This window comes from Nonomuraea insulae, assembly GCF_042656245.1.
Genome location: NZ_JBHSPA010000024.1, coordinates 78,634 through 131,466 on the forward strand (window position 1 = coordinate 78,634; position 52,833 = coordinate 131,466).

A 52,833-nucleotide genomic window follows, 5' to 3' on the forward strand; every position below is an offset into this window, starting at 1 on the left:
CGCCGCCCGGCCAGACGCCCGAAGCGGTACGGGCGTCGCCGCCCGGTCAGAGGTCGCATCCGATCTTCCGCCCGCGCCGACGGAGGTGCTGACGGCGCTGCGCAGGCTCTCCGCCGAGCGGATGGAGCGCGTCTGCCGCAACGGGCTGCCGGTGGTGGGCCTGGCGGCGCTGTGGCGGGCCACCGGGGCGCGGCCGCTGGAGCGGGCGCTGGCGGCGCTGGACCCCGGCCTGCGCATCTATGCGGATCAGCTCGGCCTGCTGCTGGCCGACGGGCCGCTGCCGGGCTCGTTGCGCGGGCTCGCCCGGCACGAGGAGATCGCGCCCGCCCGGTCGATGGAGCTGGTGGGCCGCAGGATCCGGGCCGCGCTCGGCCGTCTGGCGCGGGCCTCGGATCCGGTGCTCGCCCACCAGGTGGCCCGCCGCGCGGACACGGCGGTGCTCTGTGCGCTGGTCGTCGCGATCACGTCCTGGCCTCCTCTCGTTGAACCCGCCGTCTCGGTGAGTGAGCCGGGCAAGGTGACCGTACCCGGCTTCCCCCGTACGGACCTGGAGGACCCGGACGGGCCGTGGCGGCGCGCGTTTCCCGACGCCGCGGAGCTGGGCGGCGACCTGGAGGTGTTCCGGGAGCGGGTGGCCGCCGGCGGGCTCCTGGTCCCGGCCGCCTGGCTGGACAACGGCGGCTGGCCCGCGCTGTGGCAACGCGCCGCCCGCTGAGGCCTCCGGCCGGGCGGCGGAGCGCTACGGCGGGCTACCTGGCGTGGTCCGGTGCACGCCGCGTGGTCCGGTGCACGCCGCGTGGTTGGTGCACGGACGTCCGTTCTAGGCTGATCTCATGGACATCACCGCTGCCGCCAAGCTCTGGGACGCCGATCCGGGCTGGCTCAACACCGCCTCCTACGGTCTGCCCCCTCGCCGTGCCTTCGAGGAGTTGCAGGCCGTCCTGACCGAATGGCGGCACGGCAGCAATGACTGGCAGCCGTGGGACGCGTCGGTGGGCAGGTCGCGGACCGCTTTCGCGCGCCTCGTCGGCGCCCGACCCGCCGACGTGAGTGTGAGTTCGACCGTTTCGCAGATCATGTCCGTCGTGGCGACGGCGCTGCCGCCGCGGGCCAAGGTCGTGGTGCCGGAGATCGAGTTCACCAGCAACCTGTTCCCGTGGGCCGTGGCCGCCGAGGTCGAGACGGTTCCGGCCGACCGGGTGGCGGAGTCGATCACGCGTGACACGGCGGCGGTGGCGTTCAGCGTGGTGCAGTCCGCCACGGGGTACGTCGCTCCGGTGGCGGACATCGTGGCCGCCGCCCGGGCCCATGACGTGCTGGTCATCGCCGACGCCTCCCAGGCCTGCGGCTGGTTGCCCGTCGACGTCGAGGGCGTGGACGTGCTGGCCTGCGCGGCGTACAAGTGGCTCATGGCGCCGCGGGGGGCGGCGTTCGCCTACCTGTCGCCGCGGGTGCGGGAGCGCATGCGCCCGCTGGCCGCCAACTGGTACGGCGGCGCCGACGAGGGCGGCTCCTACTATGGGCCGCCGCTGCGCCTGGCGGATGACGCGCGGGCGTTCGACCTGTCACCGGCCTGGTTCTCCTTCGTCGGCGCCGCCCCCGCGATCGAGTTGCTGAACGAGCTCGGTGTCGAACGCGTCCGCGCCCACGACGTGGGCCTCGCCAACCGCTTCAGGGCTGGCCTCGGCCTGGAGCCGTCCGACACGGCCATCGTCGCGGTGGACGCCCCGGGCGAGCGACTGGCGGCGGCGGGGATCCGGGCCGCGGTGCGGGCGGGCAGGGTGCGGGCCAGCTTCCACGTGTACACGACCGAGGATGACGTCGACCGCGCACTCGACGCGCTGACCTGAGACCACGCGCTCGACGCGCTGACCTGAGACCACGCGCTCGACGCGCTGACCTGAGACCGCACGCTCGACGCGCTGACCTGAGACCGTCACTCCCCCGGCGGGTGCCCGAGGATCAGCACCAACGCGTCCAGCAGCCGCTCCCAGTCCCTCTCCTTCAGGTCCCGCCGCAGCGGCGCCGCGACGGCGGCGAGGGCGTCGGCGAGCATGGCGCGGACCGCCCGATCGTCCTCGTCCAGCAGCCCCGCCAGCACTCCCACCTCCCGCCGGAAGCGCCGCCCCCGCGTGAACGCCACCAGCGACGGCGGCGGCGCGGGGACGGCCGGTTCCGTGCCGGGGTCGGCGAGGGTGATGACGAGCCGGGTGCCGAGCGCCTCGGCGAGCCGGTCGAGGGCGGAGATGGTCGGGTTGCCCCGCCCGTTCTCGAGATTGGCGACGTACGGCACCGACAGGGCGGCGTCGGCGGCCACCGAGGCGACGGTCCGGCCGAGGGCTGACCGGCGGCCGCGCAGCCGCCGGCCCAGTTCCACAGGATCCACATATCTATCTTGACAGAATAATTTGGTGCGTGTTGTCTCTTGGGAGAATAATCCCCCAAGAGAGGAGGGCAGCGATGCCGCACGCCCTGCGCGTCCGCGACTTCCGCTACCTCTGGGCGGCGCGGGCCATCGCCGGGCTCGGCACGAGCATGCTCGTCGTCGCCATCCCGGCCCACGTCTACGCCGTCACCGGCTCGGTGCTGGCCACCGGCGTCACCCTGGCCTTCGAGTCCCTGCCCGCGCTGCTGCTGGGCACGGTCTCCGGGGCCGTGGCCGACCGCTGGGACCGCCGCCGCCTGATGATCACGGCCGATCTGGTGCACGCGGCGGCGATCTCCGTGGCGTTACTCGCCCGCAGTCCGGAGACGATCTGGCTCGTGTACGTGGCGGTCCTGGGCCAGGGCACGGCCGCGGTGTTCTTCCGGCCCGCCTCCCAGGCCCACATTCCGGCCGTGGTCGGCACCGGGCCCGAGCTGACCAGCGCGAACGCCATCAGCTCCGTCTCCACGGGCGTGGTCGGGCTGGCGGGTCCGCCGCTCGGCGGGCTGTTGTTCGCGATGTACGGCATCGACGCGGTCGTCGGCGCCGCCGCGGCGGCCGGGCTGCTGTCGGCGACGGGCATCGCCCTCACCTCCGCCCGCCCCCACACCCACCTGGGCGGGAGGAGCGGCCTGGGCCAGGGTCTGCGCCTGGTCCGGCGGGCTCCGGCGACGCGGGCGCTGCTGGCCGCCAACGGCACGTACCTGCTGGCCAACGCCGCGCTCACCGCCCTGCTCGTCCCCTTCGCGGTCTCCACGTTCGGCGGGAGCACCGACGTCGGCTACCTGCTGTCGGCACTGGGGCTCGGCTTCCTCGTCGGCGCGCCCGTCAGCCGCCGGCTCGTGGACCGCTTCGCGCCCAGACCGGTCATCGCCGTGGCTCAGGCGCTGGTCGGGGCCGCGTTCCTGCTGATGTTCAACAGCACCTCGCTGCCGTTCGCGCTGGCCGCCGCGTTCCTGCTCGGCCTGCCGGGGGTCACGGTGATGGTCGCCGTGCAGACGTTCGTGCAGCGGGCGACCCCGGGCGAGCTCCTCGGCCGCGTCACCGCGGTGTTCATGACCGTGGAGGCCGCCGTCGCCATGACGGGCGCCTTCGCGGGCCCGGCCATGAGCGAGGCGTACGGCCTGCCGGTGGCGCTCAACGTCGCCTGCTCGGTGACGTTCCTGTCTGCCCTGATCACGCTCTGGTTCGTGCCGGCCGGGGCCGTGCGTCAGGAGCTGTCGCCCTCGCCGCGCAGGTAGCCCACGACCATCTCGCCGACCATCCGCCGCTGCCGCACCCGATGCTCGGGAGCCGTCATGTCGCGCCCGAACAGCGCCCCGAACGTGTGCTGGTTGGCCACCCTGAAGAAGCAGAACGCGCTGATCATCATGTGCACGTCGATGGCGTCGGCCTCGGTGACGAAGTCGCCGGACTCCTGCCCGGCGTCGAGGATGCGGGAGATGAGGTCGAGCACGGGCGTGCCGAGGCCGGCCAGGGCCTCGGACTTGCGGATGTGCTCGGCCTGGTGGATGTTCTCGATCGCGACGAGGTGGATGAACTCGCGGTGCGCGTCGTGGTGGTCGAAGGTCAGCTCGGCCAGGGTGCGGATGGCCTCGACCGGCGCCAGGTGCTCGACGTCGACCGTGCGCTCTACCTCGCGCACCTCGGCGTAGGCCTTCTCCAGGACCGCGATGTAGAGCCGCTCCTTGCTGCCGAAGTAGTAGTAGATCATGCGCTTGGTGGTGCGCATGAGCTCGGCGATCTCGTCGACCCGCGCCCCGGCGAATCCGTGCCTGGCGAACTCGCTCTGGGCGACCGCGAGGATCTCCGCTCTGGTGCGGTCGGCGTCGCGCTGGCGTGCCCTGGTGGCCGGCTGCGAGGTCATCGAACCATCCTAGTGGCCGCCCGTCAGCTCAGGGGATGCTCGAATCCGCGCTCCGACATGCGCTTGGCCGTCTCGGCCAGGTCGGTGACGAACTCCGCGACGCGGTCGTCGGTGAAGCGCACGGTGGGGCCGCTCAGCGTGAGCGCGGCGACCGTGGCCTTCGACCCGCTCGTGACCGGGACGGCGACCGCGGACAGGCCGGGCTCGCGTTCGCCGTGACTGACCGCGTAACCGTCGTGCTCGGCCCGCGCGGCCCACTCCCGCAGCCGCGCCACGTGGCCTTCTCCGTACGGCGAGGTGCGGGCGACCCGATCGAGCAGCCGCTCCGGCGCGTCCTTGAGCAGCACCTTCGAGGAGGCTCCCGCCCACAGCGGCAGTTCGTCGCCCACCCGCACCACGTGCCGCAGCGGCTGCGGACTCTCCTGCTGCGCGATGCACACCCGGTGCACGTCGCGCAGCACGTAGAGGTTGACCGTCTCCCGCTGCCGCGCGCCCAGCTCCCGCATGAGCTGTACGGTCTCCGGCGGCAGCTCCCAGGCGTGACGGGCCAGGTGCGCCCACCGCCACAACGCGGGCCCCGCCGCGTACCCCTTCGGGGTGGCCCACAACAACCCCATGTGCTCAAGCGTCTGCAACATGCGCAGGGCCGTGGTCTTGGCCAGCCCCGTCTCGTCCACCACCTCGCGGATCGTCAGCGTCCGCCGGCCCTCGGTGAGCAGGGACAGGATGTCGAACGCCCGCTGCACGCTGCGCACGCCGCCGGAGTCTTCGTTGGAAGGCACGGGATCACCCTCTCACGGAGGCGACGCGCGGGCGCGCCGCCTCCGTGAGAGACGGCGCGCCCGGGTGTGCGTCAGCGGACGTGGCCTCTCACAGCGTCGTCTCGCCGTTCAGGCCGAAGAAGTCGTGCCATTTGACGCCGCCGCCGAACGCGGTCCCGGTGGACAGGCTCACGAACACGTCGTTGACCGTCCCCCTGGTGAAGGTGACGATGTCGGCCTTGCCCTCGCCGACGCCGTCACCGTAGGCGGTGTAGACGTTGTCGTCGTCGGACCAGCAGTTCGGCCACAGGTCGCCGTGGTCGCGGTTGTCGCCGGCGGCGGGCGCGCCGACCGTGGCGCCGGAGTCGATCCGCACGGTCGAGAAGAACGGGCTGGGCGGCGGGACAGCCGCGGCCGCGGGGACCGCCGCCGTGGCCGCGATGAGCACGGTGGCCAGCCCTGTGCTCACACATCGTCGGACGATGGAGTACATGACTTCTCCTGGCGTGCGGTGAGGGGTGAAGGGGCAGAGCCAGTGAGCAATCGATTTCTCAAGGAACGTATAATCGCCGGGCTGACAGCCGCCAAGCGGTGAATTGTCAGGATTCTCGTCAGGCGTTATCGCACCACAAACGGTATATTTCGAGATTTGCTGAAGTGTGGGATGATGATCTTGTCCGGAAAGCGATTCCTGATAGCACCCCGATACCGGCCCGGGGACAGGGCAGGGCCCGTCGATGGTAGAAAGTTGGTGCGATGCCCACCATCTACGATGTCGCCCGCGAGGCGGGCGTCTCCGCTGCCACGGTCTCCCGTGTGCTCAACGGCCAGCGGAGCGTCGACCCCGACATGGTCGCCCGGGTGCTGACGGCAGTCCGCGACCTGGGCTATCGGCCCAACGCGGTGGCGCGCAACCTGCGGCGCAGCCGCACGACGCTCTGGGCCGTGATCATCTCCGACATCGGCAACCCGTTCTTCACCGCCACGGTCCGCGGCATCGAGGACGTCGCGCAGCAGGCCGGATACTCGGTCGTGTTGTGCAACAGCGACGAGAACCCGGCCAAGGAGGAGACGTACGTCGCGGCGGCGCTGAGCCAGCAGATGGCCGGGGTGATCATCGCCTCCTCGGGGAGCGCCAAGGCGGCCAAGAGCCTGCTCGACTCCCCCGTCCCGGTCGTCGCCATCGATCGCGAGCTGCCGCGCGGCACCGTGGACACCGTCGTGGTGGACAACGAGGCGGGGGCGCGCACGGCCACCCGGCACCTGATGGAGGCCGGATACGAGCGGATCGCGTGCATCACGGGGCCCGAGGGCGTGAGCACCGCCGACCTGCGGTTGCGCGGCTACACCTCAGCCCTGTCGCAGGCCCCGTCGGATGGTGGGCCGGTGGTGGTCCGGACGGACTTCCGCGAGCAGGGCGGCTACGACGCGATGGCGTCACTGCTGTCCTCTCCCGAGCGCCCTGACGCCGTGTTCGTGGCCAACAACCTGATGACGGTGGGAGCGCTGCGCTGCCTGGCCGATCGGGAGGTGGAGGTGCCCAGGGAGATGGGGCTGGTGGGGTTCGACGAGATCCCGTGGGCCGACCTCGTCCGGCCGTCGCTGACGACGGTGGCGCAGCCCACCTACGAGCTGGGCCGCATGGCCGCCCGCCTCCTGGTGGACCGCATCGCCACCCCGTCCGGCCGGCCGGCCACCGTGGTCCTGCCCGCCGAGCTCCGCCCCCGCCAGAGCAGCGCCCGCTGAGTCCATCAGTTCTGGCCCGACAGGTCGTACTGCTTGTAGAGCTCGGGCGCGTTGTCCTTGGAGACCTGCGTGGTCCCGAGCACCTGCTGCTTGTCCACCTGCCGGCCGTGCAGGATCTTGTTGACGGTGTCGGCCGCCTCCTGCGCGCCGGTCGGGTAGATGAAGGTGGAGGAGAGCTGGCCGAGCTGGACCGCGCGGATGCCGCCGTCCGGGATGGCCAGGCCGTCGATGCCGATGAACTTGATCTGCTCGGCCTTGCCCGCGGCCTGCGCCGCCAGATACGCGCCCAGCGCCATCGGGTCGTTGTGCCCGTACACGAGGTCGATCTTGGGGTGCTGGGCCAGCCACTGCTGCATGATCGGGGTGGCCTGCTCCTTGAGCCACTTGCCCTCGCGGTCGGCGATGATCTTGATCTTAGGGTTGGCCGCGATGGCCTCGCGGAAGCCCTTGTCGCGGTCGATCTGCGGCTGATTGGACAGGATGCCGCGCAGCTCGACCACGTTGCCGCCGTCCGGCAGCAGCTTGACCGCCTCCTCCCCGGCCTTCTTGCCGATGAGCACGTTGTCGCCGCCGATGAAGGCGGTGAAGCAGTCGGTGTTCACGGTGCGGTCGAGGACGATCACCGGGATCTTCGCGGCGCACGCCTGCTCCACGGCCGCCGTGAGCGGGGCGGGCTCGGTGGGCGAGACGATGAGCGCGTCGACCTTCTGAGTGATGAAGTTCTGCACCTGGGAGACCTGGGTGGCGCTCGACTGCTTGGCGTCGGCGATCGGCAGCAGCTCGATGTCCGGATATTTCTTCAGAAAGTGCTTCAACTGCAGGTTGAGCTGCGCCCGGTACGGTTCGGCGTTGTTCGACTGCGAGTATCCGACGACGAACTTGTCCTTCGCCCCGCCTGCGGAGGCCGAAGGGGTGGGCGCCTTGGACGCGCAGGCCGCGGCGAGAACCGCGCACAACGCGATGGTGATGGCCTTCTTCACGATCGAGACCCTCCTCGGAGGAACTTGAAGAGATCGGGACGCTGCAGGACGACCGCCACGACGACGATCAGTCCCTTGATCACGAGTTGCCAGTTGTCGCTCACCGCGTTGAGCCCGAGCACGTTGTCCAGCAACGTCAGGATGAGCGCCCCGACGAACGTGCCCGCGATCGTGCCCTTGCCGCCCGCCAGCGACGCCCCGCCGATGACGGCCGCGGCGATGGCGTCCAGCTCGTACGACTGCCCGGCCTGCGGATCGGCCGAGGCGCTGTAGGCGGCGTCGATCGGCCCGGCGAACCCGGCGAGCAGGCCGGACAGCGTGAACACCGCGATGGTGACCGCCGTGACGTTGACCCCCGACAGGCGGGCCGCGGTGGGGTTGCCGCCGACGGCGTACACGTGGCGGCCGAACCGCGTCTTGGCCAGGATGAGGTGAAAGACGACGCAGACCACGACGAACGCCAGCACCGGGTAGTAGACGCGGTCGAACAGGTTGTGCCCCGGCGTGCCGAAGAGCTGGAACGCCTCCGCCTGCGGCGTCAGCTTCCCGTCGGGCCCGGCGATCTGGGTGCCGACGCTGACGTTGTCGCTGACCTGCCGGTCCAGGCCGCGTACGACCGAGAGCATGGCCAGGGTCATGACGAACGACTGGATGCGCAACCAGGTGGTTCCCGCGCCGTTCAGGAACCCGAAGAACGCGCCCACCACCATGCAGATCGGCACGATCTGCCACGGTTCGAGGGAGTACTTCGAGAGCATCATCGCGGCCGTCATCGACGCGATGCCGAGCAGCGACCCCACCGACAGGTCGATGCCGCCGGTCAGGATCACCAGCGTGACGCCGACGGCCAGGATGCCGCGGGAGGCGAAGGCGCCGACGGCGTTGGTGAGGTTGGTCTCGTTGAGGAACATCTCGCCCTTGGTGGCGATCCCGACCGCGAGGATCAGCACCAGGCCGATGTAGGCCTGCGCGGCGCCCAGGGCGGAGAGCGTGCGGCGTGTCCTGCTCTCCGTGGTGGCGAGGGTCATGTGGTCACCTGCTGTCGCGCCATGGCCGCTTCGAGGATCGCCTCCTGGCCGGCCCCGCCCCTGGGGAACTCGGCGGTGATCCGGCCCTCACAGAGCACGAGGATCCGGTCGCACATGGCCAGCAGCTCGGGCAGTTCGGAGGAGGCCACCAGCACGGCCTTGCCGGAGGCGGCCAGCTCCGACATCAGGGCGTGGATCTCGGCCTTGGCCCCGACGTCGATGCCGCGGGTGGGCTCGTCCATGAGGATCAGCGACGGCTCGGTCAGCAGCCACTTGGCCAGCACGACCTTCTGCTGGTTGCCGCCGGAGAGGTTCCCGACCGTGAAGCGCAGACCGGGCGTCTTGACGCGCAGGTCGCGCACCTGCCGCTCGACGGCCGCGCTCTCGCGCCGCCGGTCCACCCGCCACAGGCGCAGGTAGCGCCCGAGGGAGGACAGGCTCGCGTTGAAGACCACGCTGTTGCCGAGCACGAGGCTCTGCGCCTTGCGGTCCTCGGCCACCAGCGCCACGCCGCGGTCGATCGCCTGTTTGGGGCTTTTCGGCCGGTACGGGGCCCCGGCCAGGCTGATCGACCCCTCCGACGGCCGGTGCACGCCGAAGATCGATTCCAGCAGCTCGCTGCGCCCGGCGCCCATGAGCCCGGCGACACCGACGATCTCTCCCGCGCGCACGGTCAGCGAGATCCCCCGCAGCGCCGTACGCCCGACGGCCGGATCGCCCGGCACGCTCAGCCCCTCGACGCGCAGCAGCTCATCGCCCTCCGAGCCGCCGTTCGCCCGGGGGAACATCTCCCCCAGCGGCCGGCCCACCATCATCTGGATCAGCTCGTCCCGGTCGACCGTGGAGCGTTCGCCGATGTGACGGCCGTCGCGCAGCACGACCACCCGGTCGGCGATCTCCTCCAGCTCCTCCAGGCGGTGCGAGATGTAGATGACGGCCACGCCGCGCGCGGTGAGGTCGCGGATGACCCCGTACAGGCGCTGCACCTCGGCGTCGGCCAGGGCGGAGGTGGGCTCGTCCATCACCAGGACGCGGACGTTCTGCGACAGCGCCTTGGCCACCTCGATGAGCTGGCGTTCGGCGATCTTGCACTGCTTGATGAGCCGGCGCGGCGACAGGTCGAGCCCGAGGCCGCGCAGCAACTCCGCGGTGCGCGCCTCCATACTCTTCCTGTCGAGGATCGCGCGTTCCCTGCCGAGGAAGATGTTGTCGGCGATGGACAGCTCGGGCACCAGGTTGAGCTCCTGGTGGATCATCGCGATCCCGTGCCGCGCCGCCTCCTTCGGCGAGTGGACGCGCGCGGGCTCCCCGGCGATCTCGATCTCACCCTCGTAGTCCTTGAACACCCCGGCCAGGATGTTCATCAGCGTGGACTTGCCCGCGCCGTTCTCCCCGAGCAGGGCCACCACCTCGCCCTCCCCCACCGTGAGATTCACCCCGTCCAGGGCCCGCACGCCGGGGAAGGACTTGCCGATGGCCCGCATCTCCAGCACGGTCACCGCAGGCTCCAGGCGCTGTAGGAGGCGGCCGACCAGGGGGTCTTCGGGGTGAGCCGCACCGTGATCTCGCGGCGGCCGCGGGTCGCCCCGGCCGGGATCTGGTAGACCTCCTCCAGCCATCTGCGGGAGCGGTTGCCGAGCGGCTGCGCCCAGTCGGCCAGCCGCCGCCCGTCGACGGTGACTTCCGCGTGCTGCCCGGCCTGGTCCTGGTCGCCCGTACGGCGCAGCTCGACGCCCTCGTTCGCCTGGTCGATCTTCAGGGTGAAGCTCACCGGGGCGTCGGTGACGCGCTGGACCGCCTTGTACGTCGGGCTCGTGCGCAGGTCGCCCTCGAACGCCGAGTCGAGCGTGGTGACCTCGCCCTGGCCGGTGTACCCGTGCGCCCGCTCGCTGGCCGCGTCCCCAACTGTCAGGGTGTCGGTGCGGGTGGTGGCGTTCGCGCCGGTGCCGTACCAGTAGGCGGTGGAGGAGTAGACGCCCTCGACGTCGTTGGTCCAGCCGTGCTCGATGTCGAACGTGATCGCGCTCGCGAACGGGACCGCGTCACCGATCATCAGCCGGTACGCGCCGGTGCAGTCGTTCTGCGCCGGGCAGCCCGTGGCGGGGGCCAGGTGGGCGGGGTTGCCGTGGAAGGGGGTGGTGAAGGTCTCGCGGTTGAAGTACCAGCCGGCCTGGTAGAAGTCCTCGGTGCCGGTGCCATGGATCTGCGGGGTGCGTGAGCCGTCCACGTACACGCGCTCGTCGCCCTCCAGGTAGTTGCGGTTGGTCGGGCCGCGCATGGTGTGGCTGACGCCGACGAACTTGCCGTGGCCGGTGGCGCGCAGGAAGGTCCAGCTCTGGCCGGGGGTGGTCGCGCCGGCGCGGGACTGCGTCCGGAAGTAACCGACATTTCCTGCCATCGGGCGGTTCGCTGACGTGACCGACGCCTCGCCCTCGATGGTCCTGCCGGAGCCGTTGTAGAGCTCGACCGTCGCCCCTGTCCGGTAGGGCATCGGCCACCACGCGGACATCGTGCTGGTCTCGGCGTCGATGCCGTACATCAGCGACTTGACCGGCATCATCGCGTGCCCGCTGCCGAAGAACTCGCCGACCGGCGAGTCAACGGTCCGCTCGCCGTCGAAGCTGATCCGCAGCCGCAACCCCCGCAGGACCTCCTGCGCCGTCCGCACCTTCGCCAGATCGGCCTCGGCCAGCGGGAAGGCGAAGATCCGCTCGCCCTGCCAGGCCTGCGCCACGATCGTGTACGCGTGCGCGGCCTCGCTCGAGGCGTCGCCCACGTCCACCGTGTCGGTGCGCGCGCCGCCGCTGTCCACCCAGTACGTGAACTCGTTGTAGTCCAGGTCCGAGGAGACGAACACGTTCTTCACCGTGATCTTCGACTTGCCCTTGGTGGCGCTCGCGGGCAGGTCCACCACCTCCTCGGCCCACATGCCGGAGGCCCCGGGCCTGCTCGGCGGCCACTGGGCCACCTCCTGGCCGTCCACCAGCACCTTGGCGACCTGGTGGCCGATGGCCGGGTCGATGCGCCGGGTCAGCCGCACCCCGTCGTTGCCGGGATCGACGGCGACGGTGAACTCGCTGGAGCCGTTCGCGCCGAACGCCCGGCCCTCGTCGGCCTCGGTCCTGGGCTGGACCCGCTCGGCCTGGGGCAGCCTCACCTTGATCGCGGACAGCAGGCCGGGGCCGAACGTGCGCGCCACCCGTACGGACTGGCCGGGGGCGAGGTCGACGTCGGCGTCCTGCGTGCGCGCGCCCTTCACGGGTGGCTTGGGGTCGCCGCCTTTGAGGCGGTCGATCACGTCCTGCGCCTTGTCGGCCGGGTCGAACGTGCGCACGCCATCGGCGTCGGCGAACGTGCGGTAGGTGAGGTGGTAGAAGAGCGGGTTGTGCTCGGTGGTGACGCGCATCGAGCGGGTGTAGGGCATCGGCACCTCGACGTACACGCCGCCGGAGCTCTGGTCGGCGTTGCCCACCAGCGGGTACGCGAACGGCGCGCCCAGCCTGCCGTTGACCAGGTCCTGCAGGCTCGCCTCCACGACCTTCCTGCCGTCCAGCTCGACCGTGATCTTCCCCGTGCCGGTGACGTCGCCGCCGTCCCTGGTGAACCAGATGGCCTGCACCTCGCCGGCGCCGGTGTGCTCGGCGATCACGCAGCCTTCCGCGGTGGTGCGCAGGCAGGAGTAGGTGCCCTCGAAGCCGTCGTTGTTGCCGGCGGCGCGGTCGAAGCTGGAGAACTGCTTGGTCTGCACGCCCGCGGGCAGCTCGGGCAGCCGGTCGAGCCGCCGGTAGACCTCCCACCCGACCGGGCCCTTCGCGCTCCTGCTCGCCGCCTCCGCCTGCGCGGGGACCGCCAGGACGCCGGTGACCAGGAGGACGGCCGCCAGTAATGTGCTAGTTCGCCGCATCGCCGAACCCCTCGAACTCGACACCGAGCTGCTTGCACACCGCTTCCAGCTCCGCCACGTAGTCGCCGGGCACCGCGTGGATGTGGTTGGAGCCGAACCGCGCCAGGAACTCGGTCGCCGGGACGTGCAGCCTGGTGAAGGCGTGCGGCCACTCGAAGGTGGACTGCCGGGCCATCGCCTCGTTCGTGGCGTCGTCGTACAGCTCGAACTCGCCGCGCATGACGTGCATGCGGTAGTGGCCGTCCCTGCGGGTGAGCCGGGCGAACGTGGCGGCACCGGGCGCGGCCAGGTGGTGCACGCTCGCGCCGCCCGCGGGGAAGAAGAACACCTCGGGGTAGAAGTGCGTCTTGGCCAGGTTCTCGGCGGGGTCGTCGGAGCGGGCGGCGTACCAGGTGGCGTGCTGGCCCGAGTTGCACAGGTCCCACACGTCCTTGTCGGCGTGGTAGTGCCGCACGTCGGCGAACAGGACCGGGTCGCCGCTCAGCAGCTTGAGGATCTGCATGCTCAGCGCGCCGTCCATGTCGGCCTCGGTCGCGCAGACGTGCGTCTCCTTCGGGCCCTCCCAGTCGTAGGGGTCGTTGAGGAAGGACTCGGCGATGTCCATCGTGCAGAAGTGGGTGGTCAGCTCGGGCTGGCCCTTGATGCCGGAGAAGTCCAGGTTCCACTCGTCGATGAGCTCGCGCATGGCGTAGTACGTACGGATCTGGCGCTCCAGCAGCTCTGGCGTGAGCCGCTTGCCGTCGTAGTGGACGTTGCCCTTGGTCTCCAGCCACTCGCGCGCCTCGGTCACCCGGGTCTGCGAGGCGTTCTCGCTGCGGCGCACGACCTCCCACTGGTCGATCTCCTCGACGTCCACGCCGAACGTGCGCATCCACTGGTCGGTGTTGGCCACCGCGGTGTACATGCCCATCGGCCGGCCGCCGATCCGCCCGAACGTCGAGCCGCGCAGCCCGCGTACGGCGCCGGCGGCCCGCACCTCGGTCAGCACCCGGCTCCTGACGGCGGGGTCCTCGATGTCGCCCCAGGCCCTGGCGTGCACCCGCCCGATCTGGTCGAGCCCGCCGCCGCCGGCGAGCATCCCGACCATGCCCGGCTGGGCGGGGTCGATGTTGGCCATGAGCAGCAGCGGGCCCGGCGTGGCCTCGGCGGCCAGCATGGTGAAGTGCGGGAAGGCCCAGACGGCGTAGTTGAAGATCGTCAGGTCGGGCCGCCGGTCGGCCAGCAGGCGGGCCTGCGAGGTGGCCAGCTCGTTCGTCCACACGATCTCCGGCGCCACGATCACCTCGTGGCCGTCCTTGCGCAGGGCCTCGGCCAGGGCGGTGGTGGCGCTGGTGATGTGATCCACGAGATCGCGGGCGACGAAGTCACGCCCGTCCGAGATGCTCAGCAGTCCGATTCTTGCCACAGGATATTGACCTCCATGTGAGAAATCGATTGCCCAGAAATCGATTTCCACCCAAGCTAGATCGCACCCTCCTGACCGTCAATGCCGCCTCACATCACAGAATCGCAACGGTGACACGTGGGGCGGAGGCAGGGTCGCTTGGCGTGTCCGGAAGCGCACCGTAACCTCTCGTCACGTTCCGTAGTCACTCGTGGCGGCAAAGCACATCAGGTAACCATCGGCCCCTCCATCACCAGGAAGGCAGTCCTGATGCGTCAGTCAACCCGCGTCTCCGCCGTCACCCTCGCCGCGGCCCTCGCGCTCTCCGCGCTCGCGGCCCCGGCGGCGGCGCACGGTCCCATCAGCATCGACGGCACGGTCAACGCCCTCAACGACACCAAGCTCTGCGCGCCAGGGGTCAAGGCGGCGGGCATCGGGGTGGAGATCCCCATCGCCTCGCCCCAGACGGCCACCTGCACGCAGCACTGACCACCTGAACGCGGCCCTTTTCCTTCCCCTGGGCCGTGTGTGAACCACCGCAACGCCGACCATCCGAACGCGGTCCTCTTCTTCCCCTGGGCCGTGTGTGAGCCACCGCCCGAACGCGGTCCTCTCCTTTCCCCGGGCCGCGTGTGAGTTCCCGCGGCGCGACGCCCAAGCCGGTGCACCGGACGACCTCCGGCACCACGGGGCGCCGCGCCGCGGCCGACCGGTTCAGCCTCTCGCGCCGGTGTGTCAGGCCGGGCGCGGGTGGGAGCTGGGGCGAGGGTGCAGTTCCGTCTGGAGCACCATGCGCACCGCCGGCCGGGCCGGGTTCTCGATGCGGGCCGCCAGCAGTTCCGCCGCCGCCCGCCCCAGCTCGTACGTCGGCTGCCGCACGGTGCTGAGCCCCGGCCGGAACAGCCGCGCCCACGGGATGTCGTCGAACCCGATCACCCCGAGCCGCCCCGGGATGGCCACCTCCCGCTCCGTCAGGCACTCCACGGCCCCCACGGTCATGAGGTTGTTGGCGGCGAACACCGCGTCCATGTCCACCCCCTCGTCCAGGAGCGCGGCCATCGCCGAGTAGCCCCCTTCCTCGCGGAAGTCGGCGTGCCGGATCAGCGCCCGGTCCTGCGGCAGCCCGAAGGCCCGCAGCGCCCGCTGGTAGCCGCGCAGCCGCTGCATGGCGGTGGGCATCCGCCGGGGCCCGGTGATGCAGGCGATGCGCCGGTAGCCGGACTCCAGCAGGTGGGTGGCGGCCAGTTCCGCGCCCTTCTCGTTGTCCACCAGGACGGCGTCCACCTCGGTCTCGGCCAGTTCCCGATCGATGATGACCACGGCGGTGCCCGCGGCGACCAGGGCGCTGAGGTCGGTGGAGTCGTCGGCGGGCGAGATGATCACGCCGGCCATGTTGTCGGCCAGCGCGACCGCGATGTACTCGGCCTCACGCGCCCGGTTCTCGTCGGTGTTGCACAACACGACCGAGTAGCCGAACTGGCGGCCCCCGTCCTCCACCCCGCGCACCAGCGAGGTGAAGAACGGGTTCCCGACGTCCGAGACGAGCACCGCCCACAGCGTGGTCCGCCTGCGCCTGAGGTTGCGCGCCACCCGGTTGGGCCGGTATCCGAGCTCGCGGACCGCCGCGTGCACCCGCGCCGCCAGCTCCGGGTTGACCGTCGAGCGGCCGTTGAGCACGCGCGAGACCGTCGCGGCGGAAACCCCGGCGTGCCGCGCGACATCTTGGATTTTGAGCAACCTCGTCCCATCTCATGGCAGGCGTGGCCCCAGCCGGGGCCACGCCTGGAATCGATTACCAAGCTTCGGGGAACGGTAGCCGTTCCTCCACCGGCGCCAGCCCGAACGGCCGGTGCGGCAGGGTCTGGTACCAGTACGCCACCGACGAGAAGTCGTCCGAGCGCTTGTTGGCGTGGCCGTGCTCGATCGTCACCCTGATCGACTCGGTGAAGGTGATCGGGTCCTCGACGTGGAAGCGGTAGAGGGAGATCTCCCCGCTCCAGTTGTCGCCACCGGGCAGGGTGATGCCGTGGTACGGGGCGTGGTAAGTCTGCGTCGGGCACCAGGCGGTGTTGAAGTAGTCCTCGGTGCCGGTGCCGTGCAGGGAGGGCGGGAACGCCTCCCCGTCGATGAAGATCATGTCATCGCCCTCGCCGTACCAGTTCCAGTCGCTGGTCTCGCGCAGGTTCCTGATGTTGAGCACGCAGCCCACGTAATGGCCGCGCCCCTCGGCCTCCAGCAGGACGTAGTTGCCGTCGCCGGTGTCGTTGACGCCCTCGACCTGGAACTCGCGGTTGGACTGCGTGCCCTGCTCGATCCCGTCCGTCGGGCGCTCGCGCCGCCACTGGGCGTGGAAGTAGCCGAGGTCGTCGGCCGCGGATTCGAACAGCTCGTAGTCGACGTAGTAGTAGAAGAACACCGGCTCGGCCGACAGCTCGCTGATCAGCTCCACCTTCGCGCGGCTCGCGAACGGCATGTGGAACCAGGAGTTGAAGCCCTTGCCGTCCTGCGGGCTCATCTGCAGCGGCGCGGAGACGAAGTTCGCGGTCTTGGCGTGGCCCATGCCGAAGAAGTCGCCGAGCGGCACCAGCACGCTCGGGTGCTCCTGGTCCTCCCAGGTGATCTTCAGGACGAGCCGCCGCAGGTAGTCGACGTCCTTGGCGTCCGGCACGTCCTTCTGCGGGAGCGCCACGGTGCACCAGATGTGGTTGATCGAGCCGGGCCCCTCGATGTCGGCCAGGGTCACGGTGGTGCCCGGCTGGACGGTCAGCCGGTCGTCGTTCGCGCCCGTACGGTCGTAGCTGGAGACGCGCTTGCGCTTCGAGGCCCGCAGCCGGGGCAGGTCGCGCAGGCTGCTGCCGTGGTTGCCGTAGGTCATGCCGTTCCTTACTTCAGTCCGGAGGTCTTGATCGCCTCGACCAGGCGGCGCTGGCCGAGGACGAACGCGACGAGTGTGGGCACGGCCGCGATCACCGTCGCGGCCAGGATGTAGTTCCAGGCCGAGCCGTACTGGCCCTGGAGGGTGGCGATCCCGACCTGCACCATGCGCAGGTCGGGATCGCGGGTCGAGGTCAGCGGCCAGAGGAAGGCGTTCCAGTTGGCCAGGAAGAACAGGACGGACAGGGACGCGAGCACGGGGCGGCTGAGCGGGACGACCACCTGCCACCAGCGCCGGAAATATCCGCATCCGTCGAGGTCCGCGGCCTCCTCCAGCTCGCGCGGGATCGTCAGGTAGTACTGCCGGAGCAGGAAGATCCCGAACGCGTGGAAGATCGCCGGCAGGATCAGCCCCGCGTAGGTGTCGAGCAACCCGAGCTGCCTGGCCACCAGGAACAGCGGCACGAGGATCACCGGCAACGACACCAGCATCGTGGAGACGATCACCGAGAAGATCACTTGCCGGCCGGGAAAACGCAGCCGGGCCAGCGCGTAGGCCGCCATCGAGTGCAGCACGAGCGCGATCACCGTGACCGCCACGGAGACGATCGCGCTGTTGAGCATGTACCGGCCGATGGGGACCTCGGTCAGCACGTAGAGCAGGTTGTCCAGGGTGAACCGGCTGGGCGGCGCCACCTCGAACAGCTCGTCGGCCGGTTTCAGCACCGACACCAGCAGCCAGAGCAGCGGCGCCACGGTGACGGCGGCCAGCACGTACCCGATCAGGGCGCGGAGTTTACCCGGCATCGAACCGGCCTCCCCTCGTGGCGCCGAACATGAGCCCCGTCGCCACGACCAGGAACCCGACCGCCACCGTGGTCAGCGCCGCCGCGTAGCCGTAGTTGTTGAGGGTGAAAGCCTGCTGGTAGATGTAGAAGACCACGGTCGTGGTGCTGCCGGCCGGGCCGCCCTTGGTGAGCACGTACACCAGGTCGAACGCCTGCAGCCCGGTGACCGCGCCGACCGTCGAGTTGACCAGCACGAAGAAGCTGGTGGGCCGAAGCAGCGGCCAGATGATGAAGCGGAAGCGCTGCCAGGCTCCGGCTCCGTCCACGCGCGCCGCGTCCTCGTACTCCTTCGGGATGTCCTTGAGCCCGCCGAGCAGGATCAGCATCTGGTAACCCATGAGGAACCAGATGCTGATCACCACCATCGACCCGAGCGCCAGGGCGGGGTTGCCCAGGAACGACACGTCGCCGAGGCCCACGGGCCGCAGCAGCGCGGGCACGGCGCCCTGCTTGTCGGTCAGCAGGAACTGCCAGACGACGCCGACCACGACGAGGCTGATGACGTGCGGCAGGAAGAACAGCGTCCGTACGATGCCGACGCCGGGGAAGTGGTCGCGCACCAGCAGCGCCAGCCCCAGGCTGACCACGAAGCCGATCGGCACGAACGTCACCACGTACGTCAGCGTGACCTTGACGCTCTGCCAGAGCTGGGTGTCGGCGGCCATCTGCCGGAAGTTGTCCAGGCCGATGTAGGTGTAGCCGCCGAAGCCGTCCACGCTGAAGAGCGAGACGCCGATGGCCAGCGCCATGGGGAGGCCGACGAAGACGAGCAAACCTAGCAGGTCGGGCGCGACGAACGCGTACCCGGCCAGCGTCTCCCGCCGCCGCCTGCTCCACCCCCGTGGCGCCTGAACGACCGCCCGCCTCGCCGCCGTCCCGGCATCCGTCAACGTGGCCATCACCCGCCACCTCCCGCTCTCGCGTCGGTACGCATCCGCGCCATGGGTGTGCGGACCCGCGGTGGGCCGCCGTTGTGGCGGTCAGAGCATCGCAGCACCTTTGTAGCCCTTCAGGAAGGTGTCGATCTTGGCTGCCGCGTCCGCCGCCGCCTGGGCCGGGTTCGCCCCGCCGAGCTGGACGGCCTGGAGGGCGTCGGAGACGGCCTTGTACACCTCGGGCGTGTACCGCGGCTCTCCCCGGCCGCCCGGGACCACCTGGTCGAGGAAGACTTTGAGCACGGGCTTGTCGAACGCCCCCGCCGACGTGGCCGCCTCCTGGACGGACCTGCGGGCGGGAAGGTTCGTCTTGACGACGGTGTTCCACTGGCGGCCCCGCTCGACGCCCTCCTTGTCGGTGGCGCCCAGGGCCCAGGCGATGAACTTGGCCGCGGCCTCCGGGTTGGCGCCCTTGGCGTTGGCCACGAAGGCCCAGCCGCCGAGGTCGGTCGTGTACGTGCCGCCGTCGGGCACCGGCAGCGGGAAGACCCCGTACTTGAAGTCCTTCTTGCTCTGCTCCATCTGCGACACCGCCCAGATGCCGGTCTGCTGCATGGCCACGAACCCGCTGCCGAGGTTCGCCGGGCCGTTGCCGGCACCGTCGCCCTGGGGCTTGCGCGGCGCGACCTTGGTGGTGATGGCGTCCTGCCAGAGCTTCAGCGCCGCGTGCACGCCGGGCACGTCGAACCCGGCGCCGCCGTTCCCGGGCACGGCCGAACCGCCGGCCATCCACATGAACGGGTACCACGTGAAGTTCTGGTAGTAACCGGGGATCGTCTCGAAGAGCAGGCCGAACCGGTCCTTCCCGGTCAGCTTGGCGGCCACGTCGAGGAGTTGGTCCCACGTCTTGGGGATGTCGCCCTCGGACAGCTTGGCCTGCTCGAAGGCCTCGACGCTGTAGAACATGGCCAGCGGCTCGCGTTCCATGGGCAGGCCGTAGACCTTGTCGTCCACCTTGCGGGTGTCGAGCACGCCGCCGTCGAAGTCGGCGATCTGGTCGGGCTTGAGGTGCGGCGTGAGATCCGTCAGCACGCCGCCGTTGTGGTAGCGGAGGAAGTCGCCGGGGCTGAGCAGGAAGATGTCGGGTCCCTGCCCGGCGGAGAACGCGGTCTGCAGGGCCGTGCCCGCTAGGTACTCGGACACGGGCAGGTAGTGGAGCTTGACCTTGACCTCGTTGTTGGCGTTCCAGGCCGCCACCAGGTCGGTGAACCACTTGCTCTGCGCGTCGGCCTGCGGGTTGGGGCCGTAGAAGTTCCAGAACGTCAGTTCCTTGGCGTTCCCGCCCGTGCCCCCGCCCCCACACGCCGACAGCAGCGGCGCCGCCACTGCCGAACCTAACACCACGGCTCCGCCACGCAACAACGATCGGCGAGTCACCCTCTCGAAGGCCGACATATCCCATCCTCCTGATGGTTGAGAGCTCGGGGCGCGAGCAATCGATTTCTCAGAAATGTAGGAGCCGACATGCCGAGCGTCAAGAACTCTTTGTTACGGCTTGCTAAACCCAGGAATCGATATCTCCACGAGACCTGCGTCTCTGCCCTCCATCGGGGCCCGCCACACAAACCCGGTTCCAGCCGAGTTTCACACCGGTTTCCCGGCCAAGCCGCCCTCCAGGGTGGGCTGGGCGGTCGGAGCGGCCAGAGGGGGTCGGGCCGTCAGGGTGGGCCGAGGATCGCGGGGATGCCGAGGGCGCGGGCGGCGTCGGCGAAGTCTATCCGCTGAGCCTGGCCCGCCAGACGGTCGAGGGCATCCCCGACGCGCGGCTGGTCGTGTACCGTGGCCGCGGCCACGGCCGCACGTTCACCGACACGCGGTTCGCCCCCGACGTCCTGGGCTTCCTCGGTCAGAGGCCGTAACGGCTCTTGAGATGACGCCACCAGTCACGGAACATCCACGCGTCGAAGTCCGTGATCTGCGCTGCGCTGCCCGCCTTCATCAGGAAGCCGCCGACCCCGGTGGGGGTCCAGTCGTAGAAGTCGTCCAGGCCGAAGGAATGGCCCATCTCGTGCAGGAGGATGTGCACGTTGTCGGTGTTGAGGTTCGACATGTAGTACTCGCTGCCGATCCGCTGCCCCCAGTCACCGCCCGCGCCGCCGCCGAAGCCCGCGGTCAGCCAGAGCGACATGTCGTAGTGGTGTGACGCGCCGCCGGGGCAGTTCGGATAGTTCCCGCTCTGGTTGAAGAACCGGCCGCACGGCTCGGAGCACTGCGGGGCGTTCTCGCGGATGTTGTTGACGTAGACGTCGACGGAGTTGTCGCTCCACTGGAGCTGGGCACGGTCACGCACGGCCCAGCCGACCACCTTCACCGGCACGCTGCTATACGGCCAGCCGTTGTGGCCGACCATGAGGTCCATCCACTTCTTGAACTGGCGGGCCAGCGTGGCGTGGATCTGGTCGCGCTGGGCCGCGGTCACCGAGGCGCTGGTGTCCCACCGTACGCAGTAGTTGATCGAGCCGCCGTTGGCCATGACCTGGTCCCAGCCGTAGTTACGGAAGCCGTACAGGTTGGGGTAGGTGCTCTCGACGTGCTGCCACACCTCGTTGAGCGGGGTGACGAGGTTCGCGGGCGGGGTCCAGGACGTGCCGCCGCCGGGCGGGTCTGCGGCCCACGCCTTGACCTCCAGCAGCCCGACCGACGCCTGCCCGCTCTGCAGCGCGACGCGCAGCCGCGTGGTGCTCACCGCGGAGGCGAAGGTGACTTTGTTGTAGGCGTTCACGGCGATCGGGTAGCTGCCGGGAATGTCGGCATACGCACTGCCGGTCCACCTCTGCAACTTCCACGAGGCCGGTACGCGCACGCCGCCGCCGTCGTCGAAGAAGTACACGTCGGCCGACTTGATCGTCTGGGCGGAGGTCCAGGTGAGCTCGGCCCACTGGGCGCCGGTGTTGGGCCAGGTGCCCCAGCGGCGGTTGACGGTGTCGTTCGAGCTCGGCGGGTCGATGCCGTCGTTGATCGCCGCGACGCTCTCCCAGGAGGAGGTGTACGACGCCGACGGGGTCGCGTTCCTGGCCACGTTGGTGTCGGCCAGGGCGGGGCGGATGGGTAACAGGAATCCGCATATCAGCAGGATGGGCAGGATGGCCAGGCGTCTCATGCGTACCTTCACGTCGATCCCTCCGTTCTGGTAGCGCTAACATTCGTGGGCCGTGAGGACGGCCATGTCCGAGCTTTGATCGCACGCGACGCGGCCGGCGTCAATGGGCGCGCCGGGCCACCCGCACCGACCTGGGCCTTCCCGCTGAAACTTTCACTTGGTCAGGTAACGCTGCACGACCGGCCCGACGTCGCGCACAAGGGTCTCGACGTCGGCCTCCACCATGGGCGGGAACCGCAGGACGTATCGGGTCAGGGCCAGGCCGAGGAGCTGGGTGCTGACCAGCCCGGCGCGGTAGGCGGCGTCGTCGGCCCCGATGACGCGGGCCGCGAACGCGGCGATCTGCGTCTCGAACACCTCCCGCATACGCTCGGCGGCCATCGGGTTCGTGCTGGCCGAGCGGAGCAGCAGGATCAGCACGTCGTCGGACAGGTCGCCCTCCCAGCGGGCCAGGAAGTGCCGGACGAGCAGCTCGCCGATCCGGTCGGGCGGCGGCTGGCCGACCCTGGTGAGCTGCAGGTCCACGTCCACGGCGGCGCTGAACAGCCCGGCCTTGCTGCCGTAGTAACGCATGACCATCGACGGGTCCACGCCGACCAGCGAGGCGACCGCCCGGATCGTCATGGCGTCGTAGCCGCGCTCGATGAGCAACTTCCTGGCAGCCGAGAGGATGGCGGTCCTGGTCGCTGCCGATCTCTCGGTGAAAGCCATGACAACGAGTGTAGGCCAACACTCGTACGACTAGCGCTCGTGCTTGGCCATCCACTCCTCGACGGCCGCCGCGATGGCCAGCGGCCGGTCCTCCGGGGTGTGGTGACCGGCGACGGCGTCGTACCGGATGGTCTCGAGTGAGGCGATGTTGGCCGCGCACCAGGCGAGCGTCTCCGGCGTCCACATCGCGCCCGGGCCCGGCTGGAACGCGATCAGCAGTTTGGGCACCTCGACGCTGGCGGCCAGCCAGCGGTCGAACGCCTCGACCCTGGCCACGACGTCGGCGGGCTCCCCGCCCAGAGGCAGCGAGCGGGGCCAGCGCAGCAGCGGCAGGCGGCTCTCCCTGGTCGGGTACGGCCGCAGGTACGCCGCCACGTCCTCCTCCGCGAGCGGGGTGGCGACGGTGGCGGGCATGGCCTGGCGGAGGAAGCCCTCGTCGTCGAGGATCATGGACTCCCCGACGCCCTCTGTCTTGATCGCCCGGAACAGCGGGCGGCCGCCTTCGGGGAACTCCTCCCAGCTCATCGGCTTGACGATGGCCTCGGTGAAGGCGATCCCGCGCACCCGGCCCGGGTGGCGCGCGGCCCAGTCGAAGGCCAGGGCGCCGCCCCAGTCGTGGCCGACGAGCACCACGTCGTCGAGGCCGAGGGCGTCGAACCAGGCGTCCAGGTAGCGGGCGTGGTCGTCGAAGGTGTAGTCGATGGCGGGCTTGCCCGACTCCCCCATGCCGATCAGGTCGGGCGCCAGGCGGCGGCCGTGCCCGACTGCGGGCATGACGTTGCGCCACAGGTGGGAGGAGGTGGGGCTGCCGTGCAGGAAGACGATCGGCGCGCCGTCGCCGAGCTCGCGGTAGGCGATCGTGGAGTCGAGCACATGCTGGACGGGCATGATCGGGTCCGTTCTCGAATTAGTTAGTTGACTGACTTACTTCGGTGACCATAGCGGCCCGGCGACGGGGCTGTCTATAGTGAGTCAGGTGACTAACTCAACACGGGCGGGGAAGCGGGAGCGGCTGGCCGGCGCCGCCGTACGAGTGCTGCACGAGCAGGGCGTCGAGAAGACCACCCTGGCCGACATCGCGCGCGCGGCCGACGTCCCGGTGGGCAACGTCTACTACTACTTCAAGACCAAGGATCAGCTCATCGAGGCCGCCATCGAGGCGCACGGGCACGAGCTCGACTCCATGATCGAGGCGCTCGAACGGCCGGCCACGCCGCAGGAGCGGCTCAAGGCCCTGCTGCGCGGCTGGATCGGCCACAGCGACCTGACCGCCCGGTACGGCTGCCCGACCGGCACCCTGGCCTCCGAGCTCGACAAGCGCGACGACGGCCTGGACCGGGCGATCGCCAAGGTCATGGGGCGGTTGCTGGACTGGGTCGAGGCCCAGTTCGCGGCCATGGGGCGGCAGGACGCGCGGGAGCTGGCGGTGGCGCTGTTCGCCTCCTACCAGGGCATCGCCCTGCTGACGAACACCTTTCGCGACCCGGGCCTGATGGCGATGGAGGGCCGCCGCCTGGAGCGCTGGATCGACTCGTTGTCCTGATGATCGGGGGCCTCCCGCGATGAAGCGGAGGAGTGGGAGACCCCGTCAGGCGATCATCCGGTCAGCAGCCAGGGAGAGGATTGGTCTCGCTGTAGATGTCGCTGTCCTTGACCCAGCCCCACGCCCCGTGGTCGTCGCCCTGGGTGTACTCCCACCGGTTCGGGTGCGGGCCGCCGCCGCCGTGGGCGTGGCGCTCGGCCCGGCACTTGAAGATGCTCTGGCTCGTACGCAGGGTGTCCACCACCCTCCCGTCGTTGCCGAAGACGGGCACCGGGGCGCGGTTGTCACACCACCACTTGCCGCCCTTGTTCCAGCACGGAGGCGCGGCCCACGCCACGTCGGTGCCGGCGACGATCGTGGCCGCCGCGGGTACGAAGGCCAGGGCGGCGGCCGCGGTGATGCCGGCGAGCCGGATGCGGATGCTCATGACGGTTCCTCCTCGATGGTGGGCGCCGGTCCATGGCGACCGGCGCTCGGTCGTGCCTGAGCCAGCAAAGTCGCGCCGCCGGGGTGTCCAACAGGGTCGCGGACGAACTCGTCCGGAATCGGGCCACGTCACGGCCGGGCTCGGACGGCCGATGGCCACCGCCAAAAACCATCGGACACTCTCTGTCATCGTTCGTACACTGAGAGCACGGCAGGTGGGTGCAGGCGGACGGTCCCGGTCGGGAGAGGCAGGGTCTGGGCGATGAGCGTGAATCCGGAAAGGGCCGAGGATGTCCGGCTCGTCAGGGAAACACCAGAGTGCGGTTTGGCGTCGGTGAGCCGTCACGAGGAGCTGGTGCGGCTGCTGGCCGAGCAGTTCGTACGGGCCGACGCGTCATTGCGGGAGTTGCAGGCGCGGGCCGACAAGGCGGGCGGCACCCGGTTGCCGCGGGCCACGTGCGCGGACATGCTGGCCGGTCGACGGTTTCCGAAGAAGGCGGTGATGGTGGCGTTCCTGCGGGCGTGCCAGGTGCCGGAGGGGCAGGTTCCGGCGTGGGAGCAGGCGTGGGAGCGCGTACGCGTCGCCCAGTTGCCCGGGCAGGAGCCCGCCGAGATCACCGTTCCCCCGCCGGTCCCCGCTCCTGATCGTCGGCGGCGGGGAGCCGTCGTGGTCGCCATGCTCGCCTCGCTCGCCGCCGCGGCCGCCCTGGGCGTGCTCGTCGGGGCGTGGATGCCGGAGCCCGGCGCGTCCGAGACCCCCGGCCGCACACTCACCGACGACGGCCGCGCGTTCGGCCAGGACGGTTCGAGCCGGTTCACCGTGACCGTCGATCCGGCCAACACCGGCGTCCGCCTGATCCGCCGCCTCGACGCGGGCATCGGCATGCAGAGCGCCACCATCACCGTCAACGGCTCCCCCGCAGGAAGCTGGCAACCGCTGCCCGTCGAGCGGGCCTACCGGTGGAAGGACCAGAGCGTGGACATCCCGCCGTCCTTGAGCGCGGGCCGCCGCTCGCTGACGGTGGTCAACACGTTCGTCTCCTCCAACCAGGACTTCAACGAGTTTCTGTACGTCGTCAAGCAGCGGGTCAACGGCGTCTGGACGACCGCCGACACCGTGGACGTCGGCCCCGAGCACCCCGCCGACGAGAAGGCGCACCACTACCGCATCGACGACCGGCAGACCTTCGCCGGCGTCCAGTCGTTCGACTATCCGCCCGAGCTACCGCCGACCGGTGATGAATGATGTCGCTTCATCGCGAATGCTCAGGTAGACGGCCTTCTGACATTTTCGAACAGTGTCTGAAATCCCGCAGGAGACCGGGGGTGTTCATTACTTCCGGTCTCCCTGCGGTCTCCTAATCCGGAGTTTCCCAGGACAGTTACAACGAACTCAGGGCTTCCATTCGGCCCAAGCGAGTGGAGCCCGGCACTGCCACACGGCAGGCTTTCAAGCTCAGCGTCTCTCCCCCGCCAACGCCCCAGCGTATTCCTCCTCCGGATGTGCGCGGCAACGCCACCGGCGCCCACGTCCTGGTCCGATCCAAGAACGGTCAACGCCTTCCCCTCCTGGGCCACTGCCACGACGGTTCCTACCTATCCCGGCTGGGACCAACCCCGGTAAGCGTCATCGACACCGCGACCATCATCACTGCCCAAGCGGGCCGCACCAGCACAGAGCCTCTACGAACCGACCACGGGCCTAACTACACGGCATTGCCGTTAGTCCAGCCGAACGGAGATCGGCAATCTAGTGTGAGGCCGCCCCCACACTCCCAGACCGCTCGACGGCAAGTCCTCTGTCGTAGGCGATCTCGAAGTCCTCCACGCGCGCCTTTCGTCCAGACCACGCCTTTGGCCTTCTTCCCCGCGTCCAGCTTCACCAGTTCGGCGGCGTTGAAGGTGACGACGTGCTCCCGCACCGCCGAAGCCGGCACCGTACGCAATGTCGCCCCGGAGCCACTGCTTGGCCACCGGCCCGTAGGTCGCTTACCCCGTACCGACACCCGGACCTCGGGGCCGTCGGATCCACGGGCGGCGAGCAGCGCCTCGTTCTTGCGATCGATCTCGGCAAAGTCCGCCCGATCATGGGCACGAACAACCGGTCCATGCGGATGCCGTTGACTCGACGGCGCCGCTGCACTCAGCTGTCCCGGTACTCGCCGAACGTGATCGACTGCAGCGGCTGCCGGCCTTGTACTTGCGGTGGAGCTCGTCATACTCCGGCAAGGGTGCCTTCTTGTGCACCGCCAGAATCACGTAAAGGATCTCCTTCCGGGTCCCGTGCCCCTCCGGGCCCGCGTCCGGAATGTCGAGCAACCGGCTGGCGGACCGCCACCAGGCGATCAGTTCGTCTCGGTGGAAAGTCGCCGCAACGGAGGTGGATGCGCTTGCCGTCCAGGCCAGCGGGAATCTCCTCCCTGCCGTACGAAGTCCCGAGGTTGGGGGTTCCAGGAGCCGTCCTTGCGGCGCAGTTGGGGATATCTCGCTCCAAGCTCGCGACCGTCCTGGCGCGCGCGGCATTTGCACCGCTTGAAGCCGTTGCCCTTCATCAATTGGTCAACTTCGCCCCTGATTCGCGATATATGTCGCCGAGGCCCTTCGCGTCCCGGTAATCCTCCAGGGTCGCGTCCAGTTCGGCGGCGGAATTCGCCTGCTGCTCCGGAGTTTCGTGGCCCTTGCCGCGCAGCCCGATGCGGGCGGCCAGACTTTCGAGCTGATCGAGCCGATCGCTGGGCTCGCGGTCAATGATCTCCTGCAGGCGTCTGTCGATCTCCGCCACCACCTCATCGACGGGATGCGCCGAGCCGCGGGCGTAGGAGTCGACGACGGGGGCGCCCGACCGCGGCACCGCCGCCGAACGGAGCTCCACGTAGTCGCACCCGAGCGGGTTCTCGCCGGCCGGTATCACGTGTCAAGGGGCGGGGAGCTCGATGTCCATCAGCGGTGCGTACTGCTGCCCGGCGTAGCAGTCGGTGTCGTGGAGGTCTCCCTGTACGGCCGGGCGGGGCAGGGAGACCTTGACCGCGAGCGCGAGAGGGTGGCCGACGACCGTGATCTGCTCTTCGGCGACGTCGAAGAGCTCCGCGAACAGGGCGGGACGAAGGAAGCCGGTGTTCACGAGCGCGTGGAAGGTGTGCTCGTCGTGGCACATGAAGTCGAAGGTCAGGGTGAAGGGTCCGGCGTTCTTGGAGCGGACCAAGGAGCAGTAGTCGAGCAGGTTGGCCATGGATCTACAGCTCCTCGATGGTGGTGCGGAACAGCTCGGCCGGGGTGACGCCGGTGACGACGTGGTTGAGAGTGAAGCGATAGAGCGGCCCGCGGTCCATCTCGGGTGGCGAGTAGGGGTAGGCCAGGGTGCTGACCAGCCCGTCGTATTCGGGGATGGGGAGATGGCTGCTGGCGTGGGCGACGAAGGTGGCGATCGCGTGCGCGGTCGCCTGGTCGGGAGCGGTCACCGTGATGAGCACGCCGAGCTCCCGCGGCGCCAGGCCGGTGGGTTCGACGCCGGCGAGGACGGCACCCGCGCCGTAGAGGCGGTAGCCGATGTCGACGGTCTCAGGGTCGACCTGACCGTCGAAGACGTCGCGGATCTTCGTGTCGAAGTACTGCTTCGCCCGCGGCAGCAGATCCGGCAGGCGTTCGATGATCACCCGGTCGCGGACGCCGCCGATGATGACGGTCTGGTAGCCGACGAGTTCGGCGCCTTCGAGCTTGTTGGTGTAGCCGTCGGCCTCCACGTAGCGGGCGCCCCGGACGCGGACGGTCCGTTCGTCGACGGCCTCGTAGGTGGCGTGGGTCGTGTCCAGGGTGCCGGAGGGTTCGACGATATGGAAGGCGTCGGCGTTCTCGTACAGCGTGTGGGCCGCGACCGAGCGCGGGGTGAGGCGAGAGCCCTCGGCCAGCGCCTGCACGTCGAAGTGGTCCTCGCGCAGATGCACAAGGAGCCCGTTGGCGGAGGGCGGGATGGCACAGGCCGCTCCGCACTCGATGGTCTTGGCGGCGTGCCAGGTCAGGCCCGGGTCGGCGCCCAGCAGGTGGGGTATGGCCGCGAACAGCGCGGTGTCACTGGCTCGTCCCGCGAGGATCACCTCGCAGCCCGCGCGCAGAGCGTCCTGGATGGGTTCGACGCCCATCATGGCGACGGTGTGGCTGCGGGCGAACACCTCCCTGTCGATCGCGGGGGCGTTGGGGAGAGCGCGGATACGGCCCTCGTCGTACAGGGACCGTAGCCGCTCGGCGGGCTGATCGGCGTAGATGATCCCGAGCTTGAAGCGCAGGCCCTCGCCGACGGCGATGGTGCGGGCGAGCCGCGCGACCGTGTCGACGCCCACGTCGCGGCCGCTAGTGCCGCAGGAGCCGATGATGAGGGGCACCTGAAGCTCGTCGCGCGCCTTGAGCAGCAGGCGCAGGTCACGGGTGACGGCCTGGGCCGACAGTTTGGGGATGCCGGAGCCGAGGGCGGCGGGGCCGCTGTCGGTGGATCCGGCGTCACAGGCGATCACGTGCGGGCGGGCGGCGACGCCGCGCCTGAACGCGTCGGCGTCGAATCCGGCGCCGAGGGCGCCGGTGGGAGCGAGGATGCGGAAGTCCATGAAAGCGTCCTTCTCAGGTGGTTCTACGGCGGGCCAGGCGGGTGAAGAGCGCGAAGGTGACGGCGCCGAAGACGGCGGCGTTCAGGAGCATGAAGCGCCAGCCGGTGAGGTCTACGGTGGCCCCCAGCAGGGCGGGGCCCAGCGCCGAGCCGGAGGCGGAGGCGACGGTGTAGAGGCCGGTGTAGGTGCCCAGGACCCGGTCGGTGGGGGCCAGGTTCCAGAGGGCGACCAGGGCGTTGACGGCGAAAGCGGCGTAGCCGATCGAGGTCAGCACCATCGAGATCACCGTCATGGCCGGGGTGGGCGCGACGAAGCCGACGAGCAGGCCGATGACGAACAGGGCGACGCCGTAGCGGATGGCGCGTACCTGCCCTAGACGCCCCGATGCGTAGGCGATGGGGACAACCGCGATCAGGAAGGCTACGGACCCGGGCAGGGCGAGCCCGCCGGCCGTACCGCGCGACAGGCCCAGGACTTCGGTGCCGTATGGAGTCATCAGGGAGCGCAGGGCGGACCACATCCCCGCGAAGCAGAAGATGCCGATCATCAGCAGCAGCCGGGAGCCGGACGGGTCCCGGATGAGATTCCTGACCACGGCCCACGGCGAGGGGAACTCCTCCGCCGGGTCCTCCTCCCTGCGAGCCAGGACCGCCTGGGTATGGCGGCGCCCGAGGAACGCCCACGACAGGCCCAACATGAGGAGCATGAGCAGCGGCGGGATCGCGAAGGCCAGAGTCAGGCTCCGGTCGACCACCAGGAGACTGATCAGGGAGGAGACGACGATGGTCACGCTGACGCCGGCTTTGATGAACCCTTGGGCCTTGCTGCGGTTCTCAGCCGTCACGTAGTCGGAAACCAGGGTCTCGGTGACGCCCTTGAAGCCGTTGGCGATGAGCGCGAAACAGAACACGCACGCCAGCAGCGCGGGAAGGGTGCCCATCCAGGGGATCAGGGCGAACGGCACCGCGGCCAAACAGGCGCCCCCGATGATGATCGGCCACCGGCCCGTACGCCCGCCTGCCCGCCGGTCGGAGAGGTGGCCCATCCAGGGCTGGATGAGCACCCCGAGAACGTTGTCCATGCCCATGATCAGCCCGACCAGGGCGGCGGAGGTCAGATATTGCCGCAGTTGGGCGGGGACCTGGGCGTCGTAGAAGTTCCACACCGATTCCTGGGCGAACACCGCCAGGGTGACCCACAGCACGGCGCTGGCGCTCATCCGGGTGCGTGAGGGCGCGTCGTGCGCCATGGGAGGCTCCTTGCCATATGCTATAGCAAACAGAATATGCGTGATCCGGCCTCTCGGTGCACGCGATCAGCTGGTGGAGAGCTGGACCAGGGCTTCGCCGTGATGATGCGCGGCGAGCTGCTCGGCGCGATCCTCATCTCTGTTCAGGAGGGCCGCAAGCAGGTTCCGGTGCTCGCGGTAGCGGCGGCGGAAGGCATCGTCCCGGTCCGGGGCGAGCTTGACGGTCAGATCGAGGCGCTCCTCTTCGCTAAACGCCCGGGCCTGCTGCAACAGGCCCTCCAGGACGGGGTTTCCGACCGAGCCCTCGACCTGGTGGTGGAACTGGCGCAGCAGGTGGAAGACCTCCGTGAGCTGGTCGGTCACCTGGGCTCCGGGGCCGTGCTCGGCTACCTCCCGCTCGATACGGGCGGCCAGGAGGTCGGCCCGGTCAAGGAGTTCGCTCAACGCGGCGAGCTGGGCGTCGGTGGCGTTGCGGGCGGCCAGGCGGGCCATCAGGGCGGACAGGCGCACTTCGGCTTCTACGATCTCCGCCCGCGCAGAGGTGGAGTGGTCTGCGATCCGCAAGGCCCGGGGTCCGGCCCTTTCGACCACCCGCTCGTGCACCAGCTGGCGCAACGCTTCGCGGACGGGAGTGGGGCTCACGCCGAGCCGTGCGGCGAGATCGCGTTCGGTGATCTTCTCGCCGGGCCGCAGAGCCCCCTCACGGACGGCGTCACGAAGCCGCCGGTAGGCCTGGTCGGCCAACGACGAGGTCTCCATGGGACCCAGGTCATCCTTGGTCATGTCCAAAGATTATACTTGCTATAGCAAATAGTAAACAACACCGCTCCACGTCCGCTACCCGTGGAGGTAAGCGTTGCGCTAACCGCAGACTCAGCGGGCGCTGATCTGGCTTTTCGTACGGTAGGGCCCATGAATGCGCGAAATGCTACGACCTGTTGATCAAGCGTACGAACGGGTAGCCCCCGGCTGGCGACCGCAGATCGTCGTCGCCGCTGCCCAGATGGCTGCACGCACCTCAGCCGTGCGCGACCAGGACGTGGTGGACTCCCTTCAGCTGATCGGAGCCGACGCCGACGCCCAACTCGATGGCGCGTCGGTGTTCGCACTGAGCTTCGACCGCCCGAACGGCCCGCGCGAGTACATCACCCGGAGGCAAGGAGCGCTTCTCACGACCGCTATCGAGACGACCGCCCCGGCGGACGCCAAGGAGCAGTTCATCCGCGACCGGGACCGGCATCGCTCGATGGAAGGCAGGGGAATGCGGATCGCCAAGCGGTACGCCCCCTTCCGCATCGCCACCGAGTGGCGGCGGCTGCTCGGCGATCTCGCGGCTGCGAGCTGATCGTGATCGGCGAACTGCTCAGTGTGGCCATCGCCGAGGACGACCTGCCGCTACGCGCTCTGATAGCGCGCGGCCTTCGAGAGGAGGGCTTCGACGTGAGCGTGAGCGTGCCCACAGGAAGCGCGTTGCTGCACAGCGTCCAGCAGGTCCCTCCTGACCTGCTTGTGATCGACATCGGCCTGCCGGACGCCGATGGCCGCGATGTGGTCATGGCGCTACGCGCCCGCCGCATCCAGGCGCCGGTGCTGCTGCTGACCGCCCGCGATGGACTGCAGGACCTGCTCTCAGGGTTTCGCGCAGGTGCCGACGACTACCTGGTCAAACCGTTCGCGTTCGCCGAGCTGACCGTACGACTGCACGCGCTGGCACGGCGCGCCGCCCCAGCGCCCCCGATCGGCGGGCTGCGACTCGACCCCGCCAGCCACGGCATCACGGACGGGTGGCACACCGTCCGGCTCACCCCCACAGAGTTCCGCCTTCTGGCGCCGATGATGGCGCGCACCGGCGAGGTCGTCCGCCGGCACGCGCTCATCGCTGCCGCGTGGCCCGACGGCGCGATCGTCCACGACAACACGCTCGACTCCTACATCACCCGTCTGCGACGCAAACTCGCGGAGTTCAGCGCCGAGGCGACGATCACCGCAGCGCGCGGCATCGGATACCGGTTCTCATGATCCGCCATCGCCTCCTCACCATCACCACCGCCGCGGTCGCCGGGGCACTACTGGTGCTCACCATCGGGTTCTGGGCCATGCTCTCCCATGGGCTCGACCAGGACGCCCTAAGCGTGCTGCGCTCCCGCGCCGAGGCCACGATGACCACCCTGAAATTGTCCCCAGGAGGGCTCACGGTCGAGGATCCACCCCTGGACCAGGTGATCGACGACAACGCCTGGGTGTTCGACGCGTCCGGGAAAGCACTGGCTCAACCCCGCTCTGGGACCGCTGTGATCCAGGCCGCCACCGCCCTGAGGTCCGGCGTCGGCGACGTCGGCGACGTGCGACTGCTCGCCGTCCCGGCCCCGCAAGGAGGCACGGTCGTGGTGGGCGTCTCGATGCGTCCATACCAGGAGAGCCGGCGCATCGCCCTGCTGTCCGCTCTCGCGCTGGACCTGGCCGTTCTCTGTCTCGTGACCGTGCTCACCCGGCAAGTCGTCAAGGCGGCGCTGCATCCGGTGAGTGTAATGACTACGCAGGCTCTGGAGTGGAGCGAGCACGACCTTGACCGCCGTTTCTCCTGGGGCCCGGCCCGCGACGAACTGACGGGACTCGCCGCCGGGCTCGACGTCCTGCTCAACCGAGTCGCGACCAACCTGCGGCACGAGCGGCTGCTCAGCGCCGAGATCGCGCACGAACTCCGCACCCCGCTGGCCCGGCTGCGCGCCGAAGCCGAGATCGCGTTGCTACGCCGCCGCCCGGCGGCAGAACTCCGCGACGCGCTGCACGGCGTTGTCGTCTACACGGGCGAGCTGACGCATGTGGTCGACACACTGCTGAACTTTTCCCGGACGGCCATCGCTTCGGAGGGATGCCGGCTCGGCGACGCGATCGACGGCGCCGAAGTCGACTTCACCTGCGACCCTGGCCTGCGGGTGAGCTGTGGACCCGAGCTGATCAGGCACATCCTGGCGCCGCTGCGTCACAACGCGCTCGCGTACGGTTCGACGGAACGCGTCACGGTGGTCCGGCAGGGATCGGAAGTGACGCTCACTGTCACTGACGACGGCCCTGGAATACGCCACGGAGAGGAGGAACTGATCTTCGAGCCCGCCCACCGGGGCAGCGCATCGCACCTGGCCTCGGGTTCAGGCCTCGGCCTCGCACTCGCCCGCCGTCTGGCCCGGGCGAACGGTGGCGACGTCACGGCCGTCGCGGGTGCCGGAGGCCACTTCGAGGTGCGGCTCCCGCTGGCCTGAACGCAGTCAGGATGATTTCAGGCGGCCGATGTGAGCCTGCGGGGATGAGAACGCTTACCAAGGTTCCCCGGGTCACGATCTTCTTCTGGACGATCAAGGTGTTCTGTACGACAGTCGGCGAGACCGCTGCCGACTTCCTGAACACCAACCTGAACCTGGGCCTGACCAACACCACATACATCATGACCGCGCTCCTGATCGCTGCCCTGGTCATCCAATTCTCGCTGCGCCGCTACGTGCCGGGCGTCTACTGGCCCGCAGTCGTCCTGATCAGCGTCGTGGGCACACTGATCACCGACAACCTCACGGACAACTTCGGGGTTCCCCTCGAGGCCACGACAATCGCCTTCAGCCTTGCCCTCGCGATCACCTTCACCGTCTGGTATGCCGTCGAACGCACGCTGTCGATCCACAGCATCCGCACGATGCGGCGCGAGGCTTTCTACTGGCTCGCGATCCTGTTCACCTTCGCCCTGGGGACTGCGGCCGGCGATCTGGTCGCCGAATCTCTCAACCTCGGGTATGCCCTGTCGGCCGTGGTCTTCGGAGCAGCCATCGCTCTGGTGGCCATCGCACACTACGGGTTCAAGCTGCAGGCGGTCGCCGCATTCTGGATCGCCTACATCCTGACCCGACCACTGGGCGCCTCGATCGGCGACTACCTGTCCCAGCCAGTCGACGAGGGCGGCCTCGGACTGGGCACAATCATCACGAGCACGCTGTTCATGGCCACAATCCTGGGCTTCGTGCTCTATCTGAGCATCAGCCGCCGCGACGAGCTCCCGACGATGGCGCGCTGACCAGACCCTCACCCTCCGCCGTGAGAAAGATCTTGCTTCGTGGGGCTTTCAACACTCGTGGCCTGCACCTATGCAGTGACATATGGCTGGGGTCGTACTCCGCTCTAACGATCTGCCGTTCGCCTCAACATGAAGTCCTGCCGCCACTGCTCGGCGGCCTGGATCAAGTTTTGGCTGACGTGCTCGAAGAACTGGCTCATGTCCCGCAGTCGGGCGCCGGCAGGAGTGGTGGAGTCGAGGATTTCGGCTCCGTCGCGGGCGAGATCGGCCATTGTGGCGTTCTGCCGGGCGCTGACCAGCCAGGCTCGGTATCAGACGTCGGGGTCGATGACGGACCGGTCGCGTCGCCGGCGGGGGTCGCTTTCACGCCGGATCAGTTCGTGCCGTTCGAGTTCGCCGATGGCCTTGGAGATGGACGCCGGGCTGACCTGGAGACGCTGGACGAGTTCGGCGGCGGTGAGGCTGCCGCTGTCGTTGGTGTAGAGGCAGGTGAGTACCCGGGCGGTCATTCGGGGCAGCCCTGTCGCGATCATCACTGTGGTGAATCGTTCCTCCAGGGCGTGAACCGCTTGGGGGTCTCGCCCGGGTACACGTTCGGCGCGCGGCTTGTCGATGGGCGCGTCACCCAGGCGGCGGTCGTGTCGCGAACGGCCGCGCTCCCGGTGACGCTGAGCCGCCAGGACGAGCAGGCGCTGGCTGCGCTGCCGGTCGGCGGCCTCCGGAGAACGTGGACCTGTCCGCCCTGGACGACTACCGGATCCACGCCGTCCCGGGCCGGGACGGGGACGTCCTGGTCACCGGGCTCTCTCTGCACGAGGTCGAGGAGGCCGTAGCCCGGCTGCGGTGGCGATCCGCGGCCACGCCGAGCTCGCGCTGCGCGACGGCGGGCCTATGCCGGACGACGTACGGCACGCCCTGAACAGGATCGACGCCGAGTCCGGGCGGATGAGCGAGCGCGTCGACGAGCTGCTCCTGCTGGTCCGCCTCGACGAGGGGCGCCCGCTGGCCAGGGAGGAGGTCGACCTGACCCGCCTGGCCATCGAGGCCACGGGCGACGCGCGGGCCGCCGCCCCCGGCCACCGCTGGTGGCTGGAACTGCCGGAAGAGCCGGTCGCGGTGACCGGCGACCCGCTCCGGCTGCACCAGGTGCTCGCCAACCTCCTGAGCAACGCCGGCGTCCACACGCCGGACGGCACCACGGTCACCGTGGCAGTTGGGCGGCGGCCGGCCGAGGTGGGGGTCAGCGTCCGGGACGACGGGCCCGGCATACCGGCCGGCCTACAGGGGGAGATCTTCGAACGATTCTCCCGCGTGGACCCCGGACGGTCGCGCGCCACCGGAGGCGCCGGGCTCGGACTGGCCATCGTCCGGGCCGTGATGGCCGCCCACAACGGCTCGGTGGACGTGCAAAGCCGCCCAGGCCGAACTGAGTTCCGGCTGCTCCTGCCCGCCCGCTGACGCCTCTCGCCCTTCACACCGGCGCCCGTTCCCGAACGCCACAGCACCGAGCTCAGCGCGGGAGGCTGACGCTTCTCGCAGCTTTGCGCCTGCCGAAAACCAACGTCCGTGCAGTTCAAGCGGCATGTGAGTAATCGTGGAGAACATTCCGGCCGGGCGCACCGCTCATGCGGACTCCAGACGATCGGTGAGGTTTGGATCACCGTTGCGGGGGCCGGGCTTTGCCAGAGCCGGGCGCAGTCCTCGGCCAGGCATGACCCTGCACGGGGGCGTGCTGGGCGACCCTGGAGGTGTCCAGAGCACGCGGCAGGGGAGGACGCATGGTTGCGATCACCAGAACATGGCGTCGCGGCTTTGGTCGCGGTGGGACTGTGCAGGACGTCAAACCCCGCGGTCAATGTGTCCACCCCTCCGGTGGCACCGTTAGCCTCTACGGCTGACTCCGACCGCGGCCGGCGTTCCACCCATTGGACGTCGGCCCGCCGAGCCCTTCCGCGACAGCGGGAGCCCGCAGCGCTACATGGCCCGAGCGTCCTGGAGGGCGGCCGAAATGAGCTCTTACCTGCATGAATAGCAGAGAGTAAGCAACGTTATGTGGTGAGAGGTGACGGCGATGACTGTGTTCGTACATGTCAGCCCCGGAAGAAACACTGATGCGCCACCAGCAGGATGAACTGGATCATGGTGGGGCACTCTTCGCATATCTGAGCCATTCCGGCAGCTAACGAGGTTTGGTCTGGGGGGAACGATGCGTCCACGCCTGCTGGATGACGTACATTTCGTGGAGTCGAGCGATGGTGTCTACGTCTATGGCGATCTCGGCGCCTGCACGATCGAGGGCCCTCACGCCTACATGTGGATGTCGCGGCTCGCGCCTTTGCTGACGGGTGAGCGCGCCCTGGACGAAATCGTCGCGCCGCTGACGGCCGATCGGCGCGAGCTGGTTGAGCGGCTGGTGCGTGGGCTGGCCGAGCAGCGGCTGGTGAGTGACGCCCGGGAAGAGGAGCCGCACACGCTGAGTGCTGCGGAGCGTGAGGTATATGCGCCGGAGATCGCGTTCCTCCGTTACGGGCACGACTCGGCGGAGCGGCGGTTCGAGCGGCTGCGGCAGGCCCGCGTCGTCCTGGTGGGGGATGGGCCGGTGCTGGGGGCGCTGCTGGAGGCGGGGCTGCGGTCGGGCTGGCGTGACGTGCGGGTGGCCGAGGGCGGAGCAGCGCGCGTCGATCTTGCTGCGCCGCAGGTCAGGGGACGCCGGGACGATGCGCAGACCGTACGTCCCGGTGGCGATTGGGGTGACGCCGATGTGCTGCTCCAGGTGCACGACGGCGAGGATGTCGGCGAGTTGCTGCGGGTGGACCGCGCGTGTGTGCGGCGGGGCATCGCGTGCGGGCAGGTCTGGGTGCGCTGTGAGGAGGCGTGGCTGACGCCGGTTTCGGCGCATGAGAGCGAGTCGGGCTGGCGTCGGCTGAGCGCGCCGGCATATCAGGAGTCCGGCGAGGACGGGGCCTGGCTGACTGGTGCGGTGCCCGCCGTGCTGGCGGCTCAGCTCGCGCTGTCGTGTTTCGAGTACCTGACCGGTACGGGGCAGCCCGTGAAGTGGCCCGAGATGAGCCGCGTCGACCTGCGCACGCTGGAGACCCGGCAGCATGTGTACGTCCGTGTCAAGAAGGGCTTTCAGCCGGTCGCGACCGGCCGGCGGGGGTCGGCCGGGACGGGGCGGCGGGTTGGAGCTGATTCGATCCGGGCTGAGATGGAGCGGCTGGCCGGGCTTGGCACGAAGGCGGCGAAGGACCTGCTCAAGGCCGCCGTCCACTACGTGGATCCGCGTACCGGCGTGCTGGGCTCGCTGGATGAGGAGGGGCTGGCCCAGATACCGCTGGCGGTGTGCCGGGCACTCGTCGCCCGCTCGGCCGTGGTGGGCTGGGGAGATGACCGCGAGACGGCTCGGCTGCGGGCCCTGCTGACGGCACTGGCCGTGCACCAATGGATCGCTGCCAGCCACTGCGACGCCTGGCAGGGGGTGGAGTACCGCACCGGCCGGCTGCGGAGCGTGACCGCCTGCAACCGGCCGGCGGTCGGTGTGGCCGCCGGTCTGTCATGGTCGCAAGCCGTGGCGGCGGGGCTGGCCCAGCAGTGTGAGGCGTTGCTCGCGCGGGTGGATCCCACCTGCTTCCCCGTGGTGGAGGCCGACCTGACGTCGTTGGCGTCGACGGGTGAGCGCACCGAGGCCCGCGATTTGACCGGCGTGCTCGGCCTGCCCGCGTACGCGGTCCTGTGTGGTGGGGAGGTCCGCCTGGCCTGCGGAACAACGTCGGATGGCGCGATGCGGCGGGCGGTGGAGCGGTCGCTGCTCGCCTGGCAGTCACGGACGGAGCGGCAGAGGATCTATGCCGATCCGCCCGCACGCTGGCCGGACGGCGACCTGGACGCCGAAGGGCTGGCTGATGTGCTGGTGGCGGCGGGGCGGACGCCGGTGGTGGTGCCGCTGGGGGCGGATGCGGAAGTCTCGCGCCTGTTGCCGTTCATCGCGTGGGTGGCGTGCTGTGATGAGTGACCGGCTCGTGGTGGGCGCGGGGCCGTTGCCCGCCGCGTTGTCCGCTCAGGTCGCCGCGGCCGACGCGCTGGTGGTCGCGGCCGACGAGGCGGGTGGGCCGTTCGAGGCTTCCCGTGCTCGCGGCTTGCCCTGGCTGCCGGTGCGTGTGGACGCCGGCGACGTGCTGATCGGCCCGGCCGTCCACGCGGGCGAGCCTGGCTGCCCCACCTGCGTGGAACGGCGACGCGAGGGCAACCTTGGGGACGCCCGCGCGAAGCAGCGCAGCCTGACGGAGATGGGCAGGCTGCTCATTCCGCTGGCGGCTTCGCTGGTGACCGCGCTGATGGCGGAGGAGGCTGCCTGCGGGTTCGCGCGTACGCGTGACGCTGTGTTGCGCGTCTCTCTTCGCACCGGCGCGATCACCCGGCACCGGCTACTCGCCGACTCGCTGTGCCCGGACTGCGCGGAACCGGCCGAGGACCGGCCGGCCCGGCTCGGCCTCACGGCGGCACCCAAGCCGGCCCCGGACGTGTTCCGCACCCGGGCTCTGCCCGCGGAGCTGCGGGAGCGGTACGTCGATGCCGAGACCGGCGTCATCGGCTCGGTCGGCGTCACGGGCAGGGGTGGCCTGCCCGTGGCGGTGGCCCGGATCGCCCCTGGCCGTGGTGGTGAGCAGAGCCGACACGGATACGGGCGGGCTCATGACTACCGTTCGGCCGCAGCCACGGCGATCGCCGAGGCGCTGGAACGCTATGCGAGCGTTCGCCCGCGCGGGCGCCGCACCGTCAAAGCGTGTTTCGCCGACGTCGCCGACCAGGCGCTCGACCCGCGTACGCTGGGCCTGTACCCGGACGACTGGTATGACCGGCCGGGCTTCGTCTACCGCCGGTTCGACCCCGATCAGAAGACGCGGTGGGTGTGGGGGTACTCCTTCGCCGCAGAGCGCCCGCTGCTGGTGCCGCTGAGCTTCGCCTACTACGGCGCGGAGCCCGGCTGGGCATTCGAGTGCTCCAATGGCGCGGCGCTGGGCGGCTGCCTGACCGAGGCGATCTTCTACGGGCTGTTGGAGGTCGCCGAGCGCGACGCGTTCCTGATGACCTGGTACGGCAAGCTCCCGGTGCCCAAGGTGGACCTGGACTCGGTGACCGACCGCCGGATCCCGGTCACCGTCGAACGGGCCCGGCGGATGGCGGGGTATGAGCTGTCGGCATTCGCCATGGTGATGGAGCAAGGGGTGCCGGCGTTCTGGGCCATGGCCGTCGACCGGGACGGCCTCCCGGGTCGGCCGTACGCGCTGTGCGCGGCCGGCGCCCACCCGGACCCCGAGCAGGCGCTGCGCTCGGCTCTGTTCGAGCTGCTGCCGTCCATCGGAGCGCTGGGCGACCGGTACGACGCCGACGCGTCGGCGGACATGCTGGCCGACGGCGACCGGGTGCGGAAGATGGAACACCATCGGCAGCTCTACTGCCACCCGGGCGCCTTCGCACGCCTGGCCTTCCTGCCCATCGACGGACCCGGGCTGCCCTTCGCCGAGGCCACTGATGCCCGGCCGGGCCCCGGCGGGCCGGCACGAGTCTGGCCGAAACACGACGATCTCGCCGATGACGCGACCGAGTTGGTGCGGCGCTACCTGGCCACCGGCCTTGACGTGGTCGCCGTGGACACGACCTGCCCGGAGCTGCGGGCGGGCGGGCTGGCCAGCGCCAAGGTCCTCGTCCCCGGCACACTGCCGATGACCTTCGGGCACCGCTATCGGCGTACCCATGGCCTGGAGCGGCCCCTGACGGTGCCGCGGTTGCTCGGCTATCGCGACCGCGACCTGGCTCCGGCTGACCTTACTCCCGACCCGCACCCGTTCCCATGATCGCCGAAGAGCGCGGTGTGGCCACCCGCCGTTATCTGCAGGCCATCGATCGGCGCGAGCCCGTACCGGTGGAGTCGGCCACGGCCCCACCCCGGTACAAGCGCTACCCGGGGACGAGCCGTACTGTCCTGGACGATTGCTGGACCGGTCACGTGCTGCGGGGGCTGATCGGCCTGACCAGGATCGCGTGGATCCGTCCGAACGACGAGGCTGGGTTTCCCCGTCCCGGGCGGGCATCGGTGGTCATCGGTCGCCCGGGGCCATCGGGCGGGGCGCTCTACCCGATCGAGGCGTACACGGTGGGCGGGTCGGCACTGTGCCATTACGACGTGGTGCACCACATGCTGGAGACCGTTCGCGAAGGAGATCATCGGCCGTTCCTCACTGGCTTGCTCACCGGGCCACCCGCCTGGTCACACGACACGGTGGTGGGGCCCGGGGTGGTGGAGCTGATGGTGGTGCTGACCGCGGTGTTCTGGCGCAACGGCGTCAAGTACGGCGACTTCGCCTACCGGCTGCAGTGCCAGGAGATCGGTGTTCTGGCCGCCCAGGCGCTGGCCTTGGCCGAGGTGCTCGGCCTGCGGGCTGCGGTCCACCTGGCCTTCGACGGGGATGCGGCGGACCGGCTGCTGGGGCTCGAACCGGCGGACGAGGGCGCGCTGGCCGTGCTGAGCTTCTCCGGACGGCACACCACAGAAGATCCCTCGGCACCCACGGCAACCAGCGCCACGCACCCGCCGCCCATCACTGGCCGCCCACCGGGTGTCGCCGCTGCGACTGCCACCGAGAGCCGAGCCGAACCATCTGACGTACGCCTGCCGTACCTGGCCGCGCTGCACGCCGCCACACGGCGGGCATCCGGTGCCGCCGACGTGCCGCCGGGCGATGCGGTCCCACCCCCGCCCGCGGGTCCCGCCGTGGCGCTTGCGGACCCGAAGTCGGTACGGGCCTCGGACGGCATCGCTCACCGTGCCTCTCCGGTGAACGGCTACCGGGCGGACCCGCTGGCCGATGAGGATCTGGCCACGATCTTGGCCCTGGGGGCTCCTCCAGGGCAGGCCGCCTCTACGGCGTTGTATGTCCTGGCCGTGCGCGTCCCCGGCCTCCCGTGCGGTAGCTACCGCTACTGCCCTGAGCGGATGGCACTGATCGAGACCGGCGGCCAGGAGGCGGTGGCCCGGGTGTGCGGTGGGCGGCTCGCGGCCAACACCCGTGCCTGCCTGCGTACCGCCGCGGCCGTGATCGTCCCCGTCGGTGACCCGCTCGCCGGCCTCGCCCGGTGCGGCGACCTGTGGTTCCGACGTCAGCAGGCGGAGACCGGTCTTGTCGTTCACCGGGCCGCGCTCGCCGCCTCGGCCCTCGGGCTGACCTCTCGCATCCACTCCGATGGCGCGAACCCGGACACCGACGCCGCCCTCGGCCTGGCCGGCACGCCGTGGCGTTCGTTGAGCTTCCTGCTGATCGGTGCCCCACGCAGAAGCGGGCCGGTGCTCGCACCGGTCGGACCGGCGGGGTGGTAACCCCGCGAGAAACCGGAATAGAGGAGATCGTCATGTACGACCTCAACGACCTTCCCGTAGACACCATCAACGTCCTGCCCGCCGACAGCCTGGAGGCTCTCACGGAGGGACACGGCATGACCGAGATCGCCGCCTCTTCCTCGGGTCCTGTGCCGAGCTGCGACAACGCTGAGTTCGACGAGGAGAGCTGACCGGTCCGGGACGCCCGGCCCGCGGGAACGCGGGCCCGGCGTCCCCCACAGCGCGAGGAGAGGCGCATGTCGGGGACGGGGATGTTCGGTGTGCGGGTGGCCGCGCTGCCGGCCGCGGGGTTGGCGGCATTGCGGTTCGAGCGGACGTGGGCGCTGGTCGACGAGCTCGTCCACACGAGCCGGCGGCTCAGCGAGGAAGGCGAGACGATCTGCGCGGCTCTGTACCGGCTGATCGGGGAAGGCCGGCGACCGGAGCTCAAGCCTCTGCTGGTGGGCGCACGCCGGGCGGTGTTCGCGGGGCGGCGGCCCGACCGGATGGAGCGGGTCCTGACGGCCGTGCCGGATGAGGTGGCCGAGTGGCTGCGGGACTGGATGACCTGTCTGGAGCGGCGGACGGCGGGGGAAGCCGAGCTGGCCGAGGCGCTGGCCGCCGAGCAGGCGGACAAGGCCGGGCTACTGCGACAGCTGGCCGCCGACAAGGGCTTCCGGCGCGGATTGTTCCTGTCCAGCCCCACGCTCTCGGCCGAGGTGAGCAAATGGCTGGCCTGCCCGCAGGCCGTGCCGCGCCGTCAGGTGCTGTTGCGCCTGGCCCGGTATGTGGCCCGGGCCACCGTCAAGACCAGCCCGTTCGCGACCTTCGTCATCAGCGGACTCGGGCGCTGGGCCGACCAGGACGGCACCGTGATCATGAGCGGTGAGCCGGTGACCGTCCCAGAGCTGGATCTGCGCGTGGTGCGGCGGCGGTGGGCGCAGCTCGCCCGCCAACCGGAACTGGCCGGGGCCGTCGAGGTGGGCGTCAATGCGAGCGTGACCGAAGAGAACGGGCGACTGTTGTTCCTGGGGGCGGGGGCTGGCGAGCCGCTGCGGAGTATGCCGGCCGAGCCCGCACTGCTGGAGCTGCTGGCGTACGTACGCGCCGCCGACCGCACCCTGCATGCGGTTCGAGAGCGCGCAACGCCTGACGCCGTGGAGCGGTTGCTGGAGTTGGGGCTGCTGGAGCTGCGGCGGCCGTTCGCCGACCAGGCGACCGACCCGCTGGGCGAGCTCGCCGCCTGGCTGGCCGGCGCGCTTGCGCCCGGCTCGCCCGAGACGCTGACTGCCTTGCCGCAGATGCTCAACGAGCTGCGGCAGCCCGGTACGAACGCGAACGGTCACGCGCCGGCGTGGATCGGCGAACCACTGCGCCCCGAGGGTTCGCACCTGGAAACCGCCGTGGCTCCCGGTGTGATGGCGCTCTGCGGCCGCCGAGCGTGGCAGCCGGTGCTCAACGACCTTCAAGCGGTACGCCTGCTGCTCGGCCCGCTCGACCCGGACCTGCCCGCCAAGCTGGCCGCGGCGCGCTTCTTCCTGCACCGCTATGGCCGGACAGGCTCGCCGCGGTTCCTCAGCTTCTACCGCGACACGCACACCTCGGCTCCGCAACTGCGGGCGCTGCTGCACAACCGGCTCGGGCCGCCCGCCGATCTGTCGCGGTTGCGGCGTGACCTGTGGGATGCCTTGTACGCGGCGCCCGAGGACCTCCATGGGGTGATCGCCGCCGATCCAGCGCTGCTGACCAAGCTGGCGAGCGGGTGGCCCCGCTACATCAGCCCGCCCGGCTCGATCGCCTGCTACCTCCAGCAGATCGACGACGACCACGTGGTCCTCAACACTGTCTACTCCGGCTACGGCCGGGGCACCGGCAGGATCCGCCACCTGCTCGCCCGAGCCGGCGCACCCGTTCCGCCCGCCGATTCCACTCCCGGCATAGCGGAATGCCTCGGCAGCTTCGGCACGAACCTCAACCTCCGCCCGCCCACCGCCACCGCCATCGACTACCCGTTCACCGTCACCGAGGCCAGGCTGCCCCTGGCCGACCTGCGCGTCGGCTACGACCCCGCCACCCTGCGGCTCATCCTCACCGACGGGACGCGCCCCATGCACTTGGGGATGACCAGCGAACTGACGCTGCCGCCCGCCCTAGCCTTCCTGATCAAGATCTTCGGTGAGCCACCCCTGGCGATGGGGCCCGCCTGGCAGCGCGGCGGCCGGCCGGAAGGAGTGTCCCGCCGCCCGCGGTTGCGGCTCGGCCGGGTCGTGCTCGCCCGCGCCTGCTGGCGGTTGCACGCCGCCGAGGTGCCCCTTCCGGCCAAAGGGGAGAACGAGGCGGCCTACCTCGTACGCCTCGCCCTGTGGCTCGACCGGCAAGCGATCCCACGCCGGTTCTTCGCCCGCGTGATCTCGCCGACCGGACGCGGCAAAGACAGGAAACCGGTGTACGTGGACACCGTCGACCACTTCCTGCTGCTGTCCTTCACCCGCTCCATCAGCGGTCCAGGCGACCTGGTGGTCCTGGAGGAGGCCCTGCCCGACCCCGCCTCGTGCGACTCGCGGGTGGCCGAGTTCGTCATGGAGGTCTCCCGATGATCCCCTGGACCAGTGCCCACCTGTTCCACGCCGGCGACCTGGACGCCCTGATCATCAGGGTGGTCGCGCCGCTGGTGGCCGACCTGACGCCGCGCCGCTTCTTCTTCCTGCGGTACTGGGAAGGTGGCCCGCACCTGCGCGTACGCCTGCTGCCCTCCTCCCCCAGCCACGCCAGGAGCATCGAGCGCGAACTCCTGCGGCGAGGCCGCGCCCACCTGGCGGCCCACGCCTCACACCGCTCCCTCACCATCGAGTCCTACGCCGTGCAGGCCGCCCGTCATGCCCACGGCGAACGACTCGACCGGCACGACACGCGGCTCCACCCGAACGACACCGTGGAATTCATCCCCTACCAACCGGAACAGCACATCTTCGGCGCCATGGAGCCCGTCGAGCGCCACTTCACCGACTCCAGCCGTCTGGCCATGAACCTCCTGCGCAGCCACCCTGACCACGCACAGCGCGCCGCATCCGTGCTGGCCGCCGTGACCATGACGTTGTCAGCCTGCGGGGCGGACCCCGACGCGTTCCGGCTGCCGAGCCTGCCGCCGATCGTCCGGCAGGCGTACGACGCCAGACATGACGACCTGCGACGCCAGACCCGTGGCCTGTGGACGGACACGCGGGGCCGGGATGGCTGGCAGCGCTCGATTCGCCGACTCCGGCACGGCCTCGGCCGCCCGCCACCCGGCACGCGCTCACCACTGGGCTTCCTGTCGCACGCCGTGCCGGCCGAACGCCGCGCAGCCGCCGACATCCTGCTGCGCTGCACCCACCTGCTCGCCAACCGTCTCGGCCTGCCCCAGCCAGCCGAAGTCCACGTCGGCCTGCTGGCCGCCCACATCCTGTCCGACCTGTCGAAAACCGGGGACCTCTCATGACCACGCCGCACCCCACCTGGCATGCCGCCCACATCTACTACTACGAACCCGACAAAACCGCCCTGCTGCTCGACGCGATCCGCCCGCTTCTGCGCCGACTGCCGTCCGCCCACGTCCTGCGCCACTGGCGGCAGGGCCCGCACCTGCGGCTCAACGTCCGCACCGACCCGCTGACGTGGTCACGCAAGGTGCGGCCCGACATCGAGCAGCACATCGGCGCCTACCTGCGCGCCCACCCGTCCACCGCACACCCGGACAGCACGGCACTGCTCGCCCAGCACCGCCTCCTGGCCGAACTCGAACAGGAACGCGGCCCGCTCACCCCCTGGTTCCCGGACAACAGCATCCAGTACGTGCCCTATGACAACCGCCTGCACGTACTGGGTGACCAGGAGGCGGCCGACCTGCTCACCGACTTCTACACCGACAGCACCCCGCTGCTGTTCCAGATGCTGGAGCACGCGCGAGACGGCCACGACTCCACCGAACTGATCGCACTGGGGCTGATGCTGGCCAACACCGTCACCGCGCTGCCGCCGATCACCAGAGGCTTCGTCTCCTACCGATCCCACTCCGAAGGCTTCATCGTCGGCTGCGCCGACCCAGCGGCAGTCCGGGCAGAATTCCAAACGTACTACCAGCAGCACCGGGAAGAGCTGACCGACCGAGTACGCTCGGTGATCAACACGCTGCGAGGCCGGGGAACGGTGCCGTTCGTTCGAGAATGGGCCGATCTCATGACGGTCTACAAGCAACGCGCCACCCCCCTGATCGCCGAGGGCAAGCTCATCCAGCCCCTGGTCTTCGACGAGGAGGCGGCCTCGCGGTTTCCCAGCGAGTTCCACTGGCTGATGTTCGGCAACCGCGCCTACCACGAGGCAGTCTTCGGCAATCCCGCGTTCAGCCGCTATCGCCTGCTCATCAACTACACCTACCTGCAGATCAACCGACTCGGACTCACGCCGCCGCAACGCTTCCGCCTCTGCCACCTGGCCGCCGACGCGGTAGAGGACGTCTACGACGACAACGCCATCGAAGCCGTCCGCCGCTACGTGGCCGCCCACCCGAACCGCGAACCCAGTACGGAGCGAACGGGGCGCCTGGACTGACCACGACCCACCAGGGCACATCACCGAGAGCAACGCAGCTCGACTCTGAGCAGGGGGGAAGACATGCACGTCCTAGAAGTCCGCAACGCCGAACTCATCGAATCCATCACCGAACAAGCCGCCGAACACGGCATCACCTATGCCGCCATCGTCGCCCTCATCGGCGCCGTCGACGGCTTCACCGTGTCCACCAACCCCGCCGGCGACGCCACCGCGCACACCTACTCCAGCTACCCTCTCCCAGCCGAGATGACCGCCACCGGCGAGATCATCGACGGCAAGCCTCACATCCACGCCGTCATGGCCGTCCAAGGAGACCGGGCCGTCGCCGGCCACCTGCACAAGGCGCAAATCACTACCTTCTTCGCCCGCGCCTACGTGATCCCCACCGAGCACCACATCGCGCTGCGCGCCAACGAGCAGATCGTAGTCGAAGAGAGCCCTCGAACCTGGTCACCGGCGCGTCGGCCACGCGCACGCGGGGGTGTTCCTCGGGTGGGACGTCGAGTCGGTACGGGGGATACGTCGGCCCCGCGCACGAGGGGGTGTTCCTTCTCTGTGACAACTGAGACGGTTGCGGTTCCTGTCGGCCTCGCGCACGCGGGGGTGTTCCCAGCTCAGCCCCCCGGCCGCCGGGCGTGCCGCTGTCGGCCCGCGCACGCGGGGTGTTCCTAGACGCCCGGCCCCCGGTGGTCATCCGCTTTCGTCGGTCCCGCGCATGCGGGAGTGTTCCGCCGGTGCGGAGCATGAGCGCCTCGCAGTTGGGGTCAGCCCCGTGCGCGAGGGTGTTCCGGGCGAGAGCTGCCAGCACACCGCCAACGTGGCGTCCGGCCCGTGTACGCGGGGTATTCCACAGCGCGGATCCGAACGCCATCCTTGGCGAGTCGGCCCAGCGTACGCAGGTGTGCTCCCTTCGCGGATGGTCTGCTGCGTGATGCTCGCCCCCGATGATGCGGCCGGGTGTCCTGCTGGCGACCGACTTCGCAAGCATAGGCAACGGGATAATTGCACAGCCGCACCAACTGACCAGACCTCGACAGGGACCTCCAACTCGGGAGATAGGGGTTGGTCGTGGGTCCCCGTTCATGGAAGTCGCTTTGGCGGTGGCGCGGCTGTGCGCATCAGCGATCGGCACCCCGGTCGAGGTCGGGTTCCCGGTTTGGCGCGGGACGTACGGGATCGCGTCGTTCGCGCTGGCGTGCCACTTGCGTCGCGTGCCCTGGGAGTCGGTCGTCCTCGACCGCTCGGCGCTCGCGCTCGGCATGCTCGGCGCGGGCCGCCTGCTCGATCACCCGCCGCTCTGGCGGCAAGTCCGCGCGTCGCTTGGTCTCTCGCTGGATCACAGCCGGTTCGTCGCGGATGGTCTCGGACTCCCGCTCTGCGGCGCGCACTTGCGCTTCGGCCTGGCTGACGTCGTGGTCACGAGCGCCGCGCCGGGCGGAGTCATAGAGATCGGCGTCCACTCGGCGCAACCCGTCGAATCCCCAGGTGTTGACGCCCTGCAGGTCGACGTCGTGCTGGACGACCTGGACGCCACCTCACCCATCGGAACGGGGACCCCCGCTTAGCGAGAAGCCTGTGACGTCGATCGGTGTCGGCCACCAGGCATCCTGCCGTGCCGCCGCGCCCGGCTTTCCATGCACGACAGGAGCCCGGTGGCCGGGTCATCTCAATCGACGGTGATCAAGCCTCGCTGGTAGGCGCGGACGAGGCGGCGGGGCACGAGCAGCTCGCGCCCGTTCACGGTGATCGGGACGAGGTCGGGTACGGTCGCCTTCCACTGGCTGCGGCGGTGGCGGGTGTTGCTGCGCGAGGTCTTGCGCTTGGGCACGGCCACGGCTACCAGCTTGCTTTCGTGATGCCGGGCAGTTCGCCGCGGTGGGCCATCTCGCGGAAGCGCACCCGGGACAGGCCGAACTTGGTGAGGTGCCCGCGGGGCCGGCCGTCGACGGTGTCGCGGTTGCGGATGCGGGTGGCGCTGGCGTCGCGTGGCTGGCGGGCCAGCGCGCGGACGGCTTCGGCCTGCTCCTGCGAGGTGCCGGTGCGGATGATCTCTTTTAGCTCGGTGCGGCGCGCGGCGTAGCGCTGGACCACAGCCTTGCGCCGCTCGTTTGCGGCGATCTTGCTCTTCTTGGCCATCAGATCTTCTCTCCTCTTGCGCGGATCTGCGCTAGAGCCCGGTCGATACCGATCCGGTCGATCGTCTTGATCGCCCGGGCGCTGAGCGTGAGCCGGACAAAGCGGCCCTCACTCGGCAGCCAGTAGCGGCGGTGCTGGATGTTGGGGTTCCAGCGCCGGCGGGTGCGGCGGTGGGAGTGGGAGACGTTGTTGCCGAAGACAGGCTTGACGCCGGTGAGCTGGCAGTGCGCGGACATCATTTCCTTCCGTAGCGCTGGTTGAACCGCTCGACGCGCCCTGCGGTGTCCAGGACGCGGTTGCGGCCGGTGTAGAAGGGGTGGCTGGCAGAGGAGACGTCGACGTCCACCACCGGATAGGTGTTGCCGTCGGTCCACTCGATCGTCTTGTCGCTCGTCATGGTGGAGCGGGTAAGGAACGCGACGTCCGCGCCCGGATCGCGGAAGACGACCGGGCGGTAGCCGGGGTGGATGCCCTTCTTCATCGTTCCTCCCGGAACAGCACGTGCCGGCGGATGGTCGGGTCGTACTTGCGCAGGGTCAGCCTGTCGGGCGTGTTCCGGCGGCTCTTCCTGGTCACATACGTGTAGCCGGTGCCCGCCGTCGATCGGAGTTTGATCACGGGGCGCACCTCATTCCTGGCCAAAACGGTTCCTTTCCACTTGTGGACGTGTGCCATGATAACGAAAACGGTTTTCATCTCAACTCCTGGAGGCCCCGTGCCAACCCCGGTCGTCCTCGTCGCGGGCCTGCACGCCACCGCCCGCACCGCCGCCGTCGAACGGCTGCTCGTCGAACATCCCGGCTCGATCGCCCTGCACCACGACCTGACCGAGATCACCCACGATCGCGTCCGACGCAACGTCCGGGACAGCACCGGCGTGCTCTACACGGCCGAGTTGCGGCTCGCGCACGGCTGCGTCACCTGCACCGTGCGCGAGGACCTGCTCCCCCACCTCGTCCTGCGGGCCCCCGGCGCGACCCTGCTGATCGTGGACCTGTGGGACTCGGTGGAACCCCGATCGGTGGCCGAGGCCATCGGCTGCGACGAAGCCCAGGAGACCCTGCGGCTCACCGCCGTACTCACCGCGCTCGACGCCGCGGCCCTGCCCGACGACCTCACCCGCGGCGACCGCCTCCGCGACGTCGGCAAACCCGCCGCCGCCGGCGACCAGCGCTATCTGGCCGAGGTCCTGACCCGTCAGCTCGAATACCCGACCGCCCTGGTGCTGCACGGCGGCGACGAGGACGACCGGGAGCTGTCCCGGCGGGTGCTCACCCATCTGGCCCCCTTCACCCCGGTACACGCCGTCGACTCCCTGCCACCGGTCACCAGCGCCCGGGTGTGCGTCGGCGAACTGGCCGAACGCGTGGACCCCGCCACCGCCCAGTTGCCCGGCGACACCCTGACGGACGAGATCGTCACCACCGTCTGGCACAGTCGCCGCCCGCTGCACCCCGCCCGCCTGTTCGAGGCCATCGACGAGCTGGTCACCGAGTCGGTGCGCTCACGCGGCCGCTTCTGGCTGGCCACCCGGCCGGATGAACTGCTGGCCTGGGACGCCGTCGCCGGCGTCATCTCGGTCGAAGCCGCGGGCCCGTGGCTGGCCGCGCTGCCCGAGGCCGCCTGGGATCTGGTCTCCCCGGCCCGCCGTCTGGCCTCCGAGCTGGACTGGGACCCCGAACGCGGCGACCGCGTCCAGCACCTGGTCTTCACCGGCCCCGACCTCGACACCGCCCGCTTCCGCGCACTCCTCGACTCCTGCCTGCTCACCGAGCAGGAGGAACGCGCCGGAGCCGACACCTGGACCCGCTACGACGACCCGTTCGCCCCCCTCCTCATCAAGGAGAACGCATGAAGACTCGCCGCACCCCGCGCAAGAAGCCCAACCCGCTCCTGCACGTCGCCCGCATCGACTACAAGGACACCGCCCTGCTGCGCAAGTTCATCTCCGACCGGGGCAAGATCCGCAGCCGCCGGATCACCGGCGTCACCGTGCGGCAGCAGCGCCTGATCGCCACAGCCATCAAAAACGCCCGCGAGATGGCCCTGCTCCCCTACGCCTCACGCCCCACCACATGACCACACCGTCGCCACTGGAGTAAATCGTTTCTCCAGCCCGGCTTGACCACATACGCCACGATATCGAGAATGATTTTCATTATGTCGCTGGAGGGTCCTGTGCCCATTCCCGTCGCCCTGGTCGGGGGCCTGTACGGCCGTGCCCGGGCCGCCGCCGTCGATCGGCTGCTGCGCCACCATCCAGGAGCCGTCGCCGTCCATCACACCATCGCCCCGGGCCGCGTCGAGCGCGTGGTGCGCGGCTCCTCCGGCGTCCTGGACCGCGCCGAGGTGCGCTTGGTGCACCACTACGTCACCCGCACCGTCCGCGATGATCTCTTCTCCCATCTCCTCCGGCATGCCGCCGACGCGTCGCTGCTGATCATCGACCTGTGGGACTCGGTCGAGCCGCGCCTGGTGGCCGAGGCGCTGGCCCGTGCCGCCCAGCTCCGCCTGACCTGCGTGCACACGGCCTTGGACGCCAAGCACATGCCGCTGGACATCTGCCGGGGCGACCGACTGGCCCAGACCGGTCACGCCGCGGTGACCGGCGATCGACGCCACCTCGCCGAGGTGCTGGCCCGTCAGATCGAGTACGCCACCAGCCTGTCCCTGCACGGCGGCGACGCCGAGGACACCGAACTGTCGGCCACCGTCCTGTCCCACCTGGCCCCGCACGCGCCGATCGTCACCACCCCCGACGCCATCGGCCCCACGCTGGACATCCACGCACTCGCCGAACGCGTCGATCCCGCCACCGCCCAGCTCCCGGCCGCCAGCCAGACCGGCGACGTCACCACGCTCGTCTGGCACCGGCTGCGCCCGCTCCACCCCGGACGCCTGTTCGACGCCATGGACGAGCTCGTCACCACCACGATCCGCTCCCGCGGCCGATTCTGGCTGGCCAACCGGCACGACCACATGCTGGCCTGGGACGCCGTCGCCGGAGTCGTCTCCGTGGCGGACGCCGGGCCGTGGCTGGCGGCGCTACCCGAGGCCGCCTGGGATCTGATCTCCCCGACCCGCCGGGCCGCCGCCGCCCTGGACTGGAACCCGATCATCGGCGACCGTGTCCAGCACCTGGTCTTCACCGGCCCTGACATCGACCGCGAACGCATCCGCGCCCTGCTCGACTCCTGCCTCATCGACCAGGGCGACCTCCTGCCGGGCGCCGCGGCGTGGACCTGTTACAACGATCCGTTCGCCCCCGTACTGAATCTGGAGGAAAGCGCATGAAGCCTCACCCTGCATCCAGGAAGAGACCCGTGGTTCAGGTGATCGCATGACGGACCAGTACGAGCGCTCCGCCGAGTTCGTGGACGTCATGCTCGCCCCGGCCTGGACGGCGCTGGACCCCGTGCTGGCCGAGGCGCTGCGCGGAGCCCCCGGACCGGTCGTGGACGTCGGAGCCGGCGGCGGCCACGGCACCCGGGTAATCGCGCGGGCCATCCCCCAGGCGGAAGTCTTCGCCGTGGAGCCATCGCCAGGCCTGCGGGCAGTCCTGCTTGCCAGGGTCAACGAGGACCCAGAGCTGCGCGACCGCGTGACCGTGCTGCCCAGCGATCTGCTCCAGGCCACGCTCCCGCCCCGCGTGGGCACGCTGGTCGCGATGAACGTCATCGGCCACTTCGACCCCGCCGAGCGCCGCACGATCTGGCAGCTGTTGGCCGAACGCCTGCTGCCCGGCGGCCGGGCCGTGCTGAACCTCCAGCCCCCGGCCGAACCCATCACCGTCCCGCACACCCAATTCTCCGAGCTGCGCATCGGCCGGCGCCGGTACGAGGGCTGGGGCCGCGCCGAACCCGCCGGGCCCGAGCAGGTCACCTGGCACATGACCTACCGCGCCTTCCAGGACGGGGAACCGGCCGGGGAAGTGGACGTCGAGTACGCCTGGTGGGTGCTCGGCTCTGAAGGGCTCAAGGCCGAACTCGCCGAACACGGCCTGCACGTCAGCCCCACCGGCCCAGCCGACCTCGGACTCTGGCACATCACCAGATCGCCCGAATAAGGGGTCGCACGGGCTCTCGTCCGCCGATATACGACACGCCGACGGCGGCAACCGCGGACGCACTGCCCCGGAGGCCGGTTCTTCCTTCACCGGACCGCAGCAGGTCGCCACCGGCGATGCGCGTGCCGTGTTCGTCCGGCGAGGTACCCGCCGTGCGGGGTCAACGCCAATGGGTGTAGCTCTTTTGCAGTGACTGGTTCGATCAGGCGCTGAGGGTGTACTCGTCCGGG

At 69.9% G+C, this 52,833-nt stretch carries 56 protein-coding genes; 25 read left to right on the top strand and 31 right to left on the bottom strand.

The features are described 5' to 3' along the window. Together ACFPZ3_RS20805 and ACFPZ3_RS20810 are read left to right on the top strand one after the other, a co-directional pair. Nucleotides 1-715 (top strand): hypothetical protein (locus ACFPZ3_RS20805; RefSeq protein ID WP_379515828.1); only part of this gene is annotated, 715 nt, incomplete at its 5' end. A 118-nt stretch (nucleotides 716-833) separates the two neighbouring features. Then, nucleotides 834-1,850 carry an aminotransferase class V-fold PLP-dependent enzyme gene (locus ACFPZ3_RS20810; protein ID WP_379515829.1) on the top strand — a complete coding sequence of 339 codons (1,017 nt, stop codon included), beginning with the start codon at nucleotides 834-836 and terminating at the stop codon, nucleotides 1,848-1,850. A gap of 86 nt (nucleotides 1,851-1,936) precedes the next feature. Here ACFPZ3_RS20810 and ACFPZ3_RS20815 read toward each other — a convergent pair whose 3' ends face one another. Continuing rightward, complete coding sequence (locus tag ACFPZ3_RS20815; RefSeq protein WP_379515830.1) at nucleotides 1,937-2,386, bottom strand: helix-turn-helix domain-containing protein; 450 nt, start codon at nucleotides 2,384-2,386, stop codon at nucleotides 1,937-1,939. 74 nt (nucleotides 2,387-2,460) lie between these two features. On the opposite strand from ACFPZ3_RS20815, the gene ACFPZ3_RS20820 reads away from it, so the two are divergent. Further along, nucleotides 2,461-3,666 (top strand): MFS transporter, encoded by a 1,206-nt coding sequence (locus ACFPZ3_RS20820; protein WP_379515831.1) that lies wholly within the window; start codon nucleotides 2,461-2,463, stop codon nucleotides 3,664-3,666. On the opposite strand, the gene ACFPZ3_RS20825 is transcribed toward ACFPZ3_RS20820, so the two are convergent. From ACFPZ3_RS20825 to ACFPZ3_RS20835, 3 genes are all read right to left on the bottom strand, one after another. Beyond that, entirely contained in the window at nucleotides 3,636-4,292 is a 657-nt protein-coding gene (locus tag ACFPZ3_RS20825; protein ID WP_379515832.1) for a TetR family transcriptional regulator, read from the bottom strand. The genes ACFPZ3_RS20820 and ACFPZ3_RS20825 overlap by 31 nt on opposite strands. A gap of 23 nt (nucleotides 4,293-4,315) precedes the next feature. After that, a complete protein-coding gene (locus ACFPZ3_RS20830; RefSeq protein WP_379515833.1) occupies nucleotides 4,316-5,074 on the bottom strand; it encodes an IclR family transcriptional regulator in 759 nt (252 codons plus the stop codon). Between the two features lie 88 nt (nucleotides 5,075-5,162). Beyond that, nucleotides 5,163-5,546, bottom strand: a complete 384-nt coding sequence (locus tag ACFPZ3_RS20835) for a hypothetical protein (protein WP_379515834.1) — start codon at nucleotides 5,544-5,546, stop codon at nucleotides 5,163-5,165. 263 nt (nucleotides 5,547-5,809) lie between these two features. On the opposite strand from ACFPZ3_RS20835, the gene ACFPZ3_RS20840 reads away from it, so the two are divergent. Beyond that, nucleotides 5,810-6,799 carry a LacI family DNA-binding transcriptional regulator gene (locus ACFPZ3_RS20840; RefSeq protein ID WP_379515835.1) on the top strand — a complete coding sequence of 330 codons (990 nt, stop codon included), beginning with the start codon at nucleotides 5,810-5,812 and terminating at the stop codon, nucleotides 6,797-6,799. 5 nt (nucleotides 6,800-6,804) lie between these two features. Here the strand turns inward: ACFPZ3_RS20840 and ACFPZ3_RS20845 are convergent, their stop codons facing one another. From ACFPZ3_RS20845 to ACFPZ3_RS20865, 5 genes are read right to left on the bottom strand one after another with little or no spacing between them, the layout of a single operon-like run. Next, nucleotides 6,805-7,779 (bottom strand): substrate-binding domain-containing protein, encoded by a 975-nt coding sequence (locus ACFPZ3_RS20845; RefSeq protein ID WP_379515836.1) that lies wholly within the window; start codon nucleotides 7,777-7,779, stop codon nucleotides 6,805-6,807. Further along, nucleotides 7,776-8,807: an ABC transporter permease gene (locus ACFPZ3_RS20850; RefSeq protein WP_379515837.1), complete on the bottom strand. Its 1,032-nt coding sequence runs from the start codon at nucleotides 8,805-8,807 to the stop codon at nucleotides 7,776-7,778. Before ACFPZ3_RS20850 ends, ACFPZ3_RS20845 begins: the two co-directional genes overlap by 4 nt. After that, nucleotides 8,804-10,306, bottom strand: coding sequence for a sugar ABC transporter ATP-binding protein (locus tag ACFPZ3_RS20855; protein ID WP_379515838.1), 1,503 nt, complete (start codon nucleotides 10,304-10,306; stop codon nucleotides 8,804-8,806). The genes ACFPZ3_RS20850 and ACFPZ3_RS20855 overlap by 4 nt, the downstream gene beginning before the upstream one ends. Beyond that, the gene (locus ACFPZ3_RS20860; protein ID WP_379515839.1) at nucleotides 10,303-12,711 is read right to left on the bottom strand and encodes a glycoside hydrolase family 172 protein; all 2,409 of its coding nucleotides are present in this window, start codon (nucleotides 12,709-12,711) and stop codon (nucleotides 10,303-10,305) included. Before ACFPZ3_RS20860 ends, ACFPZ3_RS20855 begins: the two co-directional genes overlap by 4 nt. Beyond that, entirely contained in the window at nucleotides 12,698-14,116 is a 1,419-nt protein-coding gene (locus ACFPZ3_RS20865; RefSeq protein WP_379515840.1) for an L-fucose/L-arabinose isomerase family protein, read from the bottom strand. The genes ACFPZ3_RS20860 and ACFPZ3_RS20865 overlap by 14 nt, the downstream gene beginning before the upstream one ends. A gap of 249 nt (nucleotides 14,117-14,365) precedes the next feature. Here ACFPZ3_RS20865 and ACFPZ3_RS20870 point away from each other — a divergent pair, with 249 nt between their 5' ends. Further along, on the top strand, nucleotides 14,366-14,584 hold the full coding sequence (locus tag ACFPZ3_RS20870; protein ID WP_379515841.1) for a hypothetical protein: 219 nt from the start codon (nucleotides 14,366-14,368) through the stop codon (nucleotides 14,582-14,584). Nucleotides 14,585-14,830: 246 nt separating this feature from the next. Here the strand turns inward: ACFPZ3_RS20870 and ACFPZ3_RS20875 are convergent, their stop codons facing one another. From ACFPZ3_RS20875 to ACFPZ3_RS20915, 9 genes are all read right to left on the bottom strand, one after another. Beyond that, nucleotides 14,831-15,832 (bottom strand): LacI family DNA-binding transcriptional regulator, encoded by a 1,002-nt coding sequence (locus ACFPZ3_RS20875; protein ID WP_379515842.1) that lies wholly within the window; start codon nucleotides 15,830-15,832, stop codon nucleotides 14,831-14,833. A gap of 55 nt (nucleotides 15,833-15,887) precedes the next feature. Beyond that, nucleotides 15,888-16,970, bottom strand: a complete 1,083-nt coding sequence (locus tag ACFPZ3_RS20880; protein ID WP_379515843.1) for a glycoside hydrolase family 172 protein — start codon at nucleotides 16,968-16,970, stop codon at nucleotides 15,888-15,890. Between the two features lie 8 nt (nucleotides 16,971-16,978). Next, nucleotides 16,979-17,776, bottom strand: a complete 798-nt coding sequence (locus tag ACFPZ3_RS20885) for a carbohydrate ABC transporter permease (RefSeq protein WP_379515844.1) — start codon at nucleotides 17,774-17,776, stop codon at nucleotides 16,979-16,981. After that, nucleotides 17,766-18,716 (bottom strand): carbohydrate ABC transporter permease, encoded by a 951-nt coding sequence (locus ACFPZ3_RS20890; protein WP_379515845.1) that lies wholly within the window; start codon nucleotides 18,714-18,716, stop codon nucleotides 17,766-17,768. The genes ACFPZ3_RS20885 and ACFPZ3_RS20890 overlap by 11 nt, the downstream gene beginning before the upstream one ends. An 81-nt stretch (nucleotides 18,717-18,797) precedes the next feature. Continuing rightward, nucleotides 18,798-20,093, bottom strand: a complete 1,296-nt coding sequence (locus ACFPZ3_RS20895) for an ABC transporter substrate-binding protein (protein ID WP_379515846.1) — start codon at nucleotides 20,091-20,093, stop codon at nucleotides 18,798-18,800. A 317-nt stretch (nucleotides 20,094-20,410) separates the two neighbouring features. After that, nucleotides 20,411-20,545, bottom strand: coding sequence for a hypothetical protein (locus ACFPZ3_RS20900; RefSeq protein ID WP_379515847.1), 135 nt, complete (start codon nucleotides 20,543-20,545; stop codon nucleotides 20,411-20,413). 53 nt (nucleotides 20,546-20,598) lie between these two features. Continuing rightward, nucleotides 20,599-21,864 (bottom strand): hypothetical protein, encoded by a 1,266-nt coding sequence (locus ACFPZ3_RS20905; RefSeq protein ID WP_379515848.1) that lies wholly within the window; start codon nucleotides 21,862-21,864, stop codon nucleotides 20,599-20,601. Between the two features lie 141 nt (nucleotides 21,865-22,005). Further along, complete coding sequence (locus tag ACFPZ3_RS20910; protein ID WP_379515849.1) at nucleotides 22,006-22,563, bottom strand: TetR/AcrR family transcriptional regulator; 558 nt, start codon at nucleotides 22,561-22,563, stop codon at nucleotides 22,006-22,008. A gap of 30 nt (nucleotides 22,564-22,593) precedes the next feature. After that, complete coding sequence (locus ACFPZ3_RS20915; RefSeq protein ID WP_379515850.1) at nucleotides 22,594-23,451, bottom strand: haloalkane dehalogenase; 858 nt, start codon at nucleotides 23,449-23,451, stop codon at nucleotides 22,594-22,596. Between the two features lie 88 nt (nucleotides 23,452-23,539). On the opposite strand from ACFPZ3_RS20915, the gene ACFPZ3_RS20920 reads away from it, so the two are divergent. After that, nucleotides 23,540-24,106 (top strand): TetR/AcrR family transcriptional regulator, encoded by a 567-nt coding sequence (locus ACFPZ3_RS20920; RefSeq protein WP_379515851.1) that lies wholly within the window; start codon nucleotides 23,540-23,542, stop codon nucleotides 24,104-24,106. A gap of 61 nt (nucleotides 24,107-24,167) precedes the next feature. Here ACFPZ3_RS20920 and ACFPZ3_RS20925 read toward each other — a convergent pair whose 3' ends face one another. Continuing rightward, the gene (locus ACFPZ3_RS20925; RefSeq protein ID WP_379515852.1) at nucleotides 24,168-24,533 is read right to left on the bottom strand and encodes a hypothetical protein; all 366 of its coding nucleotides are present in this window, start codon (nucleotides 24,531-24,533) and stop codon (nucleotides 24,168-24,170) included. A gap of 261 nt (nucleotides 24,534-24,794) precedes the next feature. Here ACFPZ3_RS20925 and ACFPZ3_RS20930 point away from each other — a divergent pair, with 261 nt between their 5' ends. After that, entirely contained in the window at nucleotides 24,795-25,778 is a 984-nt protein-coding gene (locus tag ACFPZ3_RS20930) for a hypothetical protein (protein ID WP_379515853.1), read from the top strand. Between the two features lie 1,305 nt (nucleotides 25,779-27,083). Here the strand turns inward: ACFPZ3_RS20930 and ACFPZ3_RS20935 are convergent. The 5 genes from ACFPZ3_RS20935 to ACFPZ3_RS20955 form a co-directional block, all read right to left on the bottom strand. Beyond that, complete coding sequence (locus ACFPZ3_RS20935; RefSeq protein ID WP_379515854.1) at nucleotides 27,084-27,404, bottom strand: hypothetical protein; 321 nt, start codon at nucleotides 27,402-27,404, stop codon at nucleotides 27,084-27,086. 42 nt (nucleotides 27,405-27,446) lie between these two features. Beyond that, the gene (locus tag ACFPZ3_RS20940) at nucleotides 27,447-27,761 is read right to left on the bottom strand and encodes a DUF4387 domain-containing protein (protein WP_379515855.1); all 315 of its coding nucleotides are present in this window, start codon (nucleotides 27,759-27,761) and stop codon (nucleotides 27,447-27,449) included. Between the two features lie 4 nt (nucleotides 27,762-27,765). Beyond that, nucleotides 27,766-29,127, bottom strand: coding sequence for an acyclic terpene utilization AtuA family protein (locus ACFPZ3_RS20945; protein WP_379515856.1), 1,362 nt, complete (start codon nucleotides 29,125-29,127; stop codon nucleotides 27,766-27,768). Nucleotides 29,128-29,140: 13 nt separating this feature from the next. Further along, nucleotides 29,141-30,376, bottom strand: a complete 1,236-nt coding sequence (locus ACFPZ3_RS20950; RefSeq protein WP_379515857.1) for an MFS transporter — start codon at nucleotides 30,374-30,376, stop codon at nucleotides 29,141-29,143. 66 nt (nucleotides 30,377-30,442) lie between these two features. Beyond that, the gene (locus tag ACFPZ3_RS20955; protein WP_379515858.1) at nucleotides 30,443-31,159 is read right to left on the bottom strand and encodes a GntR family transcriptional regulator; all 717 of its coding nucleotides are present in this window, start codon (nucleotides 31,157-31,159) and stop codon (nucleotides 30,443-30,445) included. Between the two features lie 133 nt (nucleotides 31,160-31,292). Between ACFPZ3_RS20955 and ACFPZ3_RS20960 the strand changes: the two genes are divergently transcribed. The 4 genes from ACFPZ3_RS20960 to ACFPZ3_RS20975 are packed head-to-tail and all read left to right on the top strand — an operon-like array spanning nucleotide 31,293 to nucleotide 34,436. Then, entirely contained in the window at nucleotides 31,293-31,721 is a 429-nt protein-coding gene (locus tag ACFPZ3_RS20960) for a hypothetical protein (protein ID WP_379515859.1), read from the top strand. 2 nt (nucleotides 31,722-31,723) lie between these two features. Then, nucleotides 31,724-32,395 carry a response regulator transcription factor gene (locus ACFPZ3_RS20965; RefSeq protein ID WP_379515860.1) on the top strand — a complete coding sequence of 224 codons (672 nt, stop codon included), beginning with the start codon at nucleotides 31,724-31,726 and terminating at the stop codon, nucleotides 32,393-32,395. Then, nucleotides 32,392-33,636 carry an ATP-binding protein gene (locus ACFPZ3_RS20970; RefSeq protein ID WP_379515861.1) on the top strand — a complete coding sequence of 415 codons (1,245 nt, stop codon included), beginning with the start codon at nucleotides 32,392-32,394 and terminating at the stop codon, nucleotides 33,634-33,636. The genes ACFPZ3_RS20965 and ACFPZ3_RS20970 overlap by 4 nt, the downstream gene beginning before the upstream one ends. An 11-nt stretch (nucleotides 33,637-33,647) precedes the next feature. Continuing rightward, nucleotides 33,648-34,436 carry a COG4705 family protein gene (locus ACFPZ3_RS20975; protein ID WP_379515862.1) on the top strand — a complete coding sequence of 263 codons (789 nt, stop codon included), beginning with the start codon at nucleotides 33,648-33,650 and terminating at the stop codon, nucleotides 34,434-34,436. A 104-nt stretch (nucleotides 34,437-34,540) separates the two neighbouring features. On the opposite strand, the gene ACFPZ3_RS20980 is transcribed toward ACFPZ3_RS20975, so the two are convergent. Both ACFPZ3_RS20980 and ACFPZ3_RS20985 read right to left on the bottom strand, forming a co-directional pair. Next, a complete protein-coding gene (locus tag ACFPZ3_RS20980) occupies nucleotides 34,541-34,708 on the bottom strand; it encodes a hypothetical protein (RefSeq protein ID WP_379515863.1) in 168 nt (55 codons plus the stop codon). 39 nt (nucleotides 34,709-34,747) lie between these two features. After that, nucleotides 34,748-34,945: a MarR family transcriptional regulator gene (locus ACFPZ3_RS20985; RefSeq protein WP_379515864.1), complete on the bottom strand. Its 198-nt coding sequence runs from the start codon at nucleotides 34,943-34,945 to the stop codon at nucleotides 34,748-34,750. A gap of 334 nt (nucleotides 34,946-35,279) precedes the next feature. Here ACFPZ3_RS20985 and ACFPZ3_RS20990 point away from each other — a divergent pair, with 334 nt between their 5' ends. The 10 genes from ACFPZ3_RS20990 (at nucleotide 35,280) to ACFPZ3_RS21035 (ending at nucleotide 47,966) form a co-directional block, all read left to right on the top strand. Continuing rightward, nucleotides 35,280-35,894 (top strand): sensor histidine kinase, encoded by a 615-nt coding sequence (locus ACFPZ3_RS20990; RefSeq protein ID WP_379515865.1) that lies wholly within the window; start codon nucleotides 35,280-35,282, stop codon nucleotides 35,892-35,894. Nucleotides 35,895-36,642: 748 nt separating this feature from the next. Continuing rightward, nucleotides 36,643-38,448 carry a hypothetical protein gene (locus ACFPZ3_RS20995; RefSeq protein WP_379515866.1) on the top strand — a complete coding sequence of 602 codons (1,806 nt, stop codon included), beginning with the start codon at nucleotides 36,643-36,645 and terminating at the stop codon, nucleotides 38,446-38,448. Further along, entirely contained in the window at nucleotides 38,441-40,291 is a 1,851-nt protein-coding gene (locus tag ACFPZ3_RS21000; RefSeq protein ID WP_379515867.1) for a TOMM precursor leader peptide-binding protein, read from the top strand. Before ACFPZ3_RS20995 ends, ACFPZ3_RS21000 begins: the two co-directional genes overlap by 8 nt. Next, nucleotides 40,288-41,811 carry a nitroreductase family protein gene (locus ACFPZ3_RS21005; protein ID WP_379515868.1) on the top strand — a complete coding sequence of 508 codons (1,524 nt, stop codon included), beginning with the start codon at nucleotides 40,288-40,290 and terminating at the stop codon, nucleotides 41,809-41,811. Before ACFPZ3_RS21000 ends, ACFPZ3_RS21005 begins: the two co-directional genes overlap by 4 nt. Nucleotides 41,812-41,843: 32 nt before the next feature. Beyond that, entirely contained in the window at nucleotides 41,844-42,002 is a 159-nt protein-coding gene (locus ACFPZ3_RS21010) for a thiomuracin/GE37468 family thiazolyl RiPP peptide (protein ID WP_379515869.1), read from the top strand. A gap of 66 nt (nucleotides 42,003-42,068) precedes the next feature. Continuing rightward, nucleotides 42,069-44,408: a lantibiotic dehydratase gene (locus ACFPZ3_RS21015; protein WP_379515870.1), complete on the top strand. Its 2,340-nt coding sequence runs from the start codon at nucleotides 42,069-42,071 to the stop codon at nucleotides 44,406-44,408. Then, nucleotides 44,405-45,289 (top strand): lantibiotic dehydratase C-terminal domain-containing protein, encoded by an 885-nt coding sequence (locus ACFPZ3_RS21020; RefSeq protein WP_379515871.1) that lies wholly within the window; start codon nucleotides 44,405-44,407, stop codon nucleotides 45,287-45,289. The genes ACFPZ3_RS21015 and ACFPZ3_RS21020 overlap by 4 nt, the downstream gene beginning before the upstream one ends. Next, nucleotides 45,286-46,398: a thiopeptide maturation pyridine synthase gene (locus ACFPZ3_RS21025; RefSeq protein ID WP_379515872.1), complete on the top strand. Its 1,113-nt coding sequence runs from the start codon at nucleotides 45,286-45,288 to the stop codon at nucleotides 46,396-46,398. Before ACFPZ3_RS21020 ends, ACFPZ3_RS21025 begins: the two co-directional genes overlap by 4 nt. A gap of 63 nt (nucleotides 46,399-46,461) precedes the next feature. Further along, the gene (locus ACFPZ3_RS21030; RefSeq protein ID WP_379515873.1) at nucleotides 46,462-47,073 is read left to right on the top strand and encodes a PCC domain-containing protein; all 612 of its coding nucleotides are present in this window, start codon (nucleotides 46,462-46,464) and stop codon (nucleotides 47,071-47,073) included. 410 nt (nucleotides 47,074-47,483) lie between these two features. After that, the gene (locus ACFPZ3_RS21035; protein WP_379515874.1) at nucleotides 47,484-47,966 is read left to right on the top strand and encodes a hypothetical protein; all 483 of its coding nucleotides are present in this window, start codon (nucleotides 47,484-47,486) and stop codon (nucleotides 47,964-47,966) included. 101 nt (nucleotides 47,967-48,067) lie between these two features. Here ACFPZ3_RS21035 and rpmF read toward each other — a convergent pair whose 3' ends face one another. Genes rpmF through rpmG form a run of 5 tightly spaced genes read right to left on the bottom strand, consistent with a single transcriptional unit; the run spans nucleotide 48,068 to nucleotide 49,179 of the window. Beyond that, nucleotides 48,068-48,235: a 50S ribosomal protein L32 gene (gene rpmF / locus ACFPZ3_RS21040; RefSeq protein WP_379515875.1), complete on the bottom strand. Its 168-nt coding sequence runs from the start codon at nucleotides 48,233-48,235 to the stop codon at nucleotides 48,068-48,070. Between the two features lie 2 nt (nucleotides 48,236-48,237). After that, nucleotides 48,238-48,537 carry a 30S ribosomal protein S14 gene (gene rpsN, locus ACFPZ3_RS21045; protein WP_379515876.1) on the bottom strand — a complete coding sequence of 100 codons (300 nt, stop codon included), beginning with the start codon at nucleotides 48,535-48,537 and terminating at the stop codon, nucleotides 48,238-48,240. Next, nucleotides 48,537-48,773: a 50S ribosomal protein L28 gene (gene rpmB / locus ACFPZ3_RS21050; protein WP_379515877.1), complete on the bottom strand. Its 237-nt coding sequence runs from the start codon at nucleotides 48,771-48,773 to the stop codon at nucleotides 48,537-48,539. Before rpmB ends, rpsN begins: the two co-directional genes overlap by 1 nt. Further along, nucleotides 48,773-49,018, bottom strand: coding sequence for a type B 50S ribosomal protein L31 (locus ACFPZ3_RS21055; protein ID WP_379515878.1), 246 nt, complete (start codon nucleotides 49,016-49,018; stop codon nucleotides 48,773-48,775). The genes rpmB and ACFPZ3_RS21055 overlap by 1 nt, the downstream gene beginning before the upstream one ends. Continuing rightward, a complete protein-coding gene (gene rpmG, locus ACFPZ3_RS21060; RefSeq protein WP_364382251.1) occupies nucleotides 49,015-49,179 on the bottom strand; it encodes a 50S ribosomal protein L33 in 165 nt (54 codons plus the stop codon). The genes ACFPZ3_RS21055 and rpmG overlap by 4 nt, the downstream gene beginning before the upstream one ends. 73 nt (nucleotides 49,180-49,252) lie before the next feature. On the opposite strand from rpmG, the gene ACFPZ3_RS21065 reads away from it, so the two are divergent. The 4 genes from ACFPZ3_RS21065 to ACFPZ3_RS21080 all read left to right on the top strand — a co-directional run bounded on the left by ACFPZ3_RS21065 (nucleotide 49,253) and on the right by ACFPZ3_RS21080 (nucleotide 52,603). Then, nucleotides 49,253-50,392, top strand: coding sequence for a CobW family GTP-binding protein (locus ACFPZ3_RS21065; protein WP_379515879.1), 1,140 nt, complete (start codon nucleotides 49,253-49,255; stop codon nucleotides 50,390-50,392). After that, nucleotides 50,389-50,616: a 30S ribosomal protein S18 gene (rpsR, locus tag ACFPZ3_RS21070; RefSeq protein ID WP_379515880.1), complete on the top strand. Its 228-nt coding sequence runs from the start codon at nucleotides 50,389-50,391 to the stop codon at nucleotides 50,614-50,616. Before ACFPZ3_RS21065 ends, rpsR begins: the two co-directional genes overlap by 4 nt. A 99-nt stretch (nucleotides 50,617-50,715) precedes the next feature. After that, the gene (locus tag ACFPZ3_RS21075) at nucleotides 50,716-51,831 is read left to right on the top strand and encodes a GTP-binding protein (protein ID WP_379515881.1); all 1,116 of its coding nucleotides are present in this window, start codon (nucleotides 50,716-50,718) and stop codon (nucleotides 51,829-51,831) included. A gap of 46 nt (nucleotides 51,832-51,877) precedes the next feature. Then, entirely contained in the window at nucleotides 51,878-52,603 is a 726-nt protein-coding gene (locus tag ACFPZ3_RS21080; protein ID WP_379515882.1) for a class I SAM-dependent methyltransferase, read from the top strand. Nucleotides 52,604-52,833: the final 230 nt, after the last annotated feature.

Excerpts from the sequence above, each read along its gene's own strand:
- ACFPZ3_RS20950 (WP_379515857.1), bottom strand. The coding sequence starts at position 30,376 with ATGGCGCACGACGCGCCCTCACGCACCCGGATGAGCGCCAGCGCCGTG.
- ACFPZ3_RS20925 (WP_379515852.1), bottom strand. The coding sequence starts at position 24,533 with ATGAGCATCCGCATCCGGCTCGCCGGCATCACCGCGGCCGCCGCCCTG.
- ACFPZ3_RS20885 (WP_379515844.1), bottom strand. The coding sequence starts at position 17,776 with ATGCCGGGTAAACTCCGCGCCCTGATCGGGTACGTGCTGGCCGCCGTC.
- ACFPZ3_RS21005 (WP_379515868.1), top strand. The coding sequence starts at position 40,288 with ATGATCGCCGAAGAGCGCGGTGTGGCCACCCGCCGTTATCTGCAGGCC.
- ACFPZ3_RS21025 (WP_379515872.1), top strand. The coding sequence starts at position 45,286 with ATGACCACGCCGCACCCCACCTGGCATGCCGCCCACATCTACTACTAC.
- rpsR (WP_379515880.1), top strand. The coding sequence starts at position 50,389 with ATGAAGACTCGCCGCACCCCGCGCAAGAAGCCCAACCCGCTCCTGCAC.
- ACFPZ3_RS20945 (WP_379515856.1), bottom strand. The coding sequence starts at position 29,127 with ATGGACTTCCGCATCCTCGCTCCCACCGGCGCCCTCGGCGCCGGATTC.
- ACFPZ3_RS21015 (WP_379515870.1), top strand. The coding sequence starts at position 42,069 with ATGTCGGGGACGGGGATGTTCGGTGTGCGGGTGGCCGCGCTGCCGGCC.
- ACFPZ3_RS21010 (WP_379515869.1), top strand. The coding sequence starts at position 41,844 with ATGTACGACCTCAACGACCTTCCCGTAGACACCATCAACGTCCTGCCC.
- ACFPZ3_RS20860 (WP_379515839.1), bottom strand. The coding sequence starts at position 12,711 with ATGCGGCGAACTAGCACATTACTGGCGGCCGTCCTCCTGGTCACCGGC.
- ACFPZ3_RS21030 (WP_379515873.1), top strand. The coding sequence starts at position 46,462 with ATGCACGTCCTAGAAGTCCGCAACGCCGAACTCATCGAATCCATCACC.
- ACFPZ3_RS20975 (WP_379515862.1), top strand. The coding sequence starts at position 33,648 with ATGATTTCAGGCGGCCGATGTGAGCCTGCGGGGATGAGAACGCTTACC.
- ACFPZ3_RS20995 (WP_379515866.1), top strand. The coding sequence starts at position 36,643 with ATGCGTCCACGCCTGCTGGATGACGTACATTTCGTGGAGTCGAGCGAT.
- ACFPZ3_RS20940 (WP_379515855.1), bottom strand. The coding sequence starts at position 27,761 with ATGGCCAACCTGCTCGACTACTGCTCCTTGGTCCGCTCCAAGAACGCC.
- ACFPZ3_RS20820 (WP_379515831.1), top strand. The coding sequence starts at position 2,461 with ATGCCGCACGCCCTGCGCGTCCGCGACTTCCGCTACCTCTGGGCGGCG.
- ACFPZ3_RS20915 (WP_379515850.1), bottom strand. The coding sequence starts at position 23,451 with ATGCCCGTCCAGCATGTGCTCGACTCCACGATCGCCTACCGCGAGCTC.
- ACFPZ3_RS20870 (WP_379515841.1), top strand. The coding sequence starts at position 14,366 with ATGCGTCAGTCAACCCGCGTCTCCGCCGTCACCCTCGCCGCGGCCCTC.
- ACFPZ3_RS21020 (WP_379515871.1), top strand. The coding sequence starts at position 44,405 with ATGATCCCCTGGACCAGTGCCCACCTGTTCCACGCCGGCGACCTGGAC.
- ACFPZ3_RS20825 (WP_379515832.1), bottom strand. The coding sequence starts at position 4,292 with ATGACCTCGCAGCCGGCCACCAGGGCACGCCAGCGCGACGCCGACCGC.
- rpsN (WP_379515876.1), bottom strand. The coding sequence starts at position 48,537 with ATGGCCAAGAAGAGCAAGATCGCCGCAAACGAGCGGCGCAAGGCTGTG.
- ACFPZ3_RS20840 (WP_379515835.1), top strand. The coding sequence starts at position 5,810 with ATGCCCACCATCTACGATGTCGCCCGCGAGGCGGGCGTCTCCGCTGCC.
- ACFPZ3_RS20970 (WP_379515861.1), top strand. The coding sequence starts at position 32,392 with ATGATCCGCCATCGCCTCCTCACCATCACCACCGCCGCGGTCGCCGGG.
- ACFPZ3_RS20850 (WP_379515837.1), bottom strand. The coding sequence starts at position 8,807 with ATGACCCTCGCCACCACGGAGAGCAGGACACGCCGCACGCTCTCCGCC.
- rpmB (WP_379515877.1), bottom strand. The coding sequence starts at position 48,773 with ATGTCCGCGCACTGCCAGCTCACCGGCGTCAAGCCTGTCTTCGGCAAC.
- ACFPZ3_RS20930 (WP_379515853.1), top strand. The coding sequence starts at position 24,795 with ATGAGCGTGAATCCGGAAAGGGCCGAGGATGTCCGGCTCGTCAGGGAA.
- ACFPZ3_RS21055 (WP_379515878.1), bottom strand. The coding sequence starts at position 49,018 with ATGAAGAAGGGCATCCACCCCGGCTACCGCCCGGTCGTCTTCCGCGAT.
- ACFPZ3_RS20835 (WP_379515834.1), bottom strand. The coding sequence starts at position 5,546 with ATGTACTCCATCGTCCGACGATGTGTGAGCACAGGGCTGGCCACCGTG.
- ACFPZ3_RS20880 (WP_379515843.1), bottom strand. The coding sequence starts at position 16,970 with ATGACCTACGGCAACCACGGCAGCAGCCTGCGCGACCTGCCCCGGCTG.
- ACFPZ3_RS20985 (WP_379515864.1), bottom strand. The coding sequence starts at position 34,945 with ATGACCGCCCGGGTACTCACCTGCCTCTACACCAACGACAGCGGCAGC.
- ACFPZ3_RS20910 (WP_379515849.1), bottom strand. The coding sequence starts at position 22,563 with ATGGCTTTCACCGAGAGATCGGCAGCGACCAGGACCGCCATCCTCTCG.
- ACFPZ3_RS21000 (WP_379515867.1), top strand. The coding sequence starts at position 38,441 with ATGAGTGACCGGCTCGTGGTGGGCGCGGGGCCGTTGCCCGCCGCGTTG.
- ACFPZ3_RS20810 (WP_379515829.1), top strand. The coding sequence starts at position 834 with ATGGACATCACCGCTGCCGCCAAGCTCTGGGACGCCGATCCGGGCTGG.
- ACFPZ3_RS21080 (WP_379515882.1), top strand. The coding sequence starts at position 51,878 with ATGACGGACCAGTACGAGCGCTCCGCCGAGTTCGTGGACGTCATGCTC.
- ACFPZ3_RS20955 (WP_379515858.1), bottom strand. The coding sequence starts at position 31,159 with ATGACCAAGGATGACCTGGGTCCCATGGAGACCTCGTCGTTGGCCGAC.
- ACFPZ3_RS20890 (WP_379515845.1), bottom strand. The coding sequence starts at position 18,716 with ATGGCCACGTTGACGGATGCCGGGACGGCGGCGAGGCGGGCGGTCGTT.
- ACFPZ3_RS20960 (WP_379515859.1), top strand. The coding sequence starts at position 31,293 with ATGCGCGAAATGCTACGACCTGTTGATCAAGCGTACGAACGGGTAGCC.
- ACFPZ3_RS21035 (WP_379515874.1), top strand. The coding sequence starts at position 47,484 with ATGGAAGTCGCTTTGGCGGTGGCGCGGCTGTGCGCATCAGCGATCGGC.
- ACFPZ3_RS20980 (WP_379515863.1), bottom strand. The coding sequence starts at position 34,708 with ATGGCCGATCTCGCCCGCGACGGAGCCGAAATCCTCGACTCCACCACT.